Origin of the sequence: Mucilaginibacter dorajii (genome assembly GCF_024808255.1) — a bacterium.
In the GTDB taxonomy this organism is placed as follows: Bacteria; Bacteroidota; Bacteroidia; order Sphingobacteriales; family Sphingobacteriaceae; genus Mucilaginibacter; species Mucilaginibacter dorajii.
The window spans coordinates 1-50243 of record NZ_JANTYS010000036.1; the positions used below are offsets into that span (position 1 = coordinate 1).

Annotated in this window: 66 protein-coding genes; 46 read left to right on the plus strand and 20 right to left on the minus strand. The window is 41.6% G+C overall.

What is annotated here, in order from left to right; all coding sequences use genetic code 11:
- Nucleotides 1-142: 142 nt before the first annotated feature.
- A complete protein-coding gene (locus FHS10_RS27680; RefSeq protein WP_259097302.1) occupies nucleotides 143-1147 on the minus strand; it encodes a Gfo/Idh/MocA family protein in 1005 nt (334 codons plus the stop codon).
- Between FHS10_RS27680 and FHS10_RS27685 the strand changes: the two genes are divergently transcribed.
- On the plus strand, nucleotides 1148-1297 hold the full coding sequence (locus FHS10_RS27685; protein ID WP_259097304.1) for a hypothetical protein: 150 nt from the start codon (nucleotides 1148-1150) through the stop codon (nucleotides 1295-1297). It begins immediately after the preceding gene.
- Here FHS10_RS27685 and FHS10_RS27690 read toward each other — a convergent pair.
- The 5 genes from FHS10_RS27690 to FHS10_RS27710 form a co-directional block, all read right to left on the minus strand.
- Complete coding sequence (locus tag FHS10_RS27690; RefSeq protein WP_259097305.1) at nucleotides 1279-2352, minus strand: hypothetical protein; 1074 nt, start codon at nucleotides 2350-2352, stop codon at nucleotides 1279-1281. The genes FHS10_RS27685 and FHS10_RS27690 overlap by 19 nt on opposite strands.
- A gap of 123 nt (nucleotides 2353-2475) precedes the next feature.
- Nucleotides 2476-3366, minus strand: a complete 891-nt coding sequence (locus FHS10_RS27695; RefSeq protein WP_259097307.1) for a class I SAM-dependent methyltransferase — start codon at nucleotides 3364-3366, stop codon at nucleotides 2476-2478.
- Nucleotides 3367-3617: 251 nt separating this feature from the next.
- A complete protein-coding gene (locus FHS10_RS27700; protein WP_259097308.1) occupies nucleotides 3618-3908 on the minus strand; it encodes a four helix bundle protein in 291 nt (96 codons plus the stop codon).
- Nucleotides 3909-4085: 177 nt separating this feature from the next.
- Nucleotides 4086-4838: an ABC transporter ATP-binding protein gene (locus tag FHS10_RS27705; protein ID WP_259097311.1), complete on the minus strand. Its 753-nt coding sequence runs from the start codon at nucleotides 4836-4838 to the stop codon at nucleotides 4086-4088.
- Nucleotides 4835-5566, minus strand: a complete 732-nt coding sequence (locus FHS10_RS27710; protein ID WP_259097312.1) for an MlaE family ABC transporter permease — start codon at nucleotides 5564-5566, stop codon at nucleotides 4835-4837. Before FHS10_RS27710 ends, FHS10_RS27705 begins: the two co-directional genes overlap by 4 nt.
- A 175-nt stretch (nucleotides 5567-5741) precedes the next feature.
- Here FHS10_RS27710 and FHS10_RS27715 point away from each other — a divergent pair, with 175 nt between their 5' ends.
- From FHS10_RS27715 to FHS10_RS27725, 3 genes are all read left to right on the plus strand, one after another.
- The gene (locus FHS10_RS27715; RefSeq protein ID WP_259097314.1) at nucleotides 5742-6446 is read left to right on the plus strand and encodes an SDR family oxidoreductase; all 705 of its coding nucleotides are present in this window, start codon (nucleotides 5742-5744) and stop codon (nucleotides 6444-6446) included.
- A 189-nt stretch (nucleotides 6447-6635) separates the two neighbouring features.
- Complete coding sequence (locus FHS10_RS27720) at nucleotides 6636-7253, plus strand: PspC domain-containing protein (protein WP_259097316.1); 618 nt, start codon at nucleotides 6636-6638, stop codon at nucleotides 7251-7253.
- 4 nt (nucleotides 7254-7257) lie between these two features.
- Nucleotides 7258-8259, plus strand: a complete 1002-nt coding sequence (locus FHS10_RS27725) for a toast rack family protein (RefSeq protein WP_259097319.1) — start codon at nucleotides 7258-7260, stop codon at nucleotides 8257-8259.
- Nucleotides 8260-8364: 105 nt separating this feature from the next.
- Here FHS10_RS27725 and FHS10_RS27730 read toward each other — a convergent pair whose 3' ends face one another.
- Both FHS10_RS27730 and FHS10_RS27735 read right to left on the minus strand, forming a co-directional pair.
- The gene (locus FHS10_RS27730; RefSeq protein ID WP_259097321.1) at nucleotides 8365-8757 is read right to left on the minus strand and encodes a type II toxin-antitoxin system VapC family toxin; all 393 of its coding nucleotides are present in this window, start codon (nucleotides 8755-8757) and stop codon (nucleotides 8365-8367) included.
- Entirely contained in the window at nucleotides 8745-8951 is a 207-nt protein-coding gene (locus tag FHS10_RS27735; protein WP_259097323.1) for a hypothetical protein, read from the minus strand. The genes FHS10_RS27730 and FHS10_RS27735 overlap by 13 nt, the downstream gene beginning before the upstream one ends.
- A 199-nt stretch (nucleotides 8952-9150) precedes the next feature.
- Here FHS10_RS27735 and FHS10_RS27740 point away from each other — a divergent pair, with 199 nt between their 5' ends.
- Complete coding sequence (locus tag FHS10_RS27740; RefSeq protein ID WP_259097326.1) at nucleotides 9151-9852, plus strand: carboxypeptidase-like regulatory domain-containing protein; 702 nt, start codon at nucleotides 9151-9153, stop codon at nucleotides 9850-9852.
- Between the two features lie 120 nt (nucleotides 9853-9972).
- On the opposite strand, the gene FHS10_RS27745 is transcribed toward FHS10_RS27740, so the two are convergent.
- The gene (locus FHS10_RS27745; RefSeq protein ID WP_259097328.1) at nucleotides 9973-10596 is read right to left on the minus strand and encodes an NUDIX hydrolase; all 624 of its coding nucleotides are present in this window, start codon (nucleotides 10594-10596) and stop codon (nucleotides 9973-9975) included.
- A 155-nt stretch (nucleotides 10597-10751) separates the two neighbouring features.
- Nucleotides 10752-11528: a hypothetical protein gene (locus FHS10_RS27750; protein ID WP_259097330.1), complete on the minus strand. Its 777-nt coding sequence runs from the start codon at nucleotides 11526-11528 to the stop codon at nucleotides 10752-10754.
- Between the two features lie 130 nt (nucleotides 11529-11658).
- Between FHS10_RS27750 and FHS10_RS27755 the strand changes: the two genes are divergently transcribed.
- A complete protein-coding gene (locus tag FHS10_RS27755; protein WP_259097332.1) occupies nucleotides 11659-12918 on the plus strand; it encodes a prephenate dehydrogenase in 1260 nt (419 codons plus the stop codon).
- Between the two features lie 77 nt (nucleotides 12919-12995).
- On the opposite strand, the gene FHS10_RS27760 is transcribed toward FHS10_RS27755, so the two are convergent.
- Entirely contained in the window at nucleotides 12996-15461 is a 2466-nt protein-coding gene (locus FHS10_RS27760) for a M1 family metallopeptidase (protein ID WP_259097334.1), read from the minus strand.
- A 104-nt stretch (nucleotides 15462-15565) separates the two neighbouring features.
- On the minus strand, nucleotides 15566-16987 hold the full coding sequence (locus FHS10_RS27765) for a C45 family autoproteolytic acyltransferase/hydrolase (RefSeq protein ID WP_259097337.1): 1422 nt from the start codon (nucleotides 16985-16987) through the stop codon (nucleotides 15566-15568).
- A gap of 122 nt (nucleotides 16988-17109) precedes the next feature.
- Between FHS10_RS27765 and FHS10_RS27770 the strand changes: the two genes are divergently transcribed.
- The 3 genes from FHS10_RS27770 (at nucleotide 17110) to FHS10_RS27780 (ending at nucleotide 18718) form a co-directional block, all read left to right on the plus strand.
- Nucleotides 17110-18279, plus strand: coding sequence for a retropepsin-like aspartic protease (locus FHS10_RS27770; protein ID WP_259097338.1), 1170 nt, complete (start codon nucleotides 17110-17112; stop codon nucleotides 18277-18279).
- 66 nt (nucleotides 18280-18345) lie between these two features.
- Nucleotides 18346-18576 (plus strand): DUF2520 domain-containing protein, encoded by a 231-nt coding sequence (locus FHS10_RS27775; protein WP_259097340.1) that lies wholly within the window; start codon nucleotides 18346-18348, stop codon nucleotides 18574-18576.
- Nucleotides 18566-18718, plus strand: coding sequence for a hypothetical protein (locus tag FHS10_RS27780; RefSeq protein WP_259097342.1), 153 nt, complete (start codon nucleotides 18566-18568; stop codon nucleotides 18716-18718). The genes FHS10_RS27775 and FHS10_RS27780 overlap by 11 nt, the downstream gene beginning before the upstream one ends.
- Here the strand turns inward: FHS10_RS27780 and FHS10_RS29355 are convergent.
- Both FHS10_RS29355 and FHS10_RS27785 read right to left on the minus strand, forming a co-directional pair.
- Nucleotides 18672-18815 (minus strand): DUF433 domain-containing protein, encoded by a 144-nt coding sequence (locus FHS10_RS29355; protein ID WP_374759843.1) that lies wholly within the window; start codon nucleotides 18813-18815, stop codon nucleotides 18672-18674. The two genes, FHS10_RS27780 and FHS10_RS29355, sit on opposite strands and share 47 nt — an antisense overlap.
- Before the next feature lie 426 nt (nucleotides 18816-19241).
- Entirely contained in the window at nucleotides 19242-20267 is a 1026-nt protein-coding gene (locus tag FHS10_RS27785; RefSeq protein ID WP_259097344.1) for a hypothetical protein, read from the minus strand.
- 330 nt (nucleotides 20268-20597) lie between these two features.
- Between FHS10_RS27785 and rplC the strand changes: the two genes are divergently transcribed.
- From rplC to FHS10_RS27940, 31 genes are all read left to right on the plus strand, one after another.
- The gene (gene rplC, locus FHS10_RS27790) at nucleotides 20598-21215 is read left to right on the plus strand and encodes a 50S ribosomal protein L3 (protein ID WP_259097345.1); all 618 of its coding nucleotides are present in this window, start codon (nucleotides 20598-20600) and stop codon (nucleotides 21213-21215) included.
- Between the two features lies 1 nt (nucleotide 21216).
- Complete coding sequence (rplD, locus tag FHS10_RS27795; protein WP_259097347.1) at nucleotides 21217-21846, plus strand: 50S ribosomal protein L4; 630 nt, start codon at nucleotides 21217-21219, stop codon at nucleotides 21844-21846.
- 6 nt (nucleotides 21847-21852) lie between these two features.
- On the plus strand, nucleotides 21853-22143 hold the full coding sequence (gene rplW, locus FHS10_RS27800) for a 50S ribosomal protein L23 (RefSeq protein WP_259097348.1): 291 nt from the start codon (nucleotides 21853-21855) through the stop codon (nucleotides 22141-22143).
- 7 nt (nucleotides 22144-22150) lie between these two features.
- On the plus strand, nucleotides 22151-22978 hold the full coding sequence (rplB, locus tag FHS10_RS27805) for a 50S ribosomal protein L2 (protein ID WP_259097350.1): 828 nt from the start codon (nucleotides 22151-22153) through the stop codon (nucleotides 22976-22978).
- On the plus strand, nucleotides 22978-23244 hold the full coding sequence (gene rpsS, locus FHS10_RS27810) for a 30S ribosomal protein S19 (protein WP_076377419.1): 267 nt from the start codon (nucleotides 22978-22980) through the stop codon (nucleotides 23242-23244). The genes rplB and rpsS overlap by 1 nt, the downstream gene beginning before the upstream one ends.
- Nucleotides 23245-23247: 3 nt before the next feature.
- Nucleotides 23248-23676: a 50S ribosomal protein L22 gene (gene rplV, locus FHS10_RS27815; protein ID WP_259097355.1), complete on the plus strand. Its 429-nt coding sequence runs from the start codon at nucleotides 23248-23250 to the stop codon at nucleotides 23674-23676.
- 6 nt (nucleotides 23677-23682) lie between these two features.
- Nucleotides 23683-24597: a 30S ribosomal protein S3 gene (rpsC, locus tag FHS10_RS27820; RefSeq protein ID WP_259097357.1), complete on the plus strand. Its 915-nt coding sequence runs from the start codon at nucleotides 23683-23685 to the stop codon at nucleotides 24595-24597.
- A gap of 48 nt (nucleotides 24598-24645) precedes the next feature.
- Nucleotides 24646-25068, plus strand: a complete 423-nt coding sequence (gene rplP, locus FHS10_RS27825) for a 50S ribosomal protein L16 (protein WP_259097359.1) — start codon at nucleotides 24646-24648, stop codon at nucleotides 25066-25068.
- Nucleotides 25069-25201: 133 nt separating this feature from the next.
- Nucleotides 25202-25411, plus strand: coding sequence for a 50S ribosomal protein L29 (gene rpmC, locus FHS10_RS27830; RefSeq protein ID WP_259097361.1), 210 nt, complete (start codon nucleotides 25202-25204; stop codon nucleotides 25409-25411).
- Between the two features lie 20 nt (nucleotides 25412-25431).
- Nucleotides 25432-25686 (plus strand): 30S ribosomal protein S17, encoded by a 255-nt coding sequence (gene rpsQ, locus FHS10_RS27835; RefSeq protein WP_008506277.1) that lies wholly within the window; start codon nucleotides 25432-25434, stop codon nucleotides 25684-25686.
- Between the two features lies 1 nt (nucleotide 25687).
- On the plus strand, nucleotides 25688-26056 hold the full coding sequence (gene rplN / locus FHS10_RS27840; RefSeq protein WP_073405786.1) for a 50S ribosomal protein L14: 369 nt from the start codon (nucleotides 25688-25690) through the stop codon (nucleotides 26054-26056).
- A 2-nt stretch (nucleotides 26057-26058) separates the two neighbouring features.
- Nucleotides 26059-26403, plus strand: a complete 345-nt coding sequence (rplX, locus tag FHS10_RS27845; RefSeq protein ID WP_259097362.1) for a 50S ribosomal protein L24 — start codon at nucleotides 26059-26061, stop codon at nucleotides 26401-26403.
- Complete coding sequence (gene rplE / locus FHS10_RS27850) at nucleotides 26403-26966, plus strand: 50S ribosomal protein L5 (protein WP_290302867.1); 564 nt, start codon at nucleotides 26403-26405, stop codon at nucleotides 26964-26966. Before rplX ends, rplE begins: the two co-directional genes overlap by 1 nt.
- The gene (gene rpsN, locus FHS10_RS27855; protein ID WP_090643411.1) at nucleotides 26959-27228 is read left to right on the plus strand and encodes a 30S ribosomal protein S14; all 270 of its coding nucleotides are present in this window, start codon (nucleotides 26959-26961) and stop codon (nucleotides 27226-27228) included. Before rplE ends, rpsN begins: the two co-directional genes overlap by 8 nt.
- Before the next feature lie 202 nt (nucleotides 27229-27430).
- A complete protein-coding gene (rpsH, locus tag FHS10_RS27860; RefSeq protein ID WP_259097366.1) occupies nucleotides 27431-27829 on the plus strand; it encodes a 30S ribosomal protein S8 in 399 nt (132 codons plus the stop codon).
- Nucleotides 27830-27845: 16 nt separating this feature from the next.
- On the plus strand, nucleotides 27846-28403 hold the full coding sequence (rplF, locus tag FHS10_RS27865; protein ID WP_259097367.1) for a 50S ribosomal protein L6: 558 nt from the start codon (nucleotides 27846-27848) through the stop codon (nucleotides 28401-28403).
- A gap of 5 nt (nucleotides 28404-28408) precedes the next feature.
- Nucleotides 28409-28762: a 50S ribosomal protein L18 gene (gene rplR / locus FHS10_RS27870; protein WP_259097369.1), complete on the plus strand. Its 354-nt coding sequence runs from the start codon at nucleotides 28409-28411 to the stop codon at nucleotides 28760-28762.
- 12 nt (nucleotides 28763-28774) lie between these two features.
- Nucleotides 28775-29293 carry a 30S ribosomal protein S5 gene (gene rpsE / locus FHS10_RS27875; protein WP_090643427.1) on the plus strand — a complete coding sequence of 173 codons (519 nt, stop codon included), beginning with the start codon at nucleotides 28775-28777 and terminating at the stop codon, nucleotides 29291-29293.
- Nucleotides 29294-29299: 6 nt separating this feature from the next.
- On the plus strand, nucleotides 29300-29479 hold the full coding sequence (gene rpmD, locus FHS10_RS27880; protein WP_259097371.1) for a 50S ribosomal protein L30: 180 nt from the start codon (nucleotides 29300-29302) through the stop codon (nucleotides 29477-29479).
- 4 nt (nucleotides 29480-29483) lie between these two features.
- On the plus strand, nucleotides 29484-29930 hold the full coding sequence (gene rplO, locus FHS10_RS27885; RefSeq protein ID WP_259097372.1) for a 50S ribosomal protein L15: 447 nt from the start codon (nucleotides 29484-29486) through the stop codon (nucleotides 29928-29930).
- 7 nt (nucleotides 29931-29937) lie between these two features.
- Nucleotides 29938-31281 carry a preprotein translocase subunit SecY gene (secY, locus tag FHS10_RS27890; RefSeq protein ID WP_259097373.1) on the plus strand — a complete coding sequence of 448 codons (1344 nt, stop codon included), beginning with the start codon at nucleotides 29938-29940 and terminating at the stop codon, nucleotides 31279-31281.
- 8 nt (nucleotides 31282-31289) lie between these two features.
- A complete protein-coding gene (gene map / locus FHS10_RS27895; protein ID WP_259097375.1) occupies nucleotides 31290-32081 on the plus strand; it encodes a type I methionyl aminopeptidase in 792 nt (263 codons plus the stop codon).
- Nucleotides 32082-32144: 63 nt separating this feature from the next.
- Nucleotides 32145-32363, plus strand: a complete 219-nt coding sequence (gene infA / locus FHS10_RS27900) for a translation initiation factor IF-1 (RefSeq protein WP_090643449.1) — start codon at nucleotides 32145-32147, stop codon at nucleotides 32361-32363.
- 8 nt (nucleotides 32364-32371) lie between these two features.
- Entirely contained in the window at nucleotides 32372-32488 is a 117-nt protein-coding gene (gene rpmJ / locus FHS10_RS27905; RefSeq protein ID WP_074487407.1) for a 50S ribosomal protein L36, read from the plus strand.
- Between the two features lie 91 nt (nucleotides 32489-32579).
- On the plus strand, nucleotides 32580-32957 hold the full coding sequence (gene rpsM / locus FHS10_RS27910; RefSeq protein WP_259097380.1) for a 30S ribosomal protein S13: 378 nt from the start codon (nucleotides 32580-32582) through the stop codon (nucleotides 32955-32957).
- 129 nt (nucleotides 32958-33086) lie between these two features.
- Nucleotides 33087-33476, plus strand: coding sequence for a 30S ribosomal protein S11 (gene rpsK, locus FHS10_RS27915; RefSeq protein WP_259097382.1), 390 nt, complete (start codon nucleotides 33087-33089; stop codon nucleotides 33474-33476).
- Between the two features lie 65 nt (nucleotides 33477-33541).
- Nucleotides 33542-34150 carry a 30S ribosomal protein S4 gene (gene rpsD / locus FHS10_RS27920; RefSeq protein WP_259097384.1) on the plus strand — a complete coding sequence of 203 codons (609 nt, stop codon included), beginning with the start codon at nucleotides 33542-33544 and terminating at the stop codon, nucleotides 34148-34150.
- A gap of 95 nt (nucleotides 34151-34245) precedes the next feature.
- Complete coding sequence (locus FHS10_RS27925; RefSeq protein WP_259097386.1) at nucleotides 34246-35238, plus strand: DNA-directed RNA polymerase subunit alpha; 993 nt, start codon at nucleotides 34246-34248, stop codon at nucleotides 35236-35238.
- A 195-nt stretch (nucleotides 35239-35433) separates the two neighbouring features.
- The gene (gene rplQ / locus FHS10_RS27930; protein WP_259097388.1) at nucleotides 35434-35988 is read left to right on the plus strand and encodes a 50S ribosomal protein L17; all 555 of its coding nucleotides are present in this window, start codon (nucleotides 35434-35436) and stop codon (nucleotides 35986-35988) included.
- 99 nt (nucleotides 35989-36087) lie between these two features.
- Entirely contained in the window at nucleotides 36088-36315 is a 228-nt protein-coding gene (locus FHS10_RS27935; protein ID WP_259097389.1) for a type II toxin-antitoxin system HicB family antitoxin, read from the plus strand.
- A complete protein-coding gene (locus tag FHS10_RS27940; RefSeq protein ID WP_259097391.1) occupies nucleotides 36312-36548 on the plus strand; it encodes a type II toxin-antitoxin system HicA family toxin in 237 nt (78 codons plus the stop codon). Before FHS10_RS27935 ends, FHS10_RS27940 begins: the two co-directional genes overlap by 4 nt.
- Before the next feature lie 86 nt (nucleotides 36549-36634).
- Here FHS10_RS27940 and FHS10_RS27945 read toward each other — a convergent pair whose 3' ends face one another.
- Nucleotides 36635-37171 carry a GNAT family N-acetyltransferase gene (locus tag FHS10_RS27945; protein ID WP_259097393.1) on the minus strand — a complete coding sequence of 179 codons (537 nt, stop codon included), beginning with the start codon at nucleotides 37169-37171 and terminating at the stop codon, nucleotides 36635-36637.
- A 603-nt stretch (nucleotides 37172-37774) separates the two neighbouring features.
- On the opposite strand from FHS10_RS27945, the gene dnaK reads away from it, so the two are divergent.
- Nucleotides 37775-39682, plus strand: a complete 1908-nt coding sequence (gene dnaK, locus FHS10_RS27950) for a molecular chaperone DnaK (RefSeq protein ID WP_259097395.1) — start codon at nucleotides 37775-37777, stop codon at nucleotides 39680-39682.
- A gap of 369 nt (nucleotides 39683-40051) precedes the next feature.
- Here the strand turns inward: dnaK and tnpA are convergent, their stop codons facing one another.
- On the minus strand, nucleotides 40052-40513 hold the full coding sequence (gene tnpA / locus FHS10_RS27955) for an IS200/IS605 family transposase (RefSeq protein ID WP_259097398.1): 462 nt from the start codon (nucleotides 40511-40513) through the stop codon (nucleotides 40052-40054).
- Between the two features lie 115 nt (nucleotides 40514-40628).
- On the opposite strand from tnpA, the gene FHS10_RS27960 reads away from it, so the two are divergent.
- Complete coding sequence (locus FHS10_RS27960) at nucleotides 40629-41648, plus strand: Gfo/Idh/MocA family protein (RefSeq protein WP_259097400.1); 1020 nt, start codon at nucleotides 40629-40631, stop codon at nucleotides 41646-41648.
- Nucleotides 41649-41815: 167 nt separating this feature from the next.
- Complete coding sequence (locus FHS10_RS27965) at nucleotides 41816-42307, plus strand: TlpA family protein disulfide reductase (RefSeq protein ID WP_259097403.1); 492 nt, start codon at nucleotides 41816-41818, stop codon at nucleotides 42305-42307.
- Nucleotides 42308-42625: 318 nt separating this feature from the next.
- On the opposite strand, the gene FHS10_RS27970 is transcribed toward FHS10_RS27965, so the two are convergent.
- From FHS10_RS27970 to FHS10_RS27980, 3 genes are all read right to left on the minus strand, one after another.
- Nucleotides 42626-43594 carry a transglutaminase family protein gene (locus FHS10_RS27970; protein WP_259097404.1) on the minus strand — a complete coding sequence of 323 codons (969 nt, stop codon included), beginning with the start codon at nucleotides 43592-43594 and terminating at the stop codon, nucleotides 42626-42628.
- Between the two features lie 147 nt (nucleotides 43595-43741).
- Nucleotides 43742-44677 carry an alpha-E domain-containing protein gene (locus FHS10_RS27975; RefSeq protein WP_259097407.1) on the minus strand — a complete coding sequence of 312 codons (936 nt, stop codon included), beginning with the start codon at nucleotides 44675-44677 and terminating at the stop codon, nucleotides 43742-43744.
- A gap of 117 nt (nucleotides 44678-44794) precedes the next feature.
- Nucleotides 44795-46243, minus strand: coding sequence for a circularly permuted type 2 ATP-grasp protein (locus FHS10_RS27980; protein WP_259097409.1), 1449 nt, complete (start codon nucleotides 46241-46243; stop codon nucleotides 44795-44797).
- A gap of 431 nt (nucleotides 46244-46674) precedes the next feature.
- Here FHS10_RS27980 and FHS10_RS27985 point away from each other — a divergent pair, with 431 nt between their 5' ends.
- Nucleotides 46675-46833, plus strand: a complete 159-nt coding sequence (locus tag FHS10_RS27985) for a hypothetical protein (RefSeq protein WP_259097410.1) — start codon at nucleotides 46675-46677, stop codon at nucleotides 46831-46833.
- A 127-nt stretch (nucleotides 46834-46960) separates the two neighbouring features.
- On the opposite strand, the gene FHS10_RS27990 is transcribed toward FHS10_RS27985, so the two are convergent.
- A complete protein-coding gene (locus tag FHS10_RS27990; RefSeq protein WP_259097412.1) occupies nucleotides 46961-47818 on the minus strand; it encodes an AraC family transcriptional regulator in 858 nt (285 codons plus the stop codon).
- Nucleotides 47819-47922: 104 nt separating this feature from the next.
- On the opposite strand from FHS10_RS27990, the gene FHS10_RS27995 reads away from it, so the two are divergent.
- Complete coding sequence (locus FHS10_RS27995; protein ID WP_259097413.1) at nucleotides 47923-48930, plus strand: zinc-dependent alcohol dehydrogenase family protein; 1008 nt, start codon at nucleotides 47923-47925, stop codon at nucleotides 48928-48930.
- 172 nt (nucleotides 48931-49102) lie between these two features.
- A complete protein-coding gene (locus FHS10_RS28000) occupies nucleotides 49103-49852 on the plus strand; it encodes a hypothetical protein (protein WP_259097415.1) in 750 nt (249 codons plus the stop codon).
- The last annotated feature ends 391 nt before the right edge of the window (nucleotides 49853-50243 follow it).

The window sequence follows — 50243 nt, forward strand, 5'->3', positions numbered from 1 at the left end:
CTTGCTGAGAAATTCAACGAAAACAGATAAACATGGAGCCAATACGTTGCAAACATAGAGGCCGCATCATTTGAATTATGATACGGCCTCGTTTTGGTTTTATGGTAAATTAATTTTGTCCTTGGTCTTTGATCCTTAATCCTTATTCATCAAGATCTTGATTCTTGACTCTTAATTCTTGATTCTCTTCCAAAGGGTAAACCAAACCAATCTGCGCCCTTGCCCGGTCAATCATATCAATCATCTGGCGGGACATTTGATGTGGGATAATCGGACTTTCGGTAGCTCCTGTTTTGATCAGGTTGCAAAAGTGTTCAAGTTCGTAGTTTAAGCCGCCGGCTGTGAAAGATTCGTTGATCTCAATGCTGCGCCCATCTAAATAGTCGATGGTAGCCCTTACCGGGTTCCACCAGTTTTTGTGAATGGTGACGTGACCAAGCGTGCCGGCTATCAACGCATCGCCTTTACCATGCAGGTCAAAGCCCGCGTACAATTGCGAAAATCCGCCCGCGTGTTTGGTTTGAAAAATGGCAAACATATCAATCCCGGTTTCGCCAAAACGACCCATGGTTTGTACTTCTTGCAGGTCGCCAAGCCAGTCGATGGCTAAAAAGGCCTCGTAAATGCCTATCTGCATTAAGCTGCCTCCAACCAGGTCAAGATTATAATTTGGATGATCGGGCGGACAATCGGCCACTGCCGAACCAGCACGTACATAGCCCACCCGGCCGATAGGATCTGTTGCCAGGTATTCTTTTAAACGGGTATATAATGGATAGAAGGGAGGTTTCATACCTTCCATAAATAACAGGCCGGTTTCTTTTAACACGGCAAGTACTTCATCTAATTCGGAGAGATTTACAGTCGCAGGTTTTTCGCAAAGCACATGTTTGCCGGCTTTGAGTGCTGCAATACTGTAGGCCGCATGGCTATCGGGAAGCGTTGCGATATATACGGCATCAATATCGATGGCCAGTAAATCGTCGATAGTATAGCAGGCAACACCACCGTACCTCGCTACAAAATCATCAACCGTAACAGCTCTGCGCGAAAATGACGCAACCAATTGTACGCCATCCACAGCCGCGAAACCCTGCATAAATCGTTGAGCAATGCGCCCGCAACCGATAATTCCAAATTTGATCATTTGAGTGACGAGTTTAGAGTGGTAAGTTTTGAGTTTCCTTTAAACGCAAAAAGTGATGAGTTTAAAGTATCAGCCATATCATATGAAGCTAATAACTCAAAACTCATCACTTTTTACTTTGAACTGTTTGCCTATTGGTACTGGATGTAAATAGGATATGGTTTATATCTTGATAAAACTTCCTCTGGTGTTAACATGTGGTGAGGCGCTTTTTTGATATCGTTTTTGTAAAACAATTTAAAGCCTGTAAATTGTACCGGCTCCTGGTTAATAAAGTAGCGGTAAGTGCCGGTTTTCAAATCAGGTTCGCCCCAGCCGTCCATATCCATTACCAATTGAACTTCCGGGTGTAATTTGATGTTTTTATAATTGGTCACCATTTTTTTAGTAAAGCGGTGAACAATTAAAATTTTAGCCGGAAGACCGTTCTTCTTTACAATTTTGGCCAAATGGTCAGATACAAAGTTGATATCAGCAGCATCATAAGTGCCAATTTTACGACCAGGTTTGCTGCCATCTTTCATCGAAAACTCAGGGTCCATACCAAAATGTACTTGCGGCATAGCCAGGTATTTATCTAACAAAGGCAATTCGGCCTGTATATTACTTAAGGCTACCTGCACATCTAAAAATACAATAGCGTGGGCTTTTTTAGCTAATACCAATACACTGTCAATCTGTTTAAATGGCATGCGGTAACGGAATTTGCCGTCTTTACCACCATCACCTTGCGCAACTACTGCAATGTAATGTAATGCAGGCTGAACCGGTGTTTTAGGATCGGCTTTTTCCCAATGTTTAACTTCGCCTTTTAACTTGGCCAGCATTTCGTTAGGAGGTAATTCGCCTAAAATACCCATCTTTTTGCTGTATAAGTTACCGTAAAAAGCAACCACACGTTTAAATGGCAAAATTGCGCCGCCAATAGGGTATGGGGTATTTTTAACAGGCCATCTGCCGGTGGTATCGCCATGAGCGTTAAATTTCATTAACGAATCATATAGCTTATGATCTATCGGCGGATAATCAGATTTTTTTACGCTCAGGGTATCTGCAGCCTCGGCCTTTGCCGAATCGGCAGCGGTTTTAGGAGCAGTTTTCTTACTATCTGTTTTACCGGTTTTATCGCTTTGCGAACAGCCGGGTAATAGTATTAGGGTTGATAAGAGCAGGGTTGCAGATAGTAGGATGTTTTTTAATTTCATGTGCATTGAATGTTCCGTAAATGGCAGGTGTGTGTAAGATGTATTGTAAATATAAACTAATTTTCAGCTACTTATAATGCAATAAGAGGGGGGATAGCTTGGCGCAAATATAGATATTGAAAATTAATTACTTTTAACTTTATGAAACTTTCCAAAAACACCCAAAGGTAGTTTTGAGCCTGCTGTGGCTTGTAAATAAAGTTCGCCAATTTCCAGGTTCTCTACCTTGGGAAAGGCGCTTTTGATCAGGTTTTCAATAATTACTGAAGAAAAACCAAGCGAGTAAGTGTTGAGGATCAGAAAATGTTCTTCCGGGTCAAGCAGTTGCATCACATCGGCCATCATCTCGTTAATGTTATCTTCTAACTTCCATTTTTCGCCGTTTGGTCCATTGCCATAAGCGGGTGGATCAAGGATGATACCGTTGTATTTTTTGCCGCGTTTTAACTCGCGTTTTACAAATTTCAAGGCATCCTCAACAACCCAGCGGATGTTACTAAGCCCTGAGATCTCCTGATTTTCGTTAGCCCAGGTTACTACCTGTTTAATAGAATCCACATGCGTAGTATCGGCACCGGCAGCCTGGGCTATCAATGATGCCCCGCCGGTATAAGCAAATAGGTTAAGTACTTTGGGTTGTGGTGTTTTAAAGCGTTTAATGTTTTGGGTGATATAATCCCAGTTAACAGCCTGCTCGGGGAAGATCCCCAAATGTTTAAAAGAAGTTAGCCCTAACCTAAACTTGATAGCGGCATCGTTATTTTTATATTCAATATGCCAGCGATCGGGAGTTTTCTGATCTTTTTTAACCCAGTCGCCCGCGGTGGCAGATCGGCCTTTAAATTTTATATGGTGTAAACGCTGCCATTCAGAAGCAGGCATGCCTTTGCTCCAAACCGCCTGTGGCTCGGGGCGGATAAGTATCGTATTCCCAAATCGCTCCAGCTTTTCAAAATCGCCGCAATCAATCAGTTCGTAATCTTTCCAGTGCGTTGGGGTGAGGAGTTGAATCATCTTTTTAGTATCAAGTAGTAGATTAGTATCAAGTAGTTAGTATCAAGTATCAAGTATCAAGACAGCTGCACTTGTATGGCGCAAATTTAGTATCTTTTTTTGGATAGAGGATTTCGAAGCACCGTTCGCGGTTATTAACCTAACCCAAAATCTTGATGCTTGCTACTAACTACTTGCTACTAAATTAAACGTTGAGGCTTTTTTGTAAACCATAGATCATTTTTTGAATGTCGTTAATCTGTATACAAATGCTATCTAATATGTATGTCCTGTGTGACATAGCCGAACTCTTTGGCAATTATAAATTGAGTTTCCAATTCAAAGGACGAGCCTAATGCAATATTTAGAAACTGATGTAATTCTTTATTTGATTTTCTGCCGCAACCTTCAGCTATATTTGAAGGAATAGAAACAGCGGCGCGAACCATTTGAGAAATCAAGCCATACTTTTCTTCAGATGGGAAATTTCGACATAATTGAAAAGTAGTTTTAGATACCTCAATACCGGCTTTCCATACTTTTAACTCTTTAAAATTGTGCATCCGTTTGGTATCAAGTAGTTAGTATCAGGTATCAAGACTGTAGTATTATCTTGTAAAGATATTGTATTGGATGATGTCTTAAACCATCTATTCAAAAAATCTTGATACCTGATACTGATTACTTGATACCCCTAAAAAGGTCTTGATACTTGATACTAACTACTTGATACTATACTACTATAATTTCGCTTTCGCCGCTCTCATGAACCTGCTGGCAAATACAAATTCGTTAAGTTCTTTGTTGTCGGTATGGGCAATTTCTTTGTTGCTGCCTTCCCACCATTTTTTGCCCTGGTGTAAAAACACAATATGATCGCCAATGCCCATTACCGAGTTCATATCGTGGGTAACTACAACGGTGGTCATGTTATACTCTACAGTAAGCTCGCTAATGAGGTCATCTATCAGAATAGAGGTAACCGGGTCGAGGCCCGAGTTGGGTTCGTCAACAAAAAGATATTTGGGTTGCATGGATATGGCACGGGCAATACCTACACGCTTTTTCATCCCGCCCGATAGCTCGGATGGGAATAGTTTATTTTTACCGGCAAGGTTAACGCGTTCCAGGCAAAAGTTGGCCCGGTCGCGTTTCTCGGCTTTTGATTGGTTAGTAAACAGGTTAAGGGGGAACATGATGTTTTGCTCGACTGTCATACTGTCAAACAGCGCCGAGTTTTGAAAAAGCATACCTATATGTGTGCGGATTGGTACACGTTGCTCAAAGCCCATATCGGTAAAGTTTTCGCCATTAAAAAGCACATCGCCGCTGGTAGGTTCATGCAAACCTACAATACATTTCAATAAGGTAGTTTTACCAGAGCCCGATCCACCTATAATAAGGTTGTTGACGCCCGGTTTAAATATGGAACTGATACCTTTAAGTACCTCGTTATCGCCAAATTTTTTGTAGATGTCCTGGATCTCGATCATAAGAAGAGGCGGGATATAATTAAATCGAACATTAAAATCATTACGCAACTGTAAACCACGCCACGGGTTGCTGCCTGGCCCACTTCAAGAGCGCCGCCAGATACATAAAAGCCCTGGTAGCTGCAGATGGTAGTGATGATAAAGCCAAACACTACCGATTTAACCAAACAGGTAGTAACAATGATAGGATTAAAACCATCAGATAAACCACTGATAAAATCAAAAGTAGTTACTTCGCTTGAGGTAAGGCAGGCAATATAACCACCGGTGAAGCCCAATAGTACCGATACGATAACCAATAGCGGGAACATGGTAACGCCCGAAATTACTTTAGGTGATATGAGGTACCCCGGGGCATTTACGCCCATAATTTCCAACGCATCAATTTGTTCTGTAACCCGCATGGTGCCAATTTGTGACGCCATGCTTGAACCAATACGACCGGCAAGTACCAGCGCTGAAATGGTTGGACTAAATTCCAATATCGTCGAGTCGCGGGCAATGCCACCTACTACAGATTTAGGGATTAGCGGACTGATAAGCTGGAAAGCGGTTTGGATAGTAACAGCTGCACCTATAAACACAGATATGATCATGATGATACCGAGGGAGCCGATACCTGCCGATACCATTTCGCGCATTACTTCGGCCCAGTACACCGAAAACTTCTCGGGTTTTCTAAAACTTAAACGTAGTAATAGTATATATCTGCCTAAACTTTGAATCATAGATGTATAAAAAATCGGATAAAATTACATTTTTAAATTTAGCTTACCGCCCGCTAATGTTTAATTGCTTAAAATAGACGCTTTTTATGGGCTATTATTACAGCTTACGTAAATTAGCGGCTGTTAGCTTTAAACTATATTAAATAAATACCGCACATCAAACCAAAATACCATTATGAAAAACGCACTCATCACCGGTTCAACAAAAGGCATGGGCCGTGCCATTGCCATTGCATTTGCTAATGAAGGATTAAACGTGGCAATTTGTTCTCGGAATGAAAAAGAATTATTGCAATTTAAAAATGAGCTGCTTGCGGCTAATCCCGGCGTACAGGTATTTGCCCAGGTGGCCGATGGCAGCAACAAAACCCAGTTAAGGGATTTTGCATCTGCAGCACAGCAACAGTTGGGTTTTATAGATGTGGTAGTAAACAATTTAGGCATGTTTACACCAACAAGTATTTTGGATGATGCAGAAGATACTTTTGAGAAACAATTAAATACCAATTTGATCCCAACTTATGAGCTTTATCGTTTTTTTGGTAAAACGATGGCTGCGGCACATAAAGGACACTTTTTTAATATCTGTTCGGTAGCATCATTAAATCCGGTTGTACAGGCGGGTAGTTACAGCATAACCAAATACGCGCTGTTGGGCCTAACCAAACTCATGCGGCTTGAAATGCAGGATCATGGCGTAAAAGTAACGGCCATAATTCCAGGTTCTACATTAACGGATTCATGGAAAGATGCTGTTGTTGATAAAAATACCATGGTACTGCCAGAAGATATCGCATCGGCAATTATCAATATTTACAGGATGAGCCCCGGTGCCAATGTGGATGAGATGATCATTAAACCCGCGCCGGGACAGTTGTAAGAACCATTTAACCGGGTATTTGCAACGGTTTACAGGCGGCGGGCTTTCGCCGGAGGTTTTCACCGCCAAAACCCGGCAATTCACCGACTTGTTGCCCGTACTAACCTATATTGTATAGGTGTTTTAAGCCAGCCGTAGTACTTTTATATCATCAAACAAACACAAACTTGAACGATATCTGATTAAATTATGGAAAAGAAACTTTACCGGGATGAATACCGGAAGAAAATAGGTGGGGTTTGCGCCGGATTGGCCGAATATTTCGATATTGACGTAGCAGTTATAAGAGCTATGTTTTTACTCACCTTTATATTTATGGGTACCGGTCTTATGGCTTATGTAGTACTGTGGATAGTATTACCCAAAAAAGGCCCGGCCTATTTTAACCCAGGCGTTGATTACAGGATGCATCAACAACAGCCTTATAGCCCGTTTGAAAGCACAGGTCCTGCACAAAGCGCTCCTTATGAGCCAGGGCAGGAAACACCGTACAGCTTTAATGCACCCAAAAAATCGGCATCAACAGTTGGTGTAATTGTGGGGATGTTCCTGATATTTTTTGGCGCGGTATTTTTGCTTCACGAATTGCACCTTATATTCTTTTGGCACGTTGCCAAATTATGGCCTGCAATTTTGGTAGTAGGTGGTATAGCTATCATCGTATCTGGTCAAAAGAAACAGCCATGGGAAAAAGACAACTGGCAAAATAATGCCACTGTTGAGCCCGAGGCAAAAACCACAGATGAAGCCCCTTTAAAGGACGAGCCTAAAGACGACAACTTTAATAACCCAACATCAACTATATAATATCATGAGAAGCGATAAATTAATTCCAGGTGCTATCCTGGTATGCATAGGAGCCATATTCCTGCTTCACAACTTTCACGTGATTGATTTTCACTGGATGAATGTACTGCACCTTTGGCCTATATTTTTGATCATAGGTGGTGTAAACCTGGTTTTTGCAGGTAATAAATCGCCACTGGCAACTACTTTAAAATTAGGTGTGGTGGTTGCAGGTTTCGCATTGCTGTTATTCGGTCGCTTTGGCGATAACTATAACTTTTGGCCTGGCAGCGTTGTGCACTGGGATGATAATAACAACGATAATGGTGATGACAATAACGATAATAACGACGACAGCGACAGCACTGATACCGATCATGGCGTAGTTAAAATTGAAGGCAGCAGTATATTTAACAAGGAGTATACACCAGATGCTAAACTGGCCCGCCTTAACATCAGTGGTGGTGGTACTACATATGCACTTAGTGACACAACAAACCAACTGTTTAAAGCCGAGACCAAAGAGTTTTATGGTAAGTATGAATTTAATACCTCCAAAGAAGACTCAGTTTATGTTTTAAACCTGAAGATGAAGAACAATAAAGGCTGGAATTTTGATTCGGAAGATAACAAATCAAACCGTGCCGATATTCAACTTAACCCTAATCCTATCTGGGACATCTATGTAGAAACCGGTGCAACAAAATTAGATTTTGATTTAACCAAATTCAAAATAAAAAGTGTAACTTTAAAAGGCGGAGCAGCCTCATTTGATGTGAAGCTTGGGCAACCTTTGGAGAAGACAAATGTTGAAGTTTCAACAGGAGTATCAGAGGTTACCATCAATGTACCAAAAGATGCAGCCTGTAGCATTAATGCAAATACAGGCTTATCGTCAAGCGAGTTTCCGGGCTTTAGTAAAAAGGATAACAATACCTATGAAACAGCAGGATTTGATGCCGCCAAAAACAAGATATACATACACATGAGTGGTGGTATATCTGATTTTAAAGTGAACCGTTATTAAACCTCCCAAACATAAACCGGGACAGTACTAACATATATTTATTAAAGCCGCTTTATGAAAATGGAGCGGCTTTTTTGATTTGAAACTAATGTGTTTTAAATCAGTTTATGTTATGGCATTAATTGCCCACGGGTCGATGACCTTTAAGCCTCCTATCTTTTTAAAGTCAGCTGTATTTCTTGAAATTAAAGTAAGCGCTAAAACTTTCGCGCTGGCTGCTATAATAGCATCCGGAGTCTTTATTTTATGCTTTTTTCTGATTTGTATAGTTTGGTCAATTGTTTCCTCAGAGAGTGGGATTATTAGGCAGGCACCAATAAAATCATTCAATAATGCATCCGTGTTGACCGTGTTTTTAAATCCTAACACTTCAATTTTAGTCATCACTGAAATGATAGGAGCTTCATTGATGATATTGCCGAGCCAGGTCATCGCTTCTTCGGGCATAGCCCCGCTTAAATAATCAATAATAGCATTGCTATCTATTAAATATCCCATTCTTCGCGACTTTGCTTTATATGTTCCTGGAGTTTTTTGGCATCGGCGATAGGCAACTTACCGGCAAACCGATCCGATAGCCTTTCTTTCGGGGCGGAAGTATTTTTGAGTACTTTAATCAAATGCAGTTTCTCAAGCTCTTTGATTAAGTTGTATGCATTTTGATTGGTGACCTCTATCAGTAATGTATCCATTGCTAAATTTTGTAATCAAATTTACCTATTTTTTTACAATACTTTAAATCTCGTTTTGTGTTTGGGCCGCAAAATCGATTGCTTAAAATCTCATTAGCCTCACTCTTTTGTCATTAATCCTTTACAATGCCTTATTTATGTTAAAATGAAAACCATTGTTGCAAAAAATAGGTTTATTTTACAGCTTATATCTACTACTATGAAACCTACCTATTATTTATTGATCGCCGTTTTGTTTATTACCATGAACGCCAGTGCACAGGATGTTTTAAAAGGTACGGTGTATGAGCGCAACAAAAGCGATAAACTGGCGAATGTTTTTGTTAAAGACATCAATAATAAACAGATCACCATTACAGACGATAATGGTAATTTTACCATCCGTACCCAGATAGGTCATACGCTAATCTTTAATTCACCCGGCTATACATCAGATACGCTATATGTGACAGATCTTCGTCAAAAGCGGGTGGATATGGTTTCGCAAACCATATCGTTAAGGCAGGTGAATGTAACCGATACTAAGGAAGTATTTGATCCGCATAAAGAGTACCCGGAGGTTTATACCAAAAGTAAGGTTTCGGTAATGTCGCCATCAACCTGGTTTAGTAAAGAAGGTAAAGATGCAAGGCGCTTAAAAAGATACTTTAAACGTGAAGAAGAAGAAAGGCAGATAGACGAAGCCTTTAATGTTGATTACGTGAAAAGCGTAGTGCCATTAAGAGGACCAGAATTGGAAAACTTTATGTCGATGTATCGCCCAAGCTACGCTTTCCTGAAAAACAATAACGCGCCGAGTATGACGGTTTATATTAACGATGCTTATAAGAAATACCAGGCTTTACCCGCTACTAAAAAGGTATTACCTAAGTTGGCACCAGCCCCTGCCAGTTTGCAGTAGGTAGTTTGCAGTTGGCGGTTTGCTCTGCATAGGGATTTGCAGACTTACGAAGTTTTTAAAACTTCGTAAGTCTTTCGCCGCTTTGTTATTTTAAGTCTAATAGCGCGGAAATTAACCAACTCAATCCGCTGTCGCGCTCAAATCCCCATCAATTACCTTTCTATAAAGTAACTCAATCTGGGTTTTCAAAATCCTGTCTTCCGATAGTTCGGGTAGATTATTAATATCAAAATAGGCTACATCCAACACGTCAAAACCTTTGTTAAGGGTGGTTGAAACAGCTTTGCAGTAAAATACCATTTTATATACATAAAAAGGTTGTGGCGGGTGTGAGTGCATCTTTTTATCAAATACCGCCAGCAGGCGCTCTGGAACAACATCCAGTCCGGTTTCTTCCTTAAATTCTTTGGTGATCACTTCTGTGGCGCTATAACCTATATCAGCCCATCCGCCGGGTAACGACCATTTGCCGTCGGCGCTTTCCCTGGCCAGCAGTATCTTGTTTTCGGCATTGAGCAGCAGGCCGCGTACATCCACTTTTACAGTAGGGTAGTCGGTTGGTATCGGGAAGTTAAACTTAATGTCCTCGGTGCCCCAGCCGGTAACGTTATCCAGCATCTCGGTGCTTATTTGCTGGAATTCGTGATAACGTTCAATGTCGTATTCGTTCTTGGCATAAAGCAAGCCAACATCGGCCACCGAACGCAGGCGGCCTATGAGGGTTAAAAGTTCGTTGTTGTTCATGGGGGATATAAGATGTCATCCTTGTTTCAGAAACCTGAGATGCTAAGCGTACTACACAGGGCGGATACCTGTCCTGTGGGTTGCCGAAACAAGTTCGGCATGACTTCGATTTTTATAGATCCGAAATCGAAAATTCCCAATTCCGAAATCAAAAACTATCCCCTGCCTAACAATTCATCAAGCTTGTTGCGCTCGGTTTGCAGTTCGCGGGCCAGTTTCTTTTCCTTTTCGTTGGCTTTGGCTTTGTAAGTTTTGTATTCTTCGTCAAGCTCTTCGTATAGTTTAATGCGGTATTTAGCTTCACGGCTATGCGCGCCGGAACGGGCTATAACAATTACCGCAGCCAAACCGAAGATGATCACCAAACCCCACATCACTAAATTGTAGGTTGCCTTTGTAAAAGATATTCCAACCAGGCTAATCTCGTCACGTTTAGCGTTAGCTTCAGCCAGGGTCTGGCCTTTGGTGGTCGCGTCGGTTTTTAAACTGTCAATTTCCTTTGTTTGCGCAGCTAAAGTGGTTTGTCCCGCCTTAAGCTTGCGGCGCTCAATGGTTAACGAGTCCTGCAGGTTTTTCCACAGGGCCTGCACCAATGGCTGCTGGTAGTGGTAAAGTTTACTCAAAAGATACTGATATTGCCCGTTAAGACTTTTATCCTTTGCCAATGCCGAATCTGCAGCGGTTAGCTTGGGTTGACTATATGCATATTTTGGCGGATAGGCCGCTGCCGGTTTCGCACCTGCCGGCACTGGCACCGTTGGGCTATATTTTACTGCCTGCTTTGTATAAGCAGGCTTTAAAGGAGCTGGCGCTTTTACTACAGATGGTTTGGCGGCCGCTTTTTTAACCGTATCCTGGGCAAAGCCCAAATTGATACCGCCTAAAATAATTGCCAATAAAATAAAGATCCGAAATATAAAATGCTTGTTCATCATGTAAAATTAGGTATCTCAATATTAACAAAACACTGTTTCAACGGTTATTGTTATATTATCCCGAGCTTTCTGATCGCTAATGTAAGCTTTAGTACGGAATTTTGCTACTCATAGTTATATTAGCGGCATGAATATAGGCATCATTGGCTTGGGTGATATGGGGCGTTTATACGCAAAGGCTTTTGCAAAAGCAGGTTATACCGTTTCTGGGTGCGACCTGCCCGAAAACCGCGATAAGCTGGAAAATGAATTAAATCCGCTTGGGATTACCGTGGCAGAAAATGCGCATGAAATATCGCGCACCAATGATCTGATCATTTATTCTGTTGAGGCCGATAAGTTGGAGCAGGTAGTGGCCGATTGCGGTCCGCTTACCAAGTACGGCGCTATTGTAGCCGGCCAAACATCGGTGAAGCATCCGGAGATAGCCATTTTTGAAAAGTATCTGCCTGCCGATGCGCAGATCATCACTTTTCACGCCATGCATGGGCCGGGCTTTGATCCTAAAGGACAAACCCTCATCCTGATCCCGCACCGCGCCAAAGCCGATGCTTACCAGCGCATGTTTGATCTGTTTACCGCGGTAGGCAGCGATATTGTAGAGATTAAGGACTACCACGAGCATGATAAAATTGTAGCCGATACCCAGGCCGTTACCCACGTAGGTTTCGAGAGTATGGGTACCGCATGGAAAGCAGCCGGCTTTTTCCCCTGGGAAAATGCGTCATACCTTGGTGGTATTGATAATGTAAAGATATTGACAACCTTGCGTATTTTTAGCTATAAAGCACACGTGTATGCGGGCCTTGCCATATTAAACCCCTACGCGCGCCAGCAGGTTAAGCGCTATGCCGAATCAGAATCGGATTTGTTTAAGCTGATGATTAAAGAGGAGGCAAAAACGTTTAGAGAGCGCTTATACCGTGCCCGCGATTTTGTTTTTCATGAAAGTCGCAAGCCCATTATGCTGAACGATGTGGTGATGAAGGAGTTTTCGCTTTCACAAAATGCTGATCATCAAAAGCCAAACTCGCACCTGAGCATATTAAGCATGGTTGATGCCTGGTATCATCTTGGCGTAAACCCATATGATAACCTCATTTGCCAAACCCCGCCATTCCGCCTGCGTTTGGGGATTGCCGAGTACCTGTTCAAGAATGAGCAGCTTTTAGAAGAATCAATAGAAACGGCTCTTTATGATAAAACCATCCGGGGCGACGATCTGGAGTTTCATTCGGCGGTAAGGGAATGGTCGGCCATTATTGGTTATGGCGATATGGAGGGTTATAAAAAGCACTTTAACGAAGTGCAGGCCTTTTTTAGCGACAGGCTGGAAGAAGGTAAAACCCAAAGTGCCGAATTGATCAGAAGGTTGATGATGGAATAGGGTTGATTTCGGAATTGGGAATTACGATGTAGGATTTATAATTACATGAGCCCGATAGCGGGCCGGGCTCGTGTAACTTACTTAGCCCTATTAATTTCCTCAATAGCATCGTTTGCCATTTTTACAGATACTGTATCCTGCATTGCTGCGCGATGTGTTTTTATCTGCGTTAATATCCCAATGATTTTTGGGCCTACATACTTCTTATATTCAACGCCAAGCTTTTTGATCTCGGTAATGCCTCGCTGTACGTTGGCTTGGTTTTTTATTCTGCCAATATAATCGGCAAATTTTTCGGTGAGTTTATACCGCGACTCTTCAAAGCGACTCATGTAAAAATGGAATACAAAATTCCATTTATCGTCGCCGGCGTTGGCTGTGTATACGGTATATAAGGCATTGGTAAGGTCGTCCTTATTGTCTTTTTCATACAAAGGAGCAAGGGCCATCGCCTCGGTTGGGTTTATCTGGTTTATTGCCCACAAAGCTGCACCCTGCACTGCATATGAGTCACTTTTTAGCGCTTGTTTTAATAAACCCATGTTTGCAGGCTTTTTTAATTTGCCCAAAAACACAATGGCCTGTGCACGACTTAGGCTAACGCTATCCTTTTGGGCCATATCAACTATTAAAGGGTAAGCCGCAATGCGTATGGTGTCGTTATCCATATTTAGGGCCTGCATTGCTTTAAGGCGTAAGCCATAGTATTTGTCTTTTAACGCCATTAGTAAGATTTGTTGCCCGGCTGCCGTTTTTTGCTGAGTCGCAGCATCAATCGCTTCATATCGGTCAAGGTATAAAGGAGCATTGGCGTATTGAAAAGTATATTCCTCCGGTGTTTTGTTGTCGATTTTTTTTGCAACTAATATTTTGTCGGCTTCTACATTGACCAGGTCTGGTTTTTTATCTGCATGAAAAATGAGGGTATCTGCTTTTTCGCGCATCCAAACCTGGTGGCGCGTCTTTTTGCTATCGGCATAAATATCAATAGCCATTGGCAAAGTAAAGGTTTGCCCGGTTTGGGTTTGCTGCAGGTAAATAGTTTGTTTTTTTTCTGCCTGGTCCCACTTATAACTGATATTCAATACGGGGTGACCGGCACCGTAATACCATTGGTTGAAAAACCAGTTCAGATCAAGTCCGCTGGCGTCTTCCATAGCAAGGCGGAGCTGCTGGGCTTCGGCATTTTTAAGCGCATTTGTTTTAAGATAAATATTTAAGCCTTTATAAAAAGCATCGTTACCTAAATAGTGCCTCAACATATTTAATATACGACCGCCTTTTTGGTAGGTAACGCCATCAAATACATCCTGGCTATCATTATAATAAAAACGAACCAGGTGCTTTGCCGCGTTTTGAGGATTGTTGAGGTAGCCTTGCAAGCCTTCCTGGATATGCTCATCTGCCGCGTCCTGCCCGTAGCGATGTTCGGCCCAGAGTATTTCGCCCAGGTCGGCAAATGATTCGTTAAGGGTTAGGTTGCTCCAGCTTTCGGTGGTAACATAATCTCCAAACCATTGGTGAAAAAGCTCGTGGATACTGCCAAAATCATAGTGTATCCTGTCAACCAGCTCGCGTTTGGTAGCCTGGGCACCATCGCCGGTCATCATCGCTGTCGTATTTTCCATGGCACCGCTTACATAATCACGCACTGTAATTTGCGCATACTTATTCCATGGATAGTCGATACCCGTAATTTTCGAAAAGAAGCCGATAGCCTCGGGTGTAAAGCCAAAGATATCCTTTGCGTAGGGTGCAAATTTGGGTTCTACGTAGTAGCTTACCTCTTTGCCGTGCCAGCTATCGTGATAAATACTGAAATCGCCAACTGCCATCATAAACAGGTAGGGTGCATTGGGCCATTCCATTTTCCAGGTATCGGTGCGGGTATTGTTGGAGTTTGTTTTTTGTGATGCAAGCCGGCCATTTGATAAAGTGACATACCTGGCCGGAACAGTCATGCTTATTTCACTGGTGGTTTTTTGATTGGGCTTATCAATAGTAGGGAACCAGGCCGATGAACTTTCGGGTTCGCCTTCTGTCCATATCTGGGTAGGTTTATCTTGCTCTGCGCCGTCGGGGTTAATAAAGTAAAGGCCCTTACCGTGCTTGCGTGAAGTTTTTAATTCGTTGGGTTTTGCTGTGTAGTCGATGTATATCGTATATGTTTCATTGTTATGATAAACCTTATCTAACTGAATGGCCACAGTAAGACTATCGTAAGCAAATTTAAGAGGAAGCTTTTTGCCGTATTTTATAACTGAAATATCCTTAAGGTCCATTCCTTTGGCATCTAACCTTAAAGTATCGGTGGGGTAAAAGTGAGGCTTTAAGGTTATCCACTCCTTGCCGTACAGGTAACGTTTTTTATAATCAAAGCTTACATCGAGTTTGGTATGTACCAGGTCATTGATCTTAGCCGGTGTTTCCCGGTATATTTTGCTTATGCCATCTGTCTGTTTTTCCTGGGCACTTAACGGCGTAAGTCCATCAATGGTGGCTAAACAAGCACAACATAACAGGGCGGTAAGCAACTTTTTCATATTCGTTTGGTTTGATACAAACAAATACATGTATTTGCATAGTACTATTTATAACATAGTACTATTTATTTTATTTTTAATTTTTTGCGTTACTCCTAACATTGCTACTTCGCCGCAAACACCGTCCACGGATAAGCCTTCATATCCCTTAAATATTTAGCCTGGTAGTTATATTCGGGATGTTTCTTGAGGAATGGGGCTGCCAGGAAGTCGTCACCGCTGGGGTGTCCCATATGGGCCCAAAGCTGTAGTTTGCTTACCATATCGGCATTTGCTACTTTGCCCTGTACCGCGCCCATCGGGAAGTATGGGCCTTCGCTCCATTCGGGGCATCCTTTGGGGTCCTGGTCAATATGGCCGTCAATAACGCAGCGGTTCAGCGCCTTTTTGCCGTTAAGCGCATCAAAGGTATCACCTTCAATGGTTTTACCATTTTCGGCATCAAGTTTGCCTTTATAATCTACACATACCAGTTTTTCCATCCGCAACCGTCTGGCATTGGGCGAACTTGTTTTATTGTTTACATCAAACGTTGTTTCCTGTTTAATCAGGTTAGGGTCTTCGGGGAAGTTTGATCCTATCATGGCTGTATCTTTTGATCGCCATACTTTTTGAGTTTTTAAACCTAATTCCAGTTTGGCTACTTCGTTGGTTTTGGTATCGCCAATAAGCCAGTCGTTGGCATAGCCGCCATTGTTATCGGTGCTCATGATCTTTATTACATCATCAATATTGTTGCTGTATTGCGCAGCTTTACGGGCGCGTACAAATTCGGGTGTGCGGGTAGTATCAAAGCCTTTAAAGCCGGTAATGGTAGTTTCAGTGATCGCTATGCCACTGCTGGTTTCTACAAAATCATCGCCGCTGTGGATAAAGCCAGGCGCAGTATCCATTAAAATGTGGTTGCCTTTTGCGGGCACAATATCGGCTATTACATTCCAGCGTTCGCCTTCAATATAGTCCGTCCAGTTATTATGGCCGATAACTATCTTGCCGTCTTTAGTGTATTTGCCGGTGGCGATAAACGCGCTGCAATTGCCCGGGGCTTTGTTATCACCGCTGCCCGGTTTAACTTTGTTCATGAGTTGGGGCACGTAGTATTGTGCCAGCTCAATGTTGGCGTTAAGGGCGGTAACATCTAAAGTGTCGTATTTAAGCCCTTTGGCTTGCAAGCCTTCGCTTATCCCGCGAATTTCATCCTGGTACTCTTTATCTATTTTTTTCCATAAAAAACGGGCACTGGCTTTACGGTAAAACGCCCAGTCCTTTTTACTGCCATAGGGCAGGTAATATTGCATTACCTTAATTAGGGTGTCAATTTCTTTTGATAACAGGTAGCCATGCTGATAGCCAATATCGGCAGGAGAGCCGGCCAGGTGTACATATATCCAGCCATTTTTATCTTCACGACTGGCCTTGCCCAGGCGGTCATGAACATCAGTAGCTTTCTCTGTAGTTTTTTGTTTGCAGGCAAACAGCGACGCTGCCACAAAAATAATGGCAATTGTTTTGGCTAAATATCTCATTGTAGTTAACAGCTTAATTGTTAAGGTGGTTCAATTTAATGAAATAAAGCTAAAATAACTAAACAGCTATGGCGTTTTATTCAGGCATTTAAATTTTGTAGCTTGTACAGCTAAACACTACCATGAAAATTATAACCTGTTGCCTTATATCACTATTAACGGCATCTGTTTGTTTTGCCCAAAATTTCTCCTTTAACCAGGGTGGCGTTAAAAATGCAGGCTATTATGAGGAAATCCCTTTTGAAAATGTTAACGGGAGGATATTTGTTTACCCCCAGCTGGCTGGCAGGAAGTATAAGTTTATTTTAGATACAGGTTCGCCTACTAACATCAGTAAAGCCTTGGCTACCCAATTGGGCCTGTCTGTGATCAGTAAAAATGTTGCACGTGATTCCAATGGCAACAAAGACTCTTTGATCGCAGTAAATCTGAAAGAAATTAAATTAGGTAACCTGACATTTAATGATGTGCCTGCGGGGACGTTGGAATCTCAATTGTATAAATGCTGGGAAATTGATGGGGTTATTGGCAGCAACATGCTGCGTAACTCCATTGTACAAATAGCAAGCGATAAGCGCTTGCTCATTATTACCGATCAACCGGATAAACTGAAGTTAGATCCCAAACACAGCGTACCGTTAAAAGCTTCAGCAGGGCAGAGCGATCCGGTTATTACCGTAAAATTAAACAATAAAGTAAACCTGTACCTGGAGTTCGACTCTGGCGATAATGCTTTTTTAAGGATGACTGAGGACATCATGAACCAACTTACTAAATACAATGCCTATGAAGTACTGTCAAAGGGGTATGGTGCCAACCAGTTTGGCGTGATGGGTTTGCAACAAAATGCCGAGAAGTATCTCATTAAAATTCCAAGCTTAAAAATAGGGCTTGCCCGGTTTGATAATACCATAACCTCAACAAATAAGGTAAGCAACCCGGCTATTGGCAGTAAACTGTTTGATTACGGTACCGTTACGCTCGATTTTATGCACGGCAGGTTTTACTTTGATGCAACTAATGAGGTTAATGATCTTAATGCAAAACAATGGCCATTTGAACCGGCGATAATTGGCGATAAACTGGTAGTCGGCGTTGTTTTTGAAAAGGCGATGACCCTGGTAAAGCCAGAACAGCAAATTATAGCTATTGACGATAAGGATTTTTCGACTGTTGATTTTTGCTATATGCTCAACAATGGCAGGTATATCCTTGGCGCAAAAGAATCTGCAACTTTTACCATTAAGGATGCGCAGGGGAATGTAAAAAAGATAGAGGTTAAGAAGGAGTGAAGGAAGGCGGCTTACTACGCTTGGTTATGCTTTTCATTGTTACAGAAAAATGTATAAATTTGTTATATGACAACGCTTACTATCGAAATATCTGAAAAGGCAGGAAAAACACTTGCCGATCTGGTTGAACAGTTGGGGGGCAAGGTAATTTCTGTTAAAGAAGATAAAAAGCAAAGTAAGGCTGCAAAAAAGGAACAGATACTGAAAGACCTGGAAGAATCTGTGCAATTTGTAAAACAGCATCAGGCAGGTAAGGTGGAAGCTAAATCAATAGAGCAGTTATTAAATGAGCTTTAAAATTTTACCTACGCCTCTGTTTGAAAAGGAACTAAAAAAGCTTGCCAAAAAATATCCCTCAATAAAAACAGATCTTAAAGCTCTTGTAGCCGAACTCATAGCAAAATGGAGATGTATGTGGCATATTGCAGGCATTGGTTAACGTCCTCCAACTCTAACGCCGGGTATTTCTCAATAATCTCGCTTTTTTTCATTCCATTCGCAATAAGATTCAGTATCAATGATACAGTTATACGCATGCCCCTAATGCACGCTTTGCCAATTCATTATATCGGGATTTGATGTTATGCGATTAAGAGTCAACATATGTCTTTTTAGTGAAAACAGGCAAAATTATCTAAAATGATCACTTATAAATTCGTTAGTGATCATGTGAATAATAGCTTGTTCACAATATTGCATTTGAAAGTAAATCGATTAGTTGAATCGCGCAAAGACGCTGGAGCGCAAAGCAATTCATTATTTCTCTTGGCGTCCTGGCGTCTTTGCGCACAAACTAATTCTTCTTTTTATTTGGAGTATGTCAAAAGCTATTTCCCTGTGTTTGAATAACGTAAATGAATAACCCTTTTTAGCAATAGGGATAGAAACGGATACCGGCCCGTGATTAAGGCCTTGTGTAGTATGAGTGAATAGCCCGAGCCGCAGGCATTGCCCTTAAAATATTAATTGAGCGTTTTCATGCCGTTATTTATCATTTCGGCAAATGCTTCGTAACTATCAATATTCATCAATATGGTGCTAACCATTTTGCTTTTACCATAAAGTTTATCTACCTGTACTGGTTTTTTGAAGGTTATAAGGAGGTTGCCGCTGCTTTTTATTATTCCTCCTTTTAAATAACTCTCGTCTGAATGATAGTCATTAACAATTTTGCTTACCGAACTGATGTTAGCTATATCAACTATTGCCCGCCAGCGTAGGCCTGTGCGCAAAAGCAAGGTAGTTTGGTTTATTTCTACTTTTCTTTTAATCACCGCCGATAGATCGGCAACCAGGAAAATAACGCCATAAAGGGTAAGCCCGGTAGCTATCATAGCTGCCATGTGGCTCCATTTTAACAGCAGCAGGTGAAAAGCAAATGTTTCTACCATGATGGCCACAAAAAGGATACACCATATAGCTATATAGCCATAATCTTTATGGGTGCTAAATGAGCGGCTTTGGGTAAGGGCCGGTTGTTCTTGTTTCCACGATAGTAAGCCATATTTTAAAACAGCCAGTTCCGAAGCTATAATTTTTACGCCTAAGGAATCGCCCAGGGTGTTGGTCATTGCCAGGCGTAAGTTATAAATAGGATCGGGGAGGAGTGCCTTTTGTACTTTATAGGCTACGCGCAACCTGTTGATTTTGGTGAAGGCATAAATAATAAAAAGGAGTTCGGCAAGGGCCGATAGTTTACGAATTTGCAAAATGTATGTTTTTTGCTGTGCCGGAAGTAACAGGTAAGCAATAACCGAACAAATGCTTATCACAAACAGTAACCGCTTTGCCGAAGCTTTTGACGGGCGGATAATGATAAGGTAGTATAATGCCGGGAAAGTGACGATAAAATCGGCCAGCAAGCCATCGGCAACTTTATCTCTTACATTTAATGCTACGGCATGAAGCAATATCCATCCGCCAAAAAATATCAAAATAGCTATTATGCTGATCAAAATAACGTTTCGGAAAAGGGAGGTTGCAGGCATGATATATTGTTTTTACAAATCTAATTTTATGACATCGGGTTGGCCAACGCGCGTAATTTGATGCCCGTTATTTTTGTACCGGTGTGCTAATGTTAACGTGCGGCAAAATACAACAAACTCCTTTCTTTTTGTACTACTTTAAACCAATTAGGCTCCAATAAGATAGCCCGAAACCGCCAGTTAAAACAATGATATAAAAATTATAAAAAAATAACGCACTAACTATTTGATTATTACTGTAAAGTTTCTATCTTTGCCATCCCTTTCGGGGGGAATAATATGTCTTGAACGAAGCCCTACTGCTTCGATGGACACAAATAAATTAAAGAAATGTCAGGAATTATTGGTAAAAAAGTAGGAATGACCAGCATTTTCGACGAAACAGGGAAGAATATTCCTTGCACCGTAATCGAAGCTGGCCCTTGCGTGGTAACACAAGTTAAGTCTGTAGATACAGACGGATATGCTGCTGTACAGCTGGCATATGGCGACAAAAAGGAAAAAAACACTTCTGGTCCGTTAAAAGGACACTTCCAAAAAGCCGGTACAACTCCAAAGCGTAAGCTTGTTGAATTCAAAACTTTCGAGGACGAAAAATCATTAGGTGACACTGTTACTGTTGAGATTTTCGCTGCGGGAGATTTTGTTGATGTAGTTGGTACTTCAAAAGGTAAAGGATTTCAGGGTGTGGTAAAACGTCATGGTTTTGCTGGTGTGGGTATGCAAACTCACGGTCAGCACAATCGTTTACGTGCGCCGGGTTCTTTGGGTGCGTCATCATGGCCATCGCGTGTATTTAAAGGCATGCGCATGGCAGGTCAAACCGGTAACGTTCGTGTTAAAACGCAGAACTTACAAGTGGTTAAGGTTTACGCTGAGCAAAACCTGTTGGTTGTTAAAGGTTCCATCCCTGGAGCCAAGGGTTCATTCGTAATAGTGGATAAATAAGATGGAAGTAAACGTATTAAACGTATCAGGTAAAGAAACAGGTGCCAAGGTGCAGCTTCCTGAGTCGGTATTCGGTATTGAACCAAACGATCACGCGATCTATCTTGATGTTAAGCAGTTTTTAGCTAACCAACGTCAGGGTACACACAAATCAAAACAGCGTAACGAGATTGCAGGTTCAACCCGCAAATTATATAAACAAAAAGGTACAGGTGGTGCCCGTGCAGGTAGCGTTAAATCTCCATTATTTAATGGTGGTGGTCGCGTTTTCGGTCCGCAACCACGCGATTACAGCTTCAAGTTAAACAAGAAGTTAAAATCACTGGCCCGTAAATCGGCTTTATCATACAAAGCAAAGGATAACAACATTTTAGTATTGGAAGATTTTAATTTTGATAACATCAAAACTAAAACTTACATTAAAATGGAGGCTGATCTGAATGTTACTAATGACAAAACATTATTAGTAGTAGCAGCTGCCGAAAATAACAATGTGTATTTATCAAGCAGAAACCTGAAGAAAACTAAAGTAATTTCAGTTGAGCAGCTAAACACTTATGATGTGTTAAACGCTGGTAAATTGTTATTAACTACAGGCGCTGTAAAAACTTTGGAGGAAGCATTAGCTTAAGTAATTATGGAAATTTTAAAGAAACCCCTACTTACTGAAAAAGTAACTCAATTAACCGAGAAACTTAACCGTTATGCTTTCAAAGTTGATCACAGAGCAAACAAAATTCAGATTAAAGGTGCCATTGAGGCAATGTATGGTGTAAACGTTAAGGCGGTAAACACCATGAAATATGTCGGCAAACTTAAAACTCGCAACACTAAGGCAGGCGCCGTACAAGGCCGCATTGCAACTTACAAAAAAGCGATCATTACGTTAAACGCCGGTCAAGTAATTGATTTTTACAGCAATATATAATTAAGACATGGCAGTAAAGAGATTTAAACCGGTTACCCCGGGTACCCGCTTCAGAGTTGACGTATCTAACTCAGATATTACAACAAACGTTCCTGAAAAGTCGTTGGTTGTATCAGCCAACACAAGATCGGGCGGACGTAACAACAGCGGTAAAATGACTATGCGCTACATGGGTGGTGGTCATAAACAAGCATATAGGCTGATTGATTTCAAACGTAATAAATTTAACATCCCGGCAAAAGTTGCAACTATTGAGTATGATCCTAACAGATCTGCACGTATAGCACTGTTACACTTTGTTGATGGTGAAAAACGATACATGATAGCTCCGGAAGGCTTAACAGTTGGAACGGTAGTTGTATCTGGCGAGGGCGCAGCACCAGAGGTTGGTAATACCATGCCTTTGAAAAACATCCCGTTAGGTTCTATCATTCACAACATTGAGTTAAACCCAGGCCAGGGTGGTGTTATTGCCCGTAGCGCCGGTACTTACGCTCAGCTTTCAGCACGTGATGGCAAATATGCTATTATCAAATTGCCTTCAGGCGAAACACGTATGATATTGTCAACTTGTTTGGCAACTATCGGTACCGTTTCAAATGGCGAAAGAGCAAACGCGGTGTTAGGTAAAGCTGGTCGCAAACGTTGGTTAGGCCGCAGGCCGCGTGTTCGTGGTGTTGCCATGAACCCGGTAGATCACCCTATGGGTGGTGGTGAGGGTAGAGCCTCAGGTGGTCATCCACGTTCACGTAAAGGTTTGTTAGCTAAAGGCTACAAAACTCGTGATAAGAAAAAAGGGTCGGATCGTTATATCATTGAAAGAAGGAAAAAATAATGGCACGTTCAATTAAAAAAGGACCTTATATTGATCATAACCTGGAAAGAAAAGTTCTTACCTTGAATGAATCAAGCAAAAAATCAGTTGTAAAAACATGGTCACGTCGTTCCATGATCTCTCCTGATTTCGTTGGTCACACATTCGCAGTACACAATGGTAACAAGTTTATCCCTGTGTACGTAACAGAAAACATGGTTGGTCACAAGTTGGGAGAATTTGCTCCAACCCGTACATTCCGCGGTCACGCAGAAAAGAAAAAATAAGGCATGGAAGCAACAACTAAAATCAAAAAGTCTGTACTGATCAGACAGCAAAAAGAAGCTGCAAAAGCCATTGTTGGCGGCGCTTCAGTTGCTAAACTACAGGATTGCCCAACCTCACCACGTAAAATGCGTTTGGTGGTTGATCTGATCCGTGGCGAAAACGTTGAGAAAGCGTTAGCTATACTGAAATTTACAAATAAAGAAGCTGCTATTCGTGTAGAGAAACTTTTGTTATCAGCTATCAAAAACTGGGAAGCAAAAAACGAAGGCAAACGTGTTGAAGAAGCAGGTTTATTTGTAAAAGAAATTTCAGTAGGTGGTGGCCGTCAGCTTAAAAGGTTACGCCCTGCTCCGCAAGGAAGAGGATACCGTATCCGTAAACGCTCAAATCACGTAACACTTATTGTGGATAGTAAAAACGATAACAATTAATTTGAAATGGGACAGAAAGCACATCCAATAGGTAACAGATTAGGAATCATCAGAGGTTGGGATTCTAATTGGTTCGGTGGCAATCATTATGCCGACAAATTAGTTGAAGACGAAAAAATCCGCAAATATCTTTCAGCTCGTATCGCTAAAGGTGGCGTATCAAAAGTAGTTATTGAACGTACTTTAAAACGCATCACTGTAACTATCCACACTGCCCGTCCGGGTATTGTGATTGGTAAAGGCGGTGCCGAGGTTGATAAGATCAAAGAAGAGTTGAAAAAACTTACTAAAAAAGAAGTTCAGATCAACATTTTTGAGATCAAACGCCCGGAGCTTGATGCACAATTAGTTGCAGAAGGTATCGCAAAACAATTAGAAGCACGTATCTCTTTCCGTCGTGCCATGAAAACTACTATCGCATCAACCATGAGAATGGGTGCTGAAGGTATCAAGATCATGACATCTGGCAGGTTAGGCGGTGCCGAGATGGCACGTAGCGAACAATATAAAGAAGGTAGGATTCCTTTGCACACTTTCCGTGCCGATATTGACTACGCATTAGCAGAAGCATTAACTACTTATGGTAAAATAGGTGTTAAAGTATGGATCTGTAAAGGCGAAGTTTACGGCAAGCGCGATTTATCTCCAAACATTGGCGGTACAAGCAGCAGCAGCGGTAAAGGTGGCAGGCCAGAAGGCGCATCAGCAGGTTTCGGTGGCCGCGACAATGCTCGTGGTGGCGAACGTGGTGGTGAGCGCAGAGGCGACAGGAAACCAGGTGGTGACCGCAGAGGTGGCCCGGGTGCAGGTGGCAACAATGGTCCTCGTGGTGGTGGTAACAGCCGTCCGGGTGGTCCAGGTGGCAACCGTCCAGGTGGTCAGGGAGGCGGCAATCGTCCAGGTGGCCCAGGAAAGAGATAATAATTAAAGTAGAAGACAAATATCGTAACGATATAAAAGTTTAAGAAAATGCTACAGCCAAAAAGAACGAAGTTCAGAAAGATGCAAAAAGGCAGGATGAAAGGTTTAGCCACTCGTGGTGCTGAACTTTCATTCGGATCTTTCGGTGTAAAATCACTCGAGTCGGCATGGATCACCAGCCGCCAGATCGAGGCTGCACGTATCGCTGTAACACGTTTTATGAAACGTGAAGGCCAGGTGTGGATCAGGATATTTCCTGACAAGCCTGTAACCAAAAAACCAGCAGAGGTACGTATGGGTAAAGGTAAAGGTGCTCCTGAGTACTGGGTAGCGGTAGTACGCCCCGGAAGGATCATCTTTGAAGCCGAAGGAGTGCCTTTGGAAGTTGCTAAAGAGGCTTTACGCCTGGCAGCCCAAAAGCTTCCTGTACAAACAAGATTTATAGTACGTAGGGATTACGTAGAGGCATAAATAATTGTTCGGAGTAGTTGAAAGGTTGTAATGTTTAAAGGTTGAAAAACCATATTGATTTAACAACCGCCCCAAAAGGGAACTTTTTAACATTTCAACTTTCCAACTTTACAACGAATAAAATAATAAGAAAATGAAAAACTCAGAAATTTTGGAGCTATCAACAGAAGAATTGAATGCGAAGTTAAGCGAGGAAAGGTCAACCCTTACCAAACTAAGGTTTGCACACGCAGTTTCGGCTATTGAGAATCCATCCCGTATAACAAAGGTACGCAAGGGAATTGCTCAGTTAAATACTGAATTAACAAAGCGCAAAGCGGCGTCGGCTTCTGAAAAGAATTAATTTTTTAAGCATTCAGAAAAATGGAAAGAAATTTAAGAAAAACACGTACCGGCCTGGTAGTTAGCAATAAGATGGAAAAATCTATCGTGGTTGCTGTTGAGCGTAAAGTGAAACACCCTATCTACGGTAAATTCGTGAAAAAAACCACAAAATTTATGGCTCATGATGAGACCAATACCTGTGGCATTGGCGATACCGTATTGATTATGGAAACCCGCCCGCTGAGCAAGAGCAAAAACTGGAGATTAGTTCAAATTTTAGAAAGGGCTAAATAAGATGGTACAACAGGAATCAAGATTAAACGTAGCCGATAACAGTGGCGCTAAAGAAGTTTTAGTGATCCGTGTTTTGGGTGGTACCGGCAAAAGGTACGCATCTATCGGCGATAAGATAGTAGTAACCGTAAAAAGCGCTTTACCTTCAGGTAACGTTAAAAAAGGTACTGTATCAAAAGCCGTAGTAGTACGCACCAAAAAAGAGATCCGCAGAAAAGATGGTTCATACATCCGTTTCGACGATAACGCAGCTGTTTTGTTAAATAACCAGGATGAGCCAAGAGGTACCCGTATCTTTGGCCCGGTTGCAAGAGAACTACGTGAGAAACAATTTATGAAAATTGTATCATTAGCACCGGAGGTATTGTAATCATGGAAAAGAAAAAAATTGCAACACCAGGCAAATTAAAAATTCGCAAAGGCGACCTGGTAAAAGTTATGGCCGGCGATTCAAAAGGATCACAAGGTAAAATTGTTGAGGTATTAGTTGACAGGAACAGGGCTATTGTTGAAGGTGCTAACATGGTATCAAAACATACAAAACCTAATGCTGCTAACCCTAACGGTGGAATTGTTAAACAGGAAGCTGCTATACACATTTCAAATCTGGCATTGGTTGATCCTAAAACAGGAACCACAACCCGTGTTGGCCGTAAGAAAAACGATGCCGGCAAATTAGTAAGGGTATCAAAAAAATCAGGGGAGGAAATTAAGTAATGTCTTACATACCAAGATTAAAAACAAAATATAAGGACGAGATTCGCACCGCACTGAAAGATAAATTTCAGTACAAAAGCGTAATGCAGGTTCCTAAACTTGAAAAAATTGCCATTAACCAGGGTGTTGGCGGTGCTACTACCGATAAGAAATTGATCGAGAACACCATCACCGAGTTAACAACCATCACTGGTCAGCAGGCAGTATCTTCAAAATCTAAAAAAGATATCTCAAACTTTAAATTGCGTAAAAATATGCCGGTAGGCGTACGTGTTACCTTGCGTGACAACACAATGTACGAGTTTTTGGATCGTTTGATCGCTGTTGCTTTGCCACGTATCCGTGACTTTAAAGGCATTAACGACAAAGGTTTTGACGGAAGAGGTAACTATACTTTAGGTATAACAGAGCAAATTATATTCCCTGAGATAAATATTGACAAAATCAATAAAATCCAAGGTATGGATATTACCTTTGTAACCTCCGCAACAAACGATGTTGAAGCATTGGAGTTGTTGAAACAATTTGGATTACCATTTAAAAATCAAAATAGCAATGGCTAAAGAAGGTGTAAAGGCACGTGAAGTAAAGCGCGCTAAATTGGTTGCTAAATACGCAGAGAAAAGAGCAGCCCTTAAAGAAGCCGGCGATTACGTAGGCTTAGATAAATTACCTAAGGCTTCATCACCGGTAAAATTACACAACCGTTGTAAATTAACCGGCCGCCCACGTGGTTACATGCGTCAGTTTGGTATTTCACGCGTAACATTCCGTGAAATGGCTCTTGATGGCAAAATCCCGGGAGTAAAGAAAGCAAGCTGGTAATACAGTAGCAGGTATATAGTATCAAGTAGCAAGACATTTTTTGACTTGCGAACGGTATTGAAGAGTGTGGGTAGTTAGCGTCAGAAAACAAGATAAGATCTTGATACCTGATACTAACTACTTGATACTATAAAAAAGAATTAACCGATGGCAGGTCGTCCCGGATGTTACGGGAAGGAAACCACTATCATAACACAATAAAATGAATACAGATCCAATCGCAGATTATCTTACAAGAGTAAGGAATGCTATTAAAGCCAACCATAGGGTTGTTGAAATTCCTGCATCAAATCTGAAAAAGGAAATCACCAAGGTGCTTTTCGACAAAGGTTACATTGCCAATTACAAGTTTGAAGACGGTACAGTACAAGGCACTATTAAAGTGGCTTTAAAATACCATCCAATCACTAAAATTTCTGCTATCCGTAGCATTACGCGCATCAGTAAACCAGGTTTGAGGAAATACGCAGGCATGGATAAAATGCCAAGAGTATTAAATGGTTTAGGTATCGCCATCCTGTCAACTTCTAAAGGCGTTATGTCTGATAAAGAAGCTCGTCAGCAAAATGTTGGTGGTGAGGTTTTATGCTACGTTTATTAATAGGAGAAATTAAGCAATGTCAAGAGTAGGAAAAGCACCGATAGCACTACCAGCAGGAGTAACTATTACCGTATCAGCAGATAATGTTGTTACTGTAAAAGGCCCTAAAGGTGAGTTGCAGCAAGCGGTTGATAGCGATATCACCATTGCACAGGAAGACGGTCAGTTACTGGTTCAACGCCCGTCTGATCAAAAACGTCACAAAGCATTACATGGTTTATACCGTGCGCTTTTAAATAACATGGTAATAGGTGTAACAGAAGGTTACAAAATACAGCAAGAATTAGTTGGTGTAGGTTACCGTGCAACCAATACAGGTAATACATTAGATTTAGTGTTGGGTTACTCTCACCACTATGTATTTGAATTGCCAACAGAAATTAAAGTTACAACCACTGCTGATAAGGGTAAAAACCCAACTATCATACTTGAATCAATTGACAAACAGTTAATTGGCCAGGTAGCTGCAAAAATACGCTCATTACGTACTCCAGAGCCTTACAAAGGTAAAGGTATTAAGTTTGTAGGCGAGATATTGAGAAGAAAAGCAGGTAAATCAGCATCTAAAAAATAATCGTCATGGGAGCTAAATTATCAAGAAGAGACAGGATTAAAAAAGGCATCAGAAAACGCCTTTCAGGATCAACAGAGCGTCCTCGCCTGTCAGTATTTAGGAGCAATAAAGGTATTTACGCGCAGATCATTGACGATTTAACCGGTAAAACTATCGTATCAGCATCATCTTTATCAAAAGATTTTGTAGCAGCTGATGGCACCAAATCTGATCAGTCAGTAGCCGTAGGCAAACTGGTAGCTCAGAAAGCTATCGCAGCTGGTATCAAAGATGTGGTTTTCGACAGGAACGGTTATTTGTACCATGGTCGTGTTAAGTCACTGGCCGAAGGTGCACGTGAAGGTGGTTTAAACTTTTAATCGAAAAGAGAAATGTCAACAATCAACATAAAAAGAGTAAAAACAAGCGAGATCGAATTAAAAGACCGCTTGGTAAGCATACAGCGTGTTGCCAAAGTAACCAAAGGTGGCCGTACATTCAGCTTTTCTGCCATTGTGGTAGTGGGTGACGAAAACGGTGTTGTAGGTTACGGATTAGGCAAAGCAAAAGAGGTAACTGAAGCAATTGCAAAAGGTATCGATGACGCTAAAAAGAACCTTGTAAAAGTTCCTATTATCAACAACACTATCCCTCATGAGCAAATTGGTAAATTTAGCGGTGGTTTCGTTTTCTTGAAACCAGCAGCAAATGGTACCGGTGTAATTGCTGGTGGTGCAATGCGTGCAGTGTTAGAGTCTGCAGGTATTCACAACGTGTTAGCAAAATCAAAAGGTTCATCAAACCCGCACAACGTGGTTAAAGCAACCGTATCTGCATTATCACAATTACGTGATGCGCATACTGTGGCTCAGCAACGTGGCGTTAGTTTAGGTAAAGTATTTAACGGATAATCAGTCATGGCCAAAATCAAAATAACACAGATTAAGAGCGTGATCGACAGAAGTGAGCGCCAAAAAAAGACGATCGAAGCCTTAGGCTTGCGTAAAATTAACCAAAGCGTTGAAGTTGAAGCAACTGCTGCGATTATAGGTATGGTTAGAAAAGTTAACCACCTGGTAGCAGTAGAAAATATTTAATATCATGAATTTAAGTAATTTAAAACCTGCAGAAGGTTCTACTAAAAATAGAAAAAGAATTGGCCGTGGTACAGGTTCTGGCCGTGGCGGTACGTCAACCCGCGGCCATAAGGGCGCTGGTTCACGTTCAGGTACAAGCACCAAAGTTGGTTTTGAAGGCGGTCAGATGCCTTTACAACGTCGTGTTCCTAAGGTAGGGTTTAAAAACCCTAACCGTGTGGAGTACACAGGTGTTAACCTTGATGTATTGCAAGAGTTAATAGAGAAATACACACTTACTAAAGTTGATTTCGCTACTTTAAAAGAACACGGCTTAGCTTCACGTAACGACCTGGTTAAGATCCTTGGCCGTGGCGAACTGAAAGCCAAAGTTGAAGTTGAAGCACATGCATTTACTGCTACAGCTCAAAAAGCTATTGAAGCAGCTGGTGGTACCATAGTTAAGCTATAATTTTAGGATGAAGAAATTTTTCACCACATTATCCAATATCTGGAAAATCGAAGATCTGAGAGTGCGTATTATAAACACACTCTTATTTCTTTTAATCTATCGCGTCGGTTCTTTCGTGGTTTTGCCAGGAGTGAACCCTACTATAGCGATGTCAAACGGAAAAGCTGAAGGATTAGTAGGATTGCTGAATATGTTTGCAGGAGGTTCGTTTTCACGTTCCTCTATTTTTGCATTGGGTGTAATGCCTTATATTTCGGCTTCAATTGTGGTGCAATTATTAGGTATCGCAGTTCCTTACTTTACCAAATTGCAAAAAGAGGGCGAAAGCGGTCGTAACAAACTTAACCAGTGGACACGTTACCTAACTATAGGTATCACTGCTTTACAGGCTATAGGTTACTTAAAATCGCAGATCCCGGCTAACTCTATGCTTATTGCAAACCCGGCATTTACCATACTTAACATGTTTGTTTTAACCGCAGGTACATTATTTGTAATGTGGCTGGGCGAAAAAATTACAGATAAAGGTATAGGGAACGGTATATCACTGATCATTATGGTTGGTATTATTGCCCAGTTGCCAGGTGCGTTTTTAACAGAGTTTACTTCGCGTACCACCGGTACAGGCGGTTTGATAACTTTCATTGTTGAAATTGTGGCCCTTATTGGTGTGGTAATGTTTACTATACTTATAGTACAAGGCACCCGAAAAATTGCTGTGCAGTATGCTAAACGTATAGTAGGTAACAAACAATATGGTGGCGTACGCCAGTATATACCTTTAAAGGTAAATGCTGCAGGTGTAATGCCAATTATATTTGCCCAGGCATTAATGTTTATACCACAAACTGTACAACAGTTTATGCCAAGCATTTCTTCAAACGGTATACTAATAGCTTTATCAAACGGTAATTCATGGCAGCATAATTTATTGTTTGGTATCCTTATCATCCTGTTTACTTACTTCTATACCGCTATTACGGTTAACCCTAACCAAATGGCCGATGATATGAAGAAGAATGGCGGCTTTATCCCCGGGATTAAACCAGGTAAATCAACAGCGGATTATATTGATGCTGTAATTTCAAGAATTACTTTACCCGGATCAATTTTCCTGGCTATTATAGCAGTCATACCGGCTATTGCCAGTTTGGTTGGTGTTTCTCCAATATTCGCAAGATTTTTTGGCGGTACATCATTGATCATCCTGGTGGGTGTTGTTTTGGATACTTTACAGCAAATTGAAAGTCACTTGCTGATGCGTCATTACGATGGTTTGATGAAAACCGGAAGAATTAAAGGACGTACTGCAATGCCGGCTGCTGCGGGTACAACCCCAACAGCGATCTAATATTAATAATGTCAAAAATCATTTACAAGTCTGCCGAGGAAATAGAGCTCATCAGGGAAAGCGCTTTGCTGGTGTCAAGAACACATGCAGAAGTTGCGAAAATAATAGGCCCGGGTGTTACTACTATCGAACTCGACAGACTTGCTGAAACCTTTATAAGGGACAATGGCGGGATTCCCGCCTTTTTAAACTACGGAGGTTTTCCATATTCCCTTTGCATTTCATTGAATGACCAGGTAGTACATGGTTTCCCCGGAAAACATGTATTGGTTGAAGGTGACCTGGTATCTGTAGACTGTGGCGCTATCTTAAACGGTTTTGTAGGCGACTCGGCCTATACCTTTGCCATTGGCGAGGTAAGTGATACTGTTAAGAAACTCATGAGGGTAACCAAAGAGTGTCTTGACCTGGGTGTTGCTAAGGCTGTAGTAGGCATGCGAATTGGCGATATAGGCTACGCGATACAGGAACATGCCGAGAAGAACGGCTTTGGTGTAGTTAAAGAGCTTGTAGGGCACGGCGTGGGCGTTAAGCTGCATGAGAAGCCCGAGGTACCTAACTATGGCAAGCGCGGTGCAGGTATTAAACTGGAAGAAGGAATGGTGATAGCTATTGAACCAATGATCAACGCGGGCCGTGCCGGTGTTAAATTTTGGGATGATGGCTGGACAGTATCAACTGTAGATAAAAAACCAAGCGCTCATTATGAGCATACCGTTGCGGTAGGTAAAGGCAAACCAGACATTTTATCGACATTTGAATTTGTTGAGAATGTTTTAAAAGAAAAGAATAATAATTAAAATATTTTTATTAATTTTGCATCCCGGTTTTAGGGCGGATAATTAAGTAATAATCAACAAAATATGGCCAAACAATCTTCGATTGAGCAAGACGGTACAATTAGGGAAGCATTGTCAAATGCAATGTTCAGGGTTGAACTTGAAAATGGTCACGAGATTATTGCGCACATTTCCGGCAAAATGCGTATGCACTACATTAAAATTTTACCTGGCGACAGAGTAAAATTAGAAATGAGTCCGTACGATTTAAGTAAGGGTAGAATAACCTATAGATATAAATAAAATACGAGATGAAAGTTAGAGCATCCATTAAAAAACGCAGCGCTGATTGCAAGATCATTCGCCGTAACGGGAAACTTTACGTTATTAACAAAAAGAATCCTAAGTACAAACAACGCCAGGGCTAAGAACAATTTTGAATTGGAGAACGATTGAATTACTGATTTTAAGGAATTCGATAATTCAATAATTCGATAACTCAATAAATAAAAAAGAAATATGGCAAGGATATCAGGTATTGATTTACCAAAAAATAAAAGAGGAGAAATCGGACTTACTTACATTTTCGGTATTGGCCGCTCAACAGCTCAAAGAATTTTAGCTGAAGCAGGTATCGATGTGAACATTAAAGTACAGGAATGGACCGATGATCAGTTAGCCTCAATTCGTGGAATCATCAACGATCAAATCAAGGTAGAAGGTTCACTTCGTTCTGAAGTGCAATTGAACATCAAACGTTTGATGGACATTGGTTGCTACCGTGGTACACGTCACCGTAAAGGTTTACCATTACGTGGTCAGCGTACTAAAAACAACTCACGTACCCGTAAAGGAAAACGTAAAACAGTTGCTAACAAGAAAAAAGCTACTAAGTAGTAAATAATGATTGGTTAGCGGCGGGTAGTTATATACTTTAAGCTTACCAGGAACAAAAAATTATAATCACGATTAGTGGGTCCGGGTTATTCTATAGCTCAGTAATTCATTAATTCAATAATTAAAAAAATGGCTAAAAGTAAAAAAGTTACCAAAAAGCGCATTGTGATTGTTGAGCCGGTTGGCGAAGCACACATCAATGCAACTTTTAACAACATCATCATTACCCTTACCAACAAAACCGGCCAGGCTATTTCATGGTCATCTGCTGGTAAAATGGGCTTTAAAGGTTCAAAGAAAAACACTCCGTATGCTGCAGGTCAAGCTGCCGGCGATTGCGGTAAAGTTGCGTACGACTTAGGTTTGCGTAAAGTTGAAGTGTTTGTAAAAGGCCCGGGTGCCGGTCGTGAGTCAGCTATCCGTACTTTGCAAACTGCAGGTATTGAAGTTACCACTATTAAAGACATTACGCCGCTTCCACACAATGGTTGCCGTCCGTCAAAAAGAAGAAGAGTTTAATTAACAGATTTTAAAGCTAAGATTCACCAACGTAAGGTTGGCTGATACTTTAAAAATACACAAAAATGGCCAGATATACAGGACCAAAGTCCAAAATTGCACGTCGTTTCCGTGAGCCGATCTTCGGTCCGGATAAAGCGTTAGAACGTAAAAACTATCCACCGGGAATGCATGGCGCTTCAAAACGTCGTGGAAAACAATCTGAGTATTCAACTCAGTTAATGGAGAAACAAAAAGTTAAATACACTTACGGTGTATTAGAGCGTCAGTTCGAAAACTTGTTTCACCGCGCTTCTGCAAAAGAAGGTATCACAGGCGAAAATCTGTTGAAATTCTTAGAAGCCCGTTTAGATAACGCAGTTTACCGTTTAGGTATTTCACCAACCCGTTCTGGTGCGCGCCAATTGGTAAATCACAAACACATTAACGTTAACGGTGCTGTTGTAAACATTGCATCATACGCGTTAAAAGCTGGTGACGTAATATCTGTACGTGAGAAATCTAAATCACTTGAAGCTATTACTACATCAGTAGCCGGAAGAAGAATCAACAAATACAGCTGGTTAGCTTGGGATGCCAATGAATTAACAGGTACATTCCTTAACTATCCTAACCGCGATGAGATCCCTGAAAACATCAAGGAAAACCTAATCGTCGAGTTGTACTCAAAATAATAAAAATAATTATCCAGGAGGTGGTTGGCATTTTATGTCAATCATTTTCGTGGTTAAAATCATTTCAATTAGTAAACAATAAATAAAGGATATAAATGGCAATTTTAGCATTTCAAAAACCCGATAAGGTTATCATGCAAAAAGCAAATGATTTTGATGGTACGTTTGAATTTCGTCCGTTAGAACCAGGCTTCGGTGTAACCATAGGTAATGCTCTGCGTCGTATCTTACTTTCATCACTCGAAGGTTATGCTATCACTTCAGTACGTTTTTCTGGAGTTACGCATGAGTTTTCAACCATCAAAGGTGTTGTTGAAGACGTAACTGAGATAATCCTGAACCTTAAACAGGTTCGTTTTAAAAAGACTGGTGAATCTGGCGATAGCGAGAAAATATTTGTTATTATAAATGGCCAGGATGCATTTAAAGCCGGAGATATAACCAAATTCTCAAACAACTTTACTGTATTAAATCCTGATCTGACTTTGTGTAACATGGACTCATCTGTAACGCTTGAAATTGAGCTTACAGTTGGTAAAGGCCGTGGTTATGTACCAAGCGAAGAGAACAAGAATCCTGATGCTAATGTTGGCGTTATCGCTATAGACTCAATCTATACGCCGATCAAAAACGTTAAATATACCATTGAAAACTATCGTGTTGAGCAAAAAACCGATTACGAGAAATTGGTATTGGATATTGCTACCGACGGTTCTGTTCACCCTGAAGACGCTTTGAAAGAAGCTGCCAAGATCCTTATTCAGCACTTTATGTTGTTCAGCGATGAAAACATGATGCTGGAAGCACAAGCTAAAGAAGAAACTAAAGAAGTTGACGAAGAGATCCTGCACATGCGCAAGATCCTTAAAACCGAATTAGTTGATCTTGACCTTTCTGTACGTGCATTGAATTGCCTTAAAGCTGCAGACATCCGCAGCCTGGCTGATTTGGTATCGTATGATGTTGCTGATATGTTAAAATTCAGGAACTTTGGTAAAAAATCATTAACTGAGATCCAGGACCTGGTTAAATCAAAAGGTTTATCTTTTGGTATGAACCTGTCTAAATTTAAGTTAGACGAAGAATAAGTTTTAAAGTCTTGAGTTCTGAGTGTTGAGTTTTTCTCTGTCGCTCGGAACTCAAGTCATTTATAGGGTAGTTAGTTTTTTAGGGTTTTAAACTCGCTGCTCATCACTCAAAACTCAATACTATTAAATAGCGAAGGCATAATTCCGAAGGCTTGAGTAATCGCCAGACGGTATGCACGTGAAATAATTAAAACAATGAGACACGGAAAAAAAAACAATCACTTAGGCCGTACTACCAGCCACCGCAAAGCGATGCTGTCAAACATGGCAACTTCGCTTATCTTACACAAGCGTATCACTACAACATTAGCTAAAGCAAAAGTTTTGCGCGGTTATGTTGAGCCACTTTTAACTAAATCAAAAAGCGATACTACGCACTCACGTCGTACAGTATTTAGCTACTTACAAGATAAGGAAGCTACTACTATACTTTTCCGCGAGATTGCTGAAAAAATTGCTAACCGCCCAGGTGGTTACACTCGTATCATCAAATTAGAAAATCGTTTAGGTGATAACGCCGAAATGGCAATCATTGAGTTAGTAGATTATAACACTGTTTACGGTGTTGATACTGCTGCCGCTGCTAAAAAATCTACCCGCCGTCGTGGTGGTGCTGCAAAACCTAAAACAGCTGCTCCGGTTGCTGCTGAAGAAGTTGCAGTTGCCGAAGAAGTTAAAGAAGCACCAGTTGCCGAAACTGAAGCTCCTGCAACTCCTGAAGCAGAAGAAAACGCAGAAAAAGGAGAATAATTTTAATTCTCTTTCGAGATATAAAAAGCGCCCTGTTCATTTGAGCAGGGCGCTTTTTTTGTGGAGTTTTATTGATAAATTTGAACAAAAGAGAATAAAATGAAAAAATATCATTTTCCGATTGTTGTAGAGGTAGATGAGGATGGTGTATATATCGTTTCTTGCCCAACATTTAAAGGCTGTCATTCCTATGGCAGTACGATTGACGAGGCTCTTGAAAATTTACGAGAGGTAATAGAGTTATGCATGGAGGAGCAAGCAACCGAAAGCGTAAATCAATTTATCGGAGTTCGTGAGATTGAAATAAGCGTACCGATTTCGGCATGAGCGATAAACTACCTGTATTAAGCGGAAAGGAGTTAGTTGCATTGCTTGAGAAGCTTGGATTTAGTGTGATCCGTATTAAAGGCTCACATCATAGGATGAAACATAATGATGGCAGAGTGACCACGGTTCCGGTTCATAAAAACGATTCTTTACCAAAAGGGCTACTCCGGAAAATAATTAGGGAGGATATTATAGTTTCTATTGAGGAATTTAATAAACTGGTTCAAGGATAGTACTAAATTTATAAAAGCACCCTGTTCAAATGAGCAGGGCGTTTTTTTTTGACACGATTTTTGGGATTATATAGGATAAATAGGATTTATCCAGCAGATGTTGGTCGGCAGAGGCGGTAAGTCAGCAAACCTTCTACATCCTCCATCTGTTCAAACCCGTATTTGTCCAATAGCCGGCGCGATGGCAGGTTGTCACTATAGGTGTGAATGATGATGGCCTTCACAAGATCATTAGTAAAAGTCCAATCGGTTAATAGCTTGAGGGATTCGGTGGCATAGCCCTTGTTTTGGTGGTTGCCATCTATCATGTAGCCAATTTCTGCTTCGCCCTGCTCATTAGGGTAGCCGTTGAAGCCCATGCCTCCGATGGAAGTGTTGATGCTTTTGAGGATGATCTCCCAGTTGGTGTACCATTGGTACTGGTCAGTATTTTCCAATGATTTGGGCAGCCAGAAGTTGACCATGGGGTCCTGCAGCTCATTTTTATAAAGGGGATCTACCCACATGGCAGATGAATTTAAACCTAATGACTGCTCCATAGCGGGCCTGTTGGTATGTGACAGCTGCAAAAGTTGATGGGTTAGCGGGATCATCCGTAACCGTTCAGATTCGATAAAAAACATTTGATGTGTTTGAAATTAGATAACAATAGTAAACCAGTCCTCTTTTTTGATTGAAGGCTAAGCTTTGCGTGCAAAGCTTTTGTTATGAAATTCCAGGCTTGGTGATTAGCCTGTTTGGTGTGTTAAGTAACAGAGGCGTTTTATTTGTTGAGATAAAGATGGGGATTTAGTTTTGAAATAACTAATGCTGTAATTCGGCACAATTCGCGTTAGGGATAGTAGCGGATACCGGCCAGGTGGTTAAGGCCTGTGCAGTATGAGCGGATGACCCGGCCGCAGGCAACGCCCTTGTTGGAGTAAGGATTTTTGGAGCAAGGAGCAAGGATTACTGGAGTATGGAATGAGGACTTTTTAGTGTAAGGAATAAGGACAAATGACCTTGATTTACCGATATTCACAACCTGAAATTCAGAAACCTTTCGCCTTTAACCTTTCTCCTTTCACCTCCAGTAAAGTGATTTCTGCCAACCTGTCACCACTAATAATGACTTTTCTGACGCAATAATTGTCATCCTGACTATATGAACTGACAAATACGTATTGGCACAAACGTTGATAAATAGGACTTGTAGTAAATTAATAAAATCAAGAAAAAACAATCATATGTCTAAAATAATTGGAATCGACTTAGGAACAACAAACTCCTGTGTAGCTGTAATGGAAGGTAACGAGCCTGTAGTTATAGCAAACAGCGAGGGCAAACGTACTACGCCGTCCGTAGTAGCTTTTATAGATAACGGCGAGCGTAAAGTTGGCGATCCGGCAAAACGCCAGGCTATCACCAACCCTACAAAAACCATTTCGTCTATCAAACGCTTTATGGGTAACCAGTTTAACGAGGTTACAAGTGAAGCTTCACGTGTACCTTACAAAGTTGTTAAAGGTGACAACAATACCCCACGTGTTGAAATTGGCGACCGTAAATACACTCCGCAAGAGATTTCTGCAATGATCCTTCAAAAAATGAAGAAAACTGCAGAAGACTTTTTAGGAACTGAAGTTACTGAAGCCGTTATCACTGTACCCGCTTACTTTAACGATGCACAACGCCAGGCTACTAAGGAAGCCGGTGAAATTGCTGGTTTAAAAGTTCGTCGTATTATTAACGAACCTACTGCTGCTGCCTTGGCTTATGGCTTTGATAAAGCGCACAAGGATATGAAAATCGCGGTATTTGACTGTGGTGGTGGTACTCATGACGTTTCTATCCTTGAATTAGGTGATGGCGTATTTGAAGTAAAATCAACCGATGGCGATACGCACTTAGGTGGTGACGACTTTGACCAGGTAATTATTGACTGGTTGGCAGACGAATTTAAAAGCGACGAAGGCATTGACCTGCGTAAAGACCCAATGGCTTTACAACGTTTAAAAGAATCGGCCGAGAAAGCTAAAATTGAGTTATCAAGCTCTGCTCAAACAGAAATTAACTTACCATACATTACTGCTGCCGATGGCATGCCTAAGCACCTGGTTAAAACTTTAACCCGTGCTAAATTTGAGCAATTGGCTGATAGCCTGATCAAACGTACTATTGAGCCTTGCAGAACTGCATTGAAAAATGCTGGTTACAGCACTTCGGATATCGACGAAGTAATCCTGGTAGGTGGTTCAACCCGTATCCCTGCTATTCAGGATGCTGTTCAGAAATTCTTTGGTAAAACTCCTTCAAAAGGTGTTAACCCTGATGAGGTTGTTGCAATTGGTGCCGCTATTCAAGGTGGTGTATTAACCGGTGAGGTTAAAGATGTGTTGTTGTTAGATGTTACCCCGCTTTCATTAGGTATTGAAACTATGGGTGGTGTAATGACCAAATTAATTGAATCAAACACAACTATCCCGACCAAAAAATCTGAGACTTTCTCAACCGCCAGCGATAGCCAGCCATCTGTTGAGATCCACATTTTGCAAGGTGAGCGCCCAATGGCTGCGGGTAACCGTACAATAGGCCGCTTCCACCTGGATGGTATTCCGCCAGCACCTCGTGGTGTGCCACAAGTTGAAGTAACTTTTGATATTGATGCTAACGGTATATTGCATGTATCTGCTAAAGATAAAGCAACCGGTAAAGAGCAAAAGATCCGTATCGAAGCTTCATCTGGCTTAACTGATGCCGAGATCAAAAAGATGAAGGACGAAGCAGAAGCTAATGCCGAATCTGATCAAAAAGCAAAAGAAGAAGTTGAAAAACTGAACGGTGCTGATGCCTTGATCTTCTCGACAGAAAAACAACTGAAAGAGTACGGTGATAAAATTGGTGCCGATAAAAAAGGCCCTATCGAAGCTGGTTTAGCTAAGTTGAAAGAAGCTTATGCTGCTAAAGACTTTGCCGCTATTGAAACTGCTCAAACTGAATTGAACGCTGCATGGGCTACTGCATCTGAAGAGATGTATAAAGCTGCTGATGGCGGTCAAGGTGCCCCAGAAGGTAACGCAGGTGCAGGTGCGCAGGATCATGGCGACACTGTAACTGATGTTGACTTTGAAGAAGTAAAAGACGAGAAAAACTAAGTTTTCGTTTAAATATAAAAAAGCCCGGCTGGATGATTTCAGCCGGGCTTTTTTTGTGGGGTTTAGGGCGGAGAATAGGAGGCACCTACGGAGCCAAGACGGTAGGACAATACACACTATAAACACGGGACTCCGCTGGAGTCTCCTTTATGGTGCAGGATTTTGCCTTTTTGGCTACAGCGTAGCCCCGTGTTTATAGCAGAACGAAGGAGTGGGACTTGGCTCCATAGGTGCCTCCTACAAAACGCGTTTATAGGCAGCATAATCATAATATGCATGGTTTTCTGGCTACACATGGCCCCGTGTTTATAGTAAAATAAATAATGGTTATTGGCGCCGTAGGTGCCTCCCATAAAACGCGATTAAATCTTAATCGATAAAATCAAATATATATCGCTCATCAAACGGAACTTCGAACTTGTTTAACAGATCTAGGTATTCCTCTTTAAATGTTCTTTTTTGGTGATGCTTTTCCTGGTTTAAAACATACTTAACAACCGCATCAATATGCGAATGTGAGTATGAAAATACACCATATCCTTCTTGCCAGCTGAATTTTCCCTTCACCCAATTTTTACCATTAATAAATTCATTACTCTCCACTTTAATCTCCTTAACAAAATCCGAGATTAAAATTGTTGGTTTAAAACCAACGAAAATATGAATGTGATCAGGCATGCAATTAATTGCCAGTAGTTTGGCCTTTCTGCTTTGTACAAGTGCAGTTATGTATTGGTGTAGTTCTTCTTTATTACTTTTTGAAATGAGGCATTGCCGGTCTTTTACCGCGAATACAAACTGTAAGTAGATCTGTGAAAAGGTGTTGGCCATTCTATAAATGATAAAACAATGTATACTGTCAAACATCTTAAATTAAATAAATCATTTGGAATTGCCTCATCCGAAATAATCTTATTTTTACCTGCAAACTAAAGGCAAATTACCTATGTCAACAAAACCAATAGTAACGGGCCTGATGGCCTACGGCATGTCGGGGCGTATTTTTCATGCGCCGTTTTTAACTACCAATCCTGGCTTTATTTTTAAGGCTGTTGTTGAGCGTCATGAAAAAAAAGCCGGTAAAATATATCCCGATGTGATCAGTTACAATACAACCGACGAACTGCTGAACGATACCGAAATTGAACTGATTGTTGTTAACACCCCCAATAATACCCACTTTGATTACGCGGTGCAGGCACTTAATGCCGGCAAACACGTACTGATAGAAAAACCTGTCGCGGTGACATCTGCAGAAGTAAAGACCCTGTTTGATTTGGGCCGGAAGCTGAACCTGAAGGTGATGATCTACCAAAATCGTCGTTATGATAGCGGTTTTATATCCGTTAAAAAAGTAATAGAAAGCGGCCGGCTTGGCGAACTGATAGAGGTGCATTTCAGGCTTGACAGGTACCGGATGCCGATAGGGGTAAAGCAGTTTAAGGAAACCAAAGAAACCCCGGGAAATGGCCTTACATACGATTTGGGGGCACACCTGGTTGATAATGCCATCAGCATATTTGGCAAACCGCTAAGCTATGTTAAAACCACGGCGGCGCACAGGCCGGGGTCGCAGGTTGATGATTATTTTAATATTCATTTGAGGTATCCTAACCAACTGAATGTTTATTTAACATCGGGCTTGTTGATAGCCGAGCATTTGCCGGGCTTTGTGGTGCACGGTACCTTGGGCAGCTTTGTGAAGCTGCGTACGGATGTGCAGGAAGCACAATTAGATACAGGTATGATGCCAAATGCCGAAGGTTTTGGTGTTGAGCCTGAAGGCAGCGAAGGCAAATTGGTGTTGATGGGGCCTGATAATCAGAAAACGATAGAATGGGTACCGTCAGACAAAGGTAATTATAACGGTTTATTTGACGCGGTGTATCATACCGTGCGCGAAAATGCGTTATTCCCGGTAACCGAAGAGCATATTGCCTGGCAGATAGAATTGCTGGAAAGCTAAGAGGGATTAAGGATTAATAGAGAAAGGACAAAAGACTTTTTGAATCGGTTTTATTGGAGAGTCGGGTAGATGAAGGACAAATGAACTAAGGACTTTTGTAGATAGGTTTATTGTCGAAGAGTTAAAAATATCGTAACTATGCTTAAATGAAAAAGTCAATCAATACAATGAAAAGAATATACCTTTTGCTTTGCCTTATTATTGTTGCTGCCGGCTGTAGCCAGGCGCAAACAATCCCGCCAAATACTAAAATTCCGCCTTACCATATCCTTACTACCGACAGTGTGTACGTTACCCCTGCCAATCTGAAAAAAAACAAACCGGTAATGGTGATCTACTTTTCGCCCGATTGCAGTCACTGCCAGCATTTAATGTATGACATGAAGCCTGAGCTTGCTAAACTTAAAGACGTACAGATAGTAATGATCACTTTTGTGAACCAGCTAAAAGCCATCCAGGTTTTTCAGCGTGATTTTGATTTAGCCAAGTACCACAACATCACCATTGGTACCGAAGGTTATACCTACGTAGTACAACGTTACTATAACGTAAAAACTACGCCGTACATAGCCATCTATGACAAAAACGGCAAACTTTTCCAGGCTTATGACAAGGTGCCAAAAATTCCGGTACTGATGGAAACGATAAAGAAAGTATGATTTTAGATGTGCAGATTTCAGATGTGCAAATGTGCAGATGATAATATAGATGTGCAGATTTCAGATGTGCAAGTGTGCAGATGATAATATAGATGTGCAGATTTCAGATGTGCAAGTGTGCAGATGATAATATAGATGTGCAGATTTCAGATGTGCAAATGTGCAGATGATAAAATAGATGTGCAGATTTTAGATTTGCAAATGAAACAAAGAAGCCGGTTTGATCAACAAACCGGCTTCTTCATTATGTAAAATCTAAAAATCTATCAATTACCATTCAAAAACATCTGCACATCTGAAATCTGCATATTTGCACATCTACTGCTGCTGTTGCTGCTGAATGATCTCCATGTGCCGTTGGTAGCTGTTTTTAGGGGGCTGGGTAACGGGTTGTAGTGTGTTATCGTGATGGGCTTTGTCATCTATGCTTTTGAAAGTAGTTTCATCATCATCAACACTAACAGCAACTTCCAGCTTATGGCCTGATGAGCCTTTATATACTCCTTTTACCGGCGAGCAATCAGAAAAATTACGACCTACAGCCAACCGTACATGGGTTTCATTGGCAATGCAGTTATTGGTAGGATCGATACCCAGCCAGCCATAATCGGGGATGTAGGCCTCGGCCCAGGCGTGGGTTGCGCCTTCGCCACGCATGGTGCTGCTGTTGGTGCATATATAACCGCTTACGTAGCGAGCCGGAATTTTTAACAGGCGCAGCATTACCATTAAAATGTGAGCGAAATCCTGGCACACGCCGGCTTTTAGTTTCCATACCTCGTCAAGCGTGGTTTCAACTGTAGTAACGCCTTTAATATATTCGAAGTTTTGGTACACGTAGCCGCAAAAGCGCAGGGCTATCTGGTAAGGCGTATCATCTTTTTGGCGTTCCTGGTTTACAATAACCTGTAGCTCGGGCAATCCCTCAAAATACTCCTGTTTTAAAAAATCAATGTAGGGTACCATGTACTGAATTTGTTTCAGGTATTCCCACTGCTGATCGGGAAAAATATCGGTAACGGGTAATGGTCGCTGTTTGGTGGTAACGCTTAATTTAGAATTAATAACCATCACCGAATGAGGTTCGCTATATGTAAAACTTCCTATCTCGTTACCGTAATAATCAATATGGGTATCAACAACCGGGTTGCCGGTTATCTGTAGCTCATGTAGGGTAACGTCCTGGTATTCGTCCTTTATAGGGTAAAGTACAATTTGGTTGGCGCTATCACGCACCATCCCTTCATAACTGTATTTGGTGATATGTTGTATCTTAAAATCGGGCATCTGTTCAATTGGTTAATTTGAGGATAATAGCAATTTGAAAATTTGAGAATTTGAAGATTTGAAAATGGTTCTTGTCGCGATTGTTATTGTGTATCTTTCAAAGGACTCATTTTCAAATTTTCAAATCACCGAATTTTCAAATTAAAATTATGAGTTTGCAAAGTAATATTCATTCAATGAGTTACCTATTCCATGTAGTTCGTTCCTGGTTTGGGTTAAAAATAAATGTAGTCCATCGGCACGGATGCTTTTCACAGAACTATATTTGATTCGGCTTTGTAACCTGCCAATCTGGAATGACATCTCGCGGAAGGTATCTACGTTACTATCGTTCTTCAATCTATCGAAATACCGGTGTATATTATTTACCGAATAAATAACCGAGCGCGGGAAATCGTTATTCAATGCTACCTGCTCCAATACATTCTCGGCCTCAAAGCCTTCGCGGTATGTTTTAAGATATAGCTCATATCCCCCCAAAGAAAGCAATAGGTGTTTCCAGTAGGTGGTATCCGTTAACAGATCGGGGTTATCACTTATCGAGCTGAATTTGGTATCCAAGATGTCAACCGATTGTATGGCCCGCTCCAGGTACTTCCCAATATTCATAAAGCTGCGGCCTTCGCCGCGTTCCATCGTGATCTCGGCTGTGCCATAGTAAAGCATTACCTGTTTTATCAGCACATCCAATACGCCAATAGGGTCCTCGCGTTGTAAGGAGCGCTCCAGGCGCGAATCTTTAACGGTATGGTAATACTCGTTAAGGCACTGCCAAAGATCCTTGGGGATGTGCTCCTGTACGCCACGGGCATTCTCCCTGGCCAGCGTAATAATGTTTAATATGGAGTTCGGATTGTTTTTACCCGTAACCATATATTTTAACACTGCCCGGCTGTCATTCTCCAGTTTTTCAATTTCGGCACCATTAATACCGGCAAAAATTCTGATCACAGGCTCCCAGGTAAATTCCTGCACGGTATCTTGCGATGAGGCATAATTAATTTTGAGCATCCGCAGCATACCATCGCTGCGCTCAATGTAACGGCTTAACCAATAAAAACTTGCTGCAACCCTGCTTAACATATGAGATCCTTAAGCCCCCTAACCCCCTGAAGGGGGAATAAAAAAGGGGGATGTTTAAATTATATCGAATTATTATACTATCTGCAATTTCTCCCCCTTTAGGGGGCCGGGGGGCTTCTACGCCAACACCCATGTATCCTTACTACCACCACCCTGCGAGCTGTTTACCACCAGCGAGCCTTCTTTAAGGGCCACACGGGTTAAACCACCTGGCACTATCTCAATACCATCCGGACCGTAAAGCGCGTAGGGCCTTAAATCTATCCTGCGCGGTTTTAATGCCCCCTGCATGTAACAAGGTGCCGCCGAAAGACTGATAGTAGGCTGTGCTATAAAGTTACGTGGATCTTTCAGGATCTCTTTCTTATAATCTTCAATTTCCTGTTCGCTTGCCGCGTGGCCCATCAGCATGCCGTAACCACCGCTGCCGTTGGTTTTTTTAACCACCATTTTGTTGAGATTTTTAAACACATGCTCGCGCTCATCGGCATTGCCCAACTGGTGGGTAGGTACGTTTTTAAGTATAGGCTCTTCGTTAAGGTAGTACCTGATCATATCCGGCACATAAACATAAACCGCTTTATCATCGGCAACGCCGGTGCCCACCGCGTTTACAATGGCTACATTACCTTTGCGGTAAGCGCCCATAATACCGGCTACACCCAACATACTTTCGGGGTTAAACACCAGCGGATCCAGGTATTCATCATCAACCCGGCGATAGATCACATCTACCTGTTGTAAGCCAGTGGTGGTTTTCATGAAAACCTTATGGTTGTTTACCACCAGGTCGCGCCCCTCCACCAGTTCAACACCCATTAATCGGGCCAGCGTAGTATGCTCAAAATAAGCCGAGTTGTAAATACCCGGACTTAACAACACCACCGTAGGATTGGAGATTTGCCTTGGCGATAACGCCATCAGGTTTTTATATAAGATGGTTGGATACTCGGTAACGCTCCTGACGCCGCATTGGGGTAATAAATCGGGAAATAAACGTTTGGTGATCTCGCGGTTCTCCAACATATAGCTCACGCCCGATGGCGTGCGCAGGTTATCTTCCAGTACATAAAAAGTACCATCTTCATCACGGATCAAATCGATACCCGAGATGTGCACGTAAATATCGTAAGGTACCTTTAACTCATACATCTCGCGCAAAAAATGCGGGCACGAGTAAATGATATCGATAGGTACAATGCCGTCCTTTACAATAAACTGGTTATGGTAAATGTCCTTCAAAAACAGGTTAAGGGCGGTAAGGCGCTGCTTAATACCTTTTTCTACAAAAGTCCATTCACTGGCCGTAATAATACGGGGGATAATGTCAAACGGGAAGATCTTTTCTATCCCCTCGCCGCTGTTATAAACGGTAAAGGTAATACCCTGGCTCATGAACAGGCGTTTGGCCAGCTCCTCTTTTTTGTTCAAATCGTCGGCCGACTCCTTTGAAATATATTCGATAACCTTCCGGTAATGTTCCCGAACATTGCTATCCAGGCCATACATTTCGTCCCAAACGCCACCTATGGGGTTATATTTATCAAAATAAGCTGATTCCTGCATGTGAGAATTATAAAATTTTGAAGATTACTAATCAGTTATTTTTAGAAATGGTAATTTATGAAGTGTTTTTGATAAAAAAGCAAAATATTTTTAATTTTTTACGATTTTTTTGATTGATTTTTCATTTTTATCGTGTTTTGGATAGTGATATGGTAATTAACGATGTCATAACATTGATTTTATCATTCCTTAACGGTGAATTTAAAGTCAAAATTTAAAGTCCCTTGCTCCTTAATCCATAAGTCCTTAATCCTTTTCCGGGCATTCCCGCCGATAGGGGCGGGCCGTGCTGTACGTTCATACGCGCACACGGCCTTAGGCTCGGGCCGGTATCCACTTCCATCACTAATGCGGGTTTTCGTTTTGACAGCGAGGGCGAATGCGATTCAACAAGGTATATTTCCAATACCAAATGGCATAGCTTCAATTTAATGGCCGTGCACAATCACATCATCAAAAAGATAAAGAATACAAGCCATGAGGTTATCGTACAATTTAATATTGAAGATACCGGCGTTGGCGTTTACTATTATTTTGCCCAAAAAAAAGAAAAATGGTGGCTTGTTTTTGTAAAGGATGCATCCGATTAGATGAAGCCCTTTTTGTAGAGACGCAATATTTTGCGTCTCCCGCGTGCAAATCGACCTTGTAATCGGTTATGAAAATTCGCTCTGTATAGCTGGAGACGCAAAATGTTGCGTCTCTACAAGAAAAAAATCATACCGCTTTCAATTGCGCCCGTTCCGTCTTTCTAAACTCGCTGGGGTTTAAATTCTTATATTTTTTAAAAATGCGGTTAAGGTGGCTTTCGTCACTAAAACCCAGTTCGTTGGCAATTTCGGCCATGCGCATATTGCTGTGCAGCAGGCGGTTTTCAACCAGCTTTATCTTATAATTGATAATGTATTGCTGCATGGTTTCGTTGGTGTGCTTTTTAAAGTAGCGGCCCAGGTAAGTTTCAGAAATCCCCATTTTATCGCCAATCACCCCAGCCTTTAGCTTTTCGGGAAAGTAGATATTGGCCTGGATGTATTGTAAAATATCAAACGTTTTTTCTTCGGTGGTTTCGTCAACCTGTTGAGGCATGGCAAGGGCAATGTTGCGGGTAACAATAAGGATAAGGGTATTGATATACTGTTGTAATAACTCTTTATGATACAGGCCATGATTTGCATGTTCGATAATAACAGCGCTCATGATCGCTTTCATTATGGGGCGGTCGTCATAATTTTTGATCACACAGCCGGGAGCCTGGTTGGCATTACTTAAAATAAACTCCAGGTTTTGCAGCATATCGCCAGGAGCGTTATGCTGCCTGATGTAGCTTAAATTAAAACGGATAAATAAAAATTGGGTAGCTGTTTCAATTTCAAAGTAATGCGAGTCATTTGGCGTAAGCAAAAACAAATGACCAGGTTTATAGGTAAACTTACTATTGTTAATGCACTGCTTCCCGCTGCCATCCACAATATAAATAAACTCAAAAAAACTATGCGAATGCTCGTTCCTGGGGCATACATCTAAATACTCCCTCAGCACTATTTCAAACGGCCCATACAGGTTATCCTTTACCATGGTATAAATGTACAATTATTGCGAAATATTGTGCAAGGGTAGGAGTGGTTGTCTTGTATAAATTTACACTGTAATTAAAACAACAATCATCAAAAAATATAACAATGGAAACTGCTCAACATACCACCATGCAGGCGCTGATTATAGAGGCCGCTAATACAACTTTTAAAACTATTGAAATGGAACGCCCGGTAGCCGGAGCCGGCCAGGTTTTGGTTAAAATTATAGCCAGCGGGGTAAATCCGCTCGATAACAAGATCCGCACCGGCGGTGCCGCGCATGCCAGGCAACCGCTGCCGGCAGTTTTAGGGATGGATTTAGCAGGTATTGTTGAAGCCGTAGGGCCGGGCGTTGCCGATTTTAAACCAGGTGATGAAGTTTATGGCCTGGCAGGTGGCATTGGCGGTTTGCAGGGTACACTTGCACAATACGGCGTGTTTGATGCCGATCTGTTAGCTAAAAAGCCTGCGAATTTAAGCATGCGCCAGTCTGCTGTTTTACCACTGGTATTTATTACGGCCTGGGAAGGTTTGGTTGATAGGGCCAAAGTAGCTGAAGGTAAAACCGTATTGATACATGGTGGTGCAGGCGGGGTAGGGCATGTTGCTGTGCAGATAGCCACCTCATTTGGGGCCCATGTTTATGCAACCGGCAGCCCTAAAGACAAGGCGTATATCGAAAGTTTGGGTGTAAAATTTATTGATTACCATACCTCTACTGTTGCCGAATATGTAAACCAGTATACCGATGGCGAAGGATTTGATATTGTTTATGATACTGTTGGCGGCGCTACTTTAGATGCATCATTCGCTGCTGCTAAATTCTATACCGGGCATGTAGTAAGCAGCCTGGGCTGGGGCGAGCATAAACTGGCACCGCTATCTTTTAGGGGCGCCACTTATTCAGGCGTGTTTACACTAATGCCTATGATAACCGGCCGCGGCCGCAAGCATCATGGCGAGATCATGCAGGAAGCTACCAAACTTGCCGGGGCCGGCAAGTTGATGCCTCTAATTGATCCAAGGCGTTTTACATTGGATACAGCCCAACAGGCACATGATATTATGGAGAGGGGAAAGACCGAAGGCAAGTTGGTAGTTGATGTAGCATAATCCGACAGCTATTCTTATACACCATTAATTTCCACGCCAATTGGCTGGCTAACCAATCAGTTTGATTTTGAGTTTGTTATGCCTCTTGTTTCAATCAAACATTCTGCTTAGTTTGGTAGTAGCTTTATACAAGGCATATCAAAATAAACCATTCTTCGACGGGTTTTGAAACATGAAGATTATTGCTGGTATCGTTATTTTTATGTTCGCGTGCTTCCGGTTGTCGGCACAAACGGTAACTGTGCTTGCAGATAATCCGGATGACGGTTGCCGCATTAAGCTTGAAAAGATAAGATCGGGCATGGAAGCGCGACGGAAGAAATATGAGTTTAATGTACAGGAGTATCGCGAAGGCCTGTTTTGCAGCGAATGCGGCCGAACCAAAAGCGAAATAGAAGAACGTGCACGCATGAGCTTTAGCCAGCATATCCAGGATGGTTCCGCCCATAACCGCCGTGCACTTGTTGCCTCTCGCGAGTTATATAACAAGCTGTATACAGAGTACATTACAGACTTCAATCGCCTAAAAGCGGGGTACGATGAACAGTATAACGATTGCGGTGGTGACGCGGCTTCATTGGCCCTGCAAATTATCACTGATCAGCAACTGCTGCTCTACAAAACAGAACTTGGCGGGTATATAGATATGGACAGGTTTACATGGAGAGAACCGGGTAAGGAATATGATTTTTATTATGCCTGGATGCTAAAGATCAGGGTAACTACCTGGCGAACTTTTAGCTTTAGGGCTGTGGGGGATGAAAAGATTAACACGCGGGGAGTAGATAATGATATTGAGCGGGCCGGGAGTTTGTTAAACAATTACGTGCAATCTTTAACGGAAAAGCATCCGATGGTTTTTCGTAGTGGTAATGCGCAATCGATTAGGCAATTTCAGGGTTTGTTTTCAAGGGAGCATTAATGATGAAGTAATGTAAAACAATGCCGAGTTTTAAATCCGCGGCCTCTGAAGGGGGAAATGACAATATAAAGCTATGTCATTGCGAGGCACGAAGCAATCGCGAACTGAGCAGATTCGCCCTGTATAGCATGTGATTGCTTCGTGCAATGACATGATTGACTTGTCATGGGTAGTTGTAAAATCCGCGGCCTCTGAAAGTGGAATGACAATATAAAGCTATGTCATTGCGAGGCACGAAGCAATCGCGAACTGTGCAGATCCGCGCTGTATAGCATGCGATTGCTTCGTTCCTACCCATGACATATTCCTGGACCGCTTACTTTTCAAATCCCCTCTTGAGAGTAATGGCGCTAACTTAGTTAGTTTATTTGTACTTTTTATACTTTCCTGC

What these genes read in the sequence shown, in the direction of transcription:
- rpsC (WP_259097357.1), top strand. Translation starts at nt 23,683, where the DNA reads ATGGGACAGAAAGCACATCCAATAGGTAACAGATTAGGAATCATCAGA.
- rplE (WP_290302867.1), top strand. Translation starts at nt 26,403, where the DNA reads ATGTCTTACATACCAAGATTAAAAACAAAATATAAGGACGAGATTCGC.
- rplV (WP_259097355.1), top strand. Translation starts at nt 23,248, where the DNA reads ATGGAAGCAACAACTAAAATCAAAAAGTCTGTACTGATCAGACAGCAA.
- FHS10_RS27960 (WP_259097400.1), top strand. Translation starts at nt 40,629, where the DNA reads ATGTCAACAAAACCAATAGTAACGGGCCTGATGGCCTACGGCATGTCG.
- rplP (WP_259097359.1), top strand. Translation starts at nt 24,646, where the DNA reads ATGCTACAGCCAAAAAGAACGAAGTTCAGAAAGATGCAAAAAGGCAGG.
- FHS10_RS27965 (WP_259097403.1), top strand. Translation starts at nt 41,816, where the DNA reads ATGAAAAGAATATACCTTTTGCTTTGCCTTATTATTGTTGCTGCCGGC.
- rplQ (WP_259097388.1), top strand. Translation starts at nt 35,434, where the DNA reads ATGAGACACGGAAAAAAAAACAATCACTTAGGCCGTACTACCAGCCAC.
- rpsE (WP_090643427.1), top strand. Translation starts at nt 28,775, where the DNA reads ATGTCAACAATCAACATAAAAAGAGTAAAAACAAGCGAGATCGAATTA.
- rplC (WP_259097345.1), top strand. Translation starts at nt 20,598, where the DNA reads ATGTCAGGAATTATTGGTAAAAAAGTAGGAATGACCAGCATTTTCGAC.
- FHS10_RS27760 (WP_259097334.1), bottom strand. Translation starts at nt 15,461, where the DNA reads ATGAAAAAGTTGCTTACCGCCCTGTTATGTTGTGCTTGTTTAGCCACC.
- rpsK (WP_259097382.1), top strand. Translation starts at nt 33,087, where the DNA reads ATGGCTAAAAGTAAAAAAGTTACCAAAAAGCGCATTGTGATTGTTGAG.
- map (WP_259097375.1), top strand. Translation starts at nt 31,290, where the DNA reads ATGTCAAAAATCATTTACAAGTCTGCCGAGGAAATAGAGCTCATCAGG.
- rpsN (WP_090643411.1), top strand. Translation starts at nt 26,959, where the DNA reads ATGGCTAAAGAAGGTGTAAAGGCACGTGAAGTAAAGCGCGCTAAATTG.
- FHS10_RS27970 (WP_259097404.1), bottom strand. Translation starts at nt 43,594, where the DNA reads ATGCCCGATTTTAAGATACAACATATCACCAAATACAGTTATGAAGGG.
- rpsS (WP_076377419.1), top strand. Translation starts at nt 22,978, where the DNA reads ATGGCACGTTCAATTAAAAAAGGACCTTATATTGATCATAACCTGGAA.
- FHS10_RS27990 (WP_259097412.1), bottom strand. Translation starts at nt 47,818, where the DNA reads ATGGTAAAGGATAACCTGTATGGGCCGTTTGAAATAGTGCTGAGGGAG.
- rplR (WP_259097369.1), top strand. Translation starts at nt 28,409, where the DNA reads ATGGGAGCTAAATTATCAAGAAGAGACAGGATTAAAAAAGGCATCAGA.
- FHS10_RS28000 (WP_259097415.1), top strand. Translation starts at nt 49,103, where the DNA reads ATGAAGATTATTGCTGGTATCGTTATTTTTATGTTCGCGTGCTTCCGG.
- rpsH (WP_259097366.1), top strand. Translation starts at nt 27,431, where the DNA reads ATGAATACAGATCCAATCGCAGATTATCTTACAAGAGTAAGGAATGCT.
- rplO (WP_259097372.1), top strand. Translation starts at nt 29,484, where the DNA reads ATGAATTTAAGTAATTTAAAACCTGCAGAAGGTTCTACTAAAAATAGA.
- FHS10_RS27985 (WP_259097410.1), top strand. Translation starts at nt 46,675, where the DNA reads ATGGCCGTGCACAATCACATCATCAAAAAGATAAAGAATACAAGCCAT.
- rplN (WP_073405786.1), top strand. Translation starts at nt 25,688, where the DNA reads ATGGTACAACAGGAATCAAGATTAAACGTAGCCGATAACAGTGGCGCT.
- FHS10_RS27735 (WP_259097323.1), bottom strand. Translation starts at nt 8,951, where the DNA reads ATGGATACATTACTGATAGAGGTCACCAATCAAAATGCATACAACTTA.
- FHS10_RS27975 (WP_259097407.1), bottom strand. Translation starts at nt 44,677, where the DNA reads ATGTTAAGCAGGGTTGCAGCAAGTTTTTATTGGTTAAGCCGTTACATT.
- rpmJ (WP_074487407.1), top strand. Translation starts at nt 32,372, where the DNA reads ATGAAAGTTAGAGCATCCATTAAAAAACGCAGCGCTGATTGCAAGATC.
- FHS10_RS27745 (WP_259097328.1), bottom strand. Translation starts at nt 10,596, where the DNA reads ATGAACAACAACGAACTTTTAACCCTCATAGGCCGCCTGCGTTCGGTG.
- FHS10_RS27700 (WP_259097308.1), bottom strand. Translation starts at nt 3,908, where the DNA reads ATGCACAATTTTAAAGAGTTAAAAGTATGGAAAGCCGGTATTGAGGTA.
- FHS10_RS27725 (WP_259097319.1), top strand. Translation starts at nt 7,258, where the DNA reads ATGAGAAGCGATAAATTAATTCCAGGTGCTATCCTGGTATGCATAGGA.
- FHS10_RS27690 (WP_259097305.1), bottom strand. Translation starts at nt 2,352, where the DNA reads ATGAAATTAAAAAACATCCTACTATCTGCAACCCTGCTCTTATCAACC.
- tnpA (WP_259097398.1), bottom strand. Translation starts at nt 40,513, where the DNA reads ATGGCCAACACCTTTTCACAGATCTACTTACAGTTTGTATTCGCGGTA.
- rplB (WP_259097350.1), top strand. Translation starts at nt 22,151, where the DNA reads ATGGCAGTAAAGAGATTTAAACCGGTTACCCCGGGTACCCGCTTCAGA.
- rplD (WP_259097347.1), top strand. Translation starts at nt 21,217, where the DNA reads ATGGAAGTAAACGTATTAAACGTATCAGGTAAAGAAACAGGTGCCAAG.
- FHS10_RS27705 (WP_259097311.1), bottom strand. Translation starts at nt 4,838, where the DNA reads ATGATCGAGATCCAGGACATCTACAAAAAATTTGGCGATAACGAGGTA.
- rpmD (WP_259097371.1), top strand. Translation starts at nt 29,300, where the DNA reads ATGGCCAAAATCAAAATAACACAGATTAAGAGCGTGATCGACAGAAGT.
- FHS10_RS29355 (WP_374759843.1), bottom strand. Translation starts at nt 18,815, where the DNA reads ATGCGTATAACTGTATCATTGATACTGAATCTTATTGCGAATGGAATG.
- infA (WP_090643449.1), top strand. Translation starts at nt 32,145, where the DNA reads ATGGCCAAACAATCTTCGATTGAGCAAGACGGTACAATTAGGGAAGCA.
- rpsD (WP_259097384.1), top strand. Translation starts at nt 33,542, where the DNA reads ATGGCCAGATATACAGGACCAAAGTCCAAAATTGCACGTCGTTTCCGT.
- FHS10_RS27765 (WP_259097337.1), bottom strand. Translation starts at nt 16,987, where the DNA reads ATGAGATATTTAGCCAAAACAATTGCCATTATTTTTGTGGCAGCGTCG.
- FHS10_RS27740 (WP_259097326.1), top strand. Translation starts at nt 9,151, where the DNA reads ATGAAACCTACCTATTATTTATTGATCGCCGTTTTGTTTATTACCATG.
- FHS10_RS27720 (WP_259097316.1), top strand. Translation starts at nt 6,636, where the DNA reads ATGGAAAAGAAACTTTACCGGGATGAATACCGGAAGAAAATAGGTGGG.
- FHS10_RS27730 (WP_259097321.1), bottom strand. Translation starts at nt 8,757, where the DNA reads ATGGGATATTTAATAGATAGCAATGCTATTATTGATTATTTAAGCGGG.
- FHS10_RS27945 (WP_259097393.1), bottom strand. Translation starts at nt 37,171, where the DNA reads ATGTTTTTTATCGAATCTGAACGGTTACGGATGATCCCGCTAACCCAT.
- FHS10_RS27770 (WP_259097338.1), top strand. Translation starts at nt 17,110, where the DNA reads ATGAAAATTATAACCTGTTGCCTTATATCACTATTAACGGCATCTGTT.
- rplF (WP_259097367.1), top strand. Translation starts at nt 27,846, where the DNA reads ATGTCAAGAGTAGGAAAAGCACCGATAGCACTACCAGCAGGAGTAACT.
- rpsM (WP_259097380.1), top strand. Translation starts at nt 32,580, where the DNA reads ATGGCAAGGATATCAGGTATTGATTTACCAAAAAATAAAAGAGGAGAA.
- FHS10_RS27755 (WP_259097332.1), top strand. Translation starts at nt 11,659, where the DNA reads ATGAATATAGGCATCATTGGCTTGGGTGATATGGGGCGTTTATACGCA.
- rplX (WP_259097362.1), top strand. Translation starts at nt 26,059, where the DNA reads ATGGAAAAGAAAAAAATTGCAACACCAGGCAAATTAAAAATTCGCAAA.
- secY (WP_259097373.1), top strand. Translation starts at nt 29,938, where the DNA reads ATGAAGAAATTTTTCACCACATTATCCAATATCTGGAAAATCGAAGAT.
- dnaK (WP_259097395.1), top strand. Translation starts at nt 37,775, where the DNA reads ATGTCTAAAATAATTGGAATCGACTTAGGAACAACAAACTCCTGTGTA.
- FHS10_RS27940 (WP_259097391.1), top strand. Translation starts at nt 36,312, where the DNA reads ATGAGCGATAAACTACCTGTATTAAGCGGAAAGGAGTTAGTTGCATTG.
- FHS10_RS27750 (WP_259097330.1), bottom strand. Translation starts at nt 11,528, where the DNA reads ATGAACAAGCATTTTATATTTCGGATCTTTATTTTATTGGCAATTATT.
- rplW (WP_259097348.1), top strand. Translation starts at nt 21,853, where the DNA reads ATGGAAATTTTAAAGAAACCCCTACTTACTGAAAAAGTAACTCAATTA.
- FHS10_RS27710 (WP_259097312.1), bottom strand. Translation starts at nt 5,566, where the DNA reads ATGATTCAAAGTTTAGGCAGATATATACTATTACTACGTTTAAGTTTT.
- FHS10_RS27695 (WP_259097307.1), bottom strand. Translation starts at nt 3,366, where the DNA reads ATGATTCAACTCCTCACCCCAACGCACTGGAAAGATTACGAACTGATT.
- FHS10_RS27785 (WP_259097344.1), bottom strand. Translation starts at nt 20,267, where the DNA reads ATGCCTGCAACCTCCCTTTTCCGAAACGTTATTTTGATCAGCATAATA.
- FHS10_RS27995 (WP_259097413.1), top strand. Translation starts at nt 47,923, where the DNA reads ATGGAAACTGCTCAACATACCACCATGCAGGCGCTGATTATAGAGGCC.
- rpsQ (WP_008506277.1), top strand. Translation starts at nt 25,432, where the DNA reads ATGGAAAGAAATTTAAGAAAAACACGTACCGGCCTGGTAGTTAGCAAT.
- FHS10_RS27680 (WP_259097302.1), bottom strand. Translation starts at nt 1,147, where the DNA reads ATGATCAAATTTGGAATTATCGGTTGCGGGCGCATTGCTCAACGATTT.
- FHS10_RS27775 (WP_259097340.1), top strand. Translation starts at nt 18,346, where the DNA reads ATGACAACGCTTACTATCGAAATATCTGAAAAGGCAGGAAAAACACTT.
- FHS10_RS27935 (WP_259097389.1), top strand. Translation starts at nt 36,088, where the DNA reads ATGAAAAAATATCATTTTCCGATTGTTGTAGAGGTAGATGAGGATGGT.
- FHS10_RS27715 (WP_259097314.1), top strand. Translation starts at nt 5,742, where the DNA reads ATGAAAAACGCACTCATCACCGGTTCAACAAAAGGCATGGGCCGTGCC.
- FHS10_RS27980 (WP_259097409.1), bottom strand. Translation starts at nt 46,243, where the DNA reads ATGCAGGAATCAGCTTATTTTGATAAATATAACCCCATAGGTGGCGTT.
- rpmC (WP_259097361.1), top strand. Translation starts at nt 25,202, where the DNA reads ATGAAAAACTCAGAAATTTTGGAGCTATCAACAGAAGAATTGAATGCG.
- FHS10_RS27780 (WP_259097342.1), top strand. Translation starts at nt 18,566, where the DNA reads ATGAGCTTTAAAATTTTACCTACGCCTCTGTTTGAAAAGGAACTAAAA.
- FHS10_RS27925 (WP_259097386.1), top strand. Translation starts at nt 34,246, where the DNA reads ATGGCAATTTTAGCATTTCAAAAACCCGATAAGGTTATCATGCAAAAA.